We start from the raw sequence: 47,011 nt of genomic DNA, 5'->3' as shown, positions 1-47,011 counted from the left end.
GCCGGTCCGCACCACCTGCACTACACCGCGCTGCCGGACTGGGCCCAGTCCCTGGGCATGGTGATGTCCCTGATCCTGCTGGCTCCGAGCTGGGGCGGCATGATCAACGGCATGATGACCCTCTCCGGCGCCTGGCATAAGCTGCGCACCGACCCGATCCTGCGCTTCCTGGTGGTGTCCCTGGCCTTCTACGGCATGTCCACCTTCGAAGGCCCGATGATGGCCATCAAGACCGTCAACTCCCTGTCGCACTACACCGACTGGACCATCGGCCACGTACACGCCGGCGCTCTGGGCTGGGTAGCGATGATCTCCATCGGCTCCCTGTACCACCTGATTCCGAAGGTCTTCGGCCGCGAGCAGATGCACAGCATCGGCCTGATCAACGCGCACTTCTGGCTGGCTACCATCGGTACCGTGCTGTACATCGCCTCGATGTGGGTCAACGGCATCACCCAGGGCCTGATGTGGCGCGCGATCAACGCCGACGGCACCCTCACCTACTCCTTCGTGGAAGCCCTGCAGGCCAGCCACCCGGGCTTCATCGTCCGTGCTCTGGGCGGCGCCTTCTTCGCCTCCGGCATGCTGCTGATGGCCTACAACACCTTCCGTACTGTGCGCGGTTTCAAACTGGCTGATGCCGATGCCGCTGCCCAGATTCCCGCTGTAGGAGCTCACTGATGAAGCACGAAGTAGTCGAGAAGAATATCGGCCTTCTGGCCTTCTTCATGGTCATTGCGGTGAGCATCGGCGGTCTGACCCAGATCGTTCCGCTGTTCTTCCAGGACGTCACCAACAAGCCGGTCGAAGGCATGAAGCCGCGCACCGCGCTGGAACTCGAAGGCCGTGACATCTACATCCGCGAAGGCTGCGTAGGCTGCCACTCGCAGATGATTCGTCCGTTCCGCGCCGAGACCGAGCGCTACGGCCACTACTCCGTCGCCGGCGAAAGCGTCTGGGATCACCCGTTCCTGTGGGGTTCCAAGCGTACCGGTCCGGATCTGGCCCGCGTCGGCGGCCGCTACTCCGACGACTGGCACCGCGCGCACCTCTACAACCCGCGCAACGTCGTGCCGGAATCGAAGATGCCCGCCTACCCCTGGCTGGTCGAGAACAAGCTCGACGGCAAGGACACGGCGAAGAAAATGGAAGTCCTGCGTACGCTGGGCGTGCCTTACACCGACGAAGACATCGCCGGTGCCCGTGATGCCGTCAAGGGCAAGACCGAGATGGACGCAGTGGTTGCCTACCTGCAAGGCCTGGGCACCATCATCAAGAGCAAACGGTGACTGTGATGGATATCGGAACCATTCGTGGAATCGGCACCGTCGTAGTCATGGTCGCCTTCGTCGGCGTCCTGCTCTGGGCCTATGGCGGCAAACGCAAGGAGCGCTTCGACGAAGACGCCATGCTGCCCTTCGCGGATGACCCGGTCGCCAAAAAGCACGTCGAGCAAGAGCAAGCTTCTAGGAGCAACAAAGAATGACAACCTTCTGGAGTCTGTACGTCACCGTACTTACCCTGGGCACCATCTTCGCCCTGGCGTGGCTGCTGTTCGCCACCCGTCGCGGCCAGCGCAGCGAAGCCACCGACGAGACCGTCGGCCATGCCTTCGACGGCATCGAGGAGTATGACAACCCGCTGCCCAAGTGGTGGTTCATGCTGTTCGTCGCCACCTTCATCTTCGCCCTCGGCTACCTGGTCCTGTACCCGGGCCTGGGCAACTGGAAGGGCCTGCTGCCGGGCTACCAGGACAAGGCCGAATTCGCCAACGGTGAACAAGGCTGGACCGGTGTGCACCAGTGGGAAAAGGAAATGGCCAAGGCCGACGAGAAGTACGGCCCGCTGTACGCCAAGTTCGGCGCCATGCCGATCGAGGACGTGGCCAAGGATGAGCAGGCCCTGAAAATGGGTAACCGCCTGTTCGCCTCCAACTGCTCGGTCTGCCACGGCTCCGACGCCAAGGGCGCCCACGGCTTCCCGAACCTGACCGACAACGACTGGCGCTGGGGCGGCGAGCCGAAGGACATTATCGCCACCATCGAAGGCGGTCGTCACGCGGCCATGCCGGCCTGGGGCGAAGTCATCGGCGATCAGGGCGTTCACGATGTCGCGGCTTTCGTCACCACCAAGCTGGACGGCCGCAAGCTGCCCGAAGGTGTGACTGACGACCAGGTGGCCAACGGTCAGAAGATCTTCTCCACCAACTGCGTGGCCTGCCACGGCGCCGAAGGCAAAGGTACCGCCGCCATGGGCGCGCCGAACCTGACCCACCCGGCGGCGTTCATCTACGGCTCGAGCTTCGCTCAGCTGCAGCAGACCATCCGCTACGGCCGTCAGGGCCAGATGCCGGCTCAACTGGAGCGTCTGGGCAAAGACCAGGTTCACCTGCTCGCTGCCTACGTGTACAGCCTGTCCCATGGCGAAGGTGAGAAGAGCGCCGAATAAGCCTCCCTTTCCTACACCCATTGCGACACCCAGCGGCGCCGGTTTCTACACCGGCGCCGCTCTATTTCTGGGTCCATAATTCCTTGCGCGACCAACTGTCGCACGGTTGCAACACCCACCACGCCGTATCATTGTTAGGCGTGCAAGCATATTTCTGACCCTCTCGGCATGTATCGACAGGGCGCCCTCCCGCTGCCGTGGAATGCACTGATGAGCAAACAGATTCCGGTCCAGGACGTCACTCCGCCCACCAAGGGCAAGAGTGAAAGCGTCGACCTTTATGCCTCCCGGGAAAAGATCTACACCCGAGCCTTTACCGGGTTCTTCCGCAACCTCCGCATGGCCGGGGGCGCCCTCCTCTTCCTTCTCTACTTCGGTACCGTGTGGCTGACCTGGAATGGTCGTCAGGCGGTTCTCTGGGACCTGCCCGAAAGAAAGTTCTACATCTTCGGCGCGACCTTCTGGCCGCAGGACTTCATCCTTCTCTCCGGCCTGCTGATCATCAGTGCGTTCGGCCTGTTCTTCATCACCGTGTTCGCCGGCCGCGTCTGGTGCGGCTATACCTGCCCGCAGAGCGTGTGGACCTGGATCTTCATGTGGTGCGAGAAAGTCACCGAGGGTGACCGCAACCAGCGCATGAAGCTCGACAAGGCGCCCATGAGCGGCAACAAGCTGCTGCGCAAGATCGCCAAGCACAGCCTCTGGCTGCTGATCGGCCTGGTCACCGGCCTGACCTTCGTCGGCTACTTCGCGCCGATGCGTGAGCTGTTGAGCGACCTGGTCACCGGCCAGGCCGACGGCTGGGCCTACTTCTGGGTCGGCTTCTTCACCCTCGCCACCTACGGCAACGCCGGCTGGCTGCGCGAGCAGGTGTGCATCTACATGTGCCCCTATGCACGCTTCCAGAGCGTGATGTTCGACAAGGACACCCTGATCGTTTCCTACGACCCCCGTCGTGGCGAGAAGCGCGGCCCGCGCAAGAAGACCGTCGACTACAAGGCCCAGGGCCTGGGCGACTGCATCGACTGCACCATGTGCGTACAGGTTTGCCCGACCGGCATCGACATCCGTGACGGCCTGCAGATCGAATGCATTGGCTGCGCCGCGTGCATCGACGCCTGCGACAGCATCATGGACAAGATGAACTACCCGCGCGGCCTGATCAGCTACACCACCGAGCACAACCTGTCCGGGCAGAAGACCCACCTGGTGCGCCCGCGCCTGATCGGCTACGCCATCGCCCTGTGCCTCATGATCGGCCTGCTGATCACTGCCGTCGTCATCCGTCCTCTGGTGGGCTTCGACGTCAGCAAGGACCGCGTGCTCTACCGCGAGAACGCCGAAGGCCGAATCGAGAACGTGTACAGCCTGAAGGTCATGAACAAGGACCAGAAGGATCACACCTACGTACTCAGCGCCAAGGGCCTGGACGGCCTGATCCTGGAAGGCAAGAAGGAAATCGCGGTCGCTGCCGGGGACATCTTCACCATGCCGGTGGAACTCTCCATCGACCCGGAGAAGCTGCCCTCCACCACCAACGAGGTCAGCTTCACCATCCAGTCGGTGGACGACCCGTCGATCAGCAAGGAAGCCACCAGCCGCTTCATCGGCCCACGACTTCGTTGAACGCCAGCTGAACCAATTGGCACCCCATGTTGCGCATGGGGTGCCAGTACCGCACGAAGCACGTAGAATTTCGCCCGCCCCTTCACCGGGCAACGCCCCATGCGGCGCTGCCAGCGAGAGAACAAGACCATGCAATCGGCCCTGAAAACGCCCGTCGAACCCTGGTACAAGCACCTCTGGCCGTGGATCATCATCGCCATGCTGGCCACCTCGATCGCCCTCAGCCTGACGATGGTCAACATCGCCGTGAACAACCAGGACTCCCTGGTCAGCGACAACTATTACGAGGCCGGCAAGGGCATCAACCGCTCCCTCGACCGCGAGCACCTGGCCCAGCAGCTCAAACTGCGCGCGAAGATCAGCTTCGACGAGCTGACCGGCGAAGTGGACCTGCGCCTCACCGGCGATAGCCGCCCGGCCACCCTCACCCTGAATCTGCTCTCCCCCACCCTCGAATCCCAGGACAAGCACCTGGAGCTGCGCGCTGCCCCCGCCGAACCGGGCCGCTACACCGCCAGCCTGGATGCCGCCGTCAAGGGTCGCCGCTTCGTCGAGCTGCTCGGCGAGGAGAAGGGCCAGACCTGGCGTCTGTTCGAGGAAGAGAAGGTCGCCCCCGGCGGTTCCTTCGACCTCGGCGACGAGCCCCTCAGCGGAGACGAAGCCGAGCGCCAATGAGCGCCGCGCTGCTGTGTTTCCATTGCGCGCTGCCGGTTCCCGCCGGCAGCCGCTTCGTTGCGCCAGTCCTGGGCGAGCCCCGGGAATTCTGCTGCCCGGGCTGCCAGGCGGTGGCCGAGGCCATCGTCGCCGGTGGCCTGGAAGGCTATTACCGGCATCGCACCGAAGCCGCGCCCAACCCTGACGCCCTCCCCGAGCAGCTCGCCGATGAGCTGAAGCTGTTCGACCGCCCCGACGTGCAGCAGCCCTTCGTCCAGCACCAGGGCGAACTGGCCGAGACCACCCTGCTCATGGAAGGCATCAGCTGCGCCGCCTGTGGCTGGCTGATCGAGAAGCACCTCAAGGGCCTGCCCGCCATCGCCGAAGCCGGCCTCAACCTGTCCAACCACCGCCTGCACGTGCGCTGGTCCGACAGCGACCTGCCGCTGAGCGAACTGCTCGCCGAGCTGCGCAGGATCGGCTACGCCGCGCACCCCTACCAGCCGGACCGCGCCGCCGAACAGCTGCACCAGGAAAACCGCAAGTCCCTGCGCCAGCTCGGCGTCGCCGGCCTGCTGTGGTTCCAGGCGATGATGGCGACCATGGCCACCTGGCCGGAATTCAACATCGACCTGAGCCCCGAGCTGCACGAAATCTTGCGCTGGGTGGCGATGTTCCTCACCACGCCCATCGTCTTCTACTCCTGCCAGCCGTTCTTCCGCGGCGCCGTGCGCGACCTGCGCACCCGCCACCTGACCATGGACGTCTCGGTGTCCCTGGCCATCGGCGGCGCCTACCTGGCCGGCATCTGGACCGCCGTCACCGGCCACGGCGACCTGTATTTCGACGCCGTCGGCATGTTCGCCCTGTTCCTGCTCGCCGGCCGCTACCTCGAACGCCGTGCCCGCGAGCGCACCGCCGCCGCCACGGCGCAACTGGTCAATCTGCTGCCGGCCTCCTGCCTGCGCCTGGACGACAGCGGCCAGAGCAGCCGCGTGCTGCTCAGCGAGCTGAACGTCGGCGACCGCGTGCTGGTGCAGCCCGGCGCAGTGATCCCGGCCGACGGCCTGATCCTCGACGGCCAGTCCAGCGTCGACGAATCCCTGCTCACCGGCGAATACCTGCCGCAGGCACGCCAGAGCGGCGACAGCGTCACCGGCGGCACCCTCAACGTCGAAGGCCCACTGACCGTGCAGGTCAAGGCGCTGGGTGGCGACAGCCGACTGTCCGCCATCGTCCGCCTGCTGGAACGTGCCCAGTCGGACAAACCGCGCCTCGCCGAACTGGCCGACAAGGCCGCGCAATGGTTCCTCATCGCCCTGCTGGTGCTCGCCGCCGTGGTCGGCCTGTTCTGGTGGCAGCACGATGCCTCCCGCACCTTCTGGGTGGTCCTGGCGATGCTGGTGGCGACCTGCCCCTGCGCCCTGTCCCTGGCCACGCCGACGGCGCTGACTGCCGCCACCGGCAGCCTGCACAAGCTCGGCCTGCTGGTGACCCGCGGCCACGTGCTGGAGGGCCTCAACCACATCGACACGGTGATCTTCGACAAGACCGGCACCCTCACCGAAGGCCGCCTGACGCTGCGCGCCGTCCGCCCACTGGGCGCGCTGGACAGCGATGCCTGTCTGGCCCTGGCCGCCGCGCTGGAGAACCGCTCCGAACATCCCATCGCCCGCGCCTTCGGCCGTGCGCCGCAACCGGCGGAGAACGTCGAGAGCCATCCCGGCCTGGGCCTGGAAGGGCGGGTCGGCGAGCGCCGCCTGCGCATCGGCGAACCGTCCTTCGTCTGCGCCTTGAGCGGCAGCGAAGCACCCCAGCACCCGCAGGAGCCGGGGCAGTGGCTGCTGCTGGGTGATGACCATGAAGCACTGGCCTGGCTGGTGCTGGACGACCGCATCCGCGAAGATGCTGCCGACCTACTTGAAGCCTGCCGCGCGCGCGGCTGGCGTACCTTACTGCTGTCCGGCGACAGCTCGCCCATGGTCGGCCGCGTCGCCGCTGAACTGGGCATCGACGACTGCCGTGGCGGCCTGCGCCCCGACGACAAGCTCGAAGTGCTGCGCCAGCTGCATCTGGAAGGCCGCCGCGTACTGATGCTCGGCGACGGCGTGAACGACGTGCCGGTGCTGGCTGCCGCCGACATCAGCGTCGCCATGGGCTCGGCCACCGATCTGGCCAAGACCAGCGCCGATGCCGTGCTGCTGTCCAATCGCCTGGACAGCGTGGTACAGGCCTTCGCTCTGGCCCGCCGCACGCGCCGGGTAATCATCGAGAACCTGCTCTGGGCAGGGCTGTACAATGGACTCATGCTGCCCTTCGCCGCTCTCGGCTGGATCACGCCCGTGTGGGCCGCGGTGGGCATGTCGATCAGCTCGCTGACCGTGGTGCTCAACGCCCTGCGCCTGACCCGGCTGCCCAAGGGCGTCGGTGCCTCGCCAGCGGCCACCGCGCTGCCAGTCGCGCTGCAAACGAACCAGGCGTTGCCACGGAGTTGAAATGCCCGCTCTCTACATCATGATCCCGGTCGCGGTGGTGATCGTCGGCATCTGCATCGCGATCTTCTTCTGGGCAGTTAACAGCGGCCAGTACGACGACCTGGACGGCCCGGCCCACAGCATCCTGTTCGACGACGAAGATCCCAGACACCAGGCTGGCATCGACGAAGCCGAGGGCGACGACACGCACACCAGCCAGAGGCAGGACAAGCGCGATGCCTGAACTGGCGCCGCTGCTGGCGTCCGCGCTGATCCTCGGCCTGCTCGGCGGCGGTCACTGCCTGGGCATGTGCGGCGGCCTGATGGGCGCGCTGACCATGGCGATTCCGCCGGAGCAGCGCGCGCGCCGCCTGCGCCTGCTGCTGGCCTACAACCTCGGCCGCATCCTCAGCTACGCCTGCGCCGGCCTGCTGCTCGGCCTCGCCGGCTGGGCCGTGGCGCGCACGCCGTTCGCCTCGGCGCTGCGGGTGATCGCCGGCCTGCTGCTGATCGCCATGGGCCTGTACCTGGCCGGCTGGTGGAGTGGCCTGACCCGTATCGAAGCCCTCGGCCGCGGCCTGTGGAAGCACATCCAGCCGTTCGCCAGCCGCCTGCTGCCGGTATCCACGCTGCCGCGCGCGCTGCTGCTGGGCGCGCTCTGGGGCTGGCTGCCGTGCGGGCTGGTCTACAGCACCCTGCTCTGGGCCACCAGCCAGGGCTCGGCGGTGGACAGCGCCCTGCTGATGCTCGCCTTCGGCCTGGGCACCTGGCCGGTGCTGCTGGCTACCGGGCTCGCCGCTGAGCGCATCACTGCCGTGCTGCGCAAGCGCAGCGTACGCATGGCCGGCGGCATCCTGGTGATCCTCTTCGGCCTGTGGACCCTCCCTGGCCCACACCAGGCCTGGATCATGGGCCACGAAATGCACGCCAGCAGCGGTATTGCCCACCATAAAGCCGCTTGATACAGGTCAACAGGCCTCTGTCGGACTCTCCCTAGACTGCGCAGGAAAAGCTCGCCACCGGGGAACATCGGCATGCTCGACAATATTCGCTGGGACGCAGATCTGATACGCCGCTACGATCTGGCCGGCCCGCGCTACACCTCCTATCCCACCGCCGTGCAGTTCCACGAAGGAGTCGGACCCTTCGATCTGCTGCACGGCCTGCGTGATAGCCAGAAGGCGCAGCGCCCGCTCTCGCTCTACGTGCACGTGCCGTTCTGCGCGAACATCTGCTACTACTGCGCGTGCAACAAGGTCATCACCAAGGACCGCGGCCGCAGCGCTCCCTACCTCGCCCGCCTGATCCACGAAATCCAGATTGTCAGCCGTCACCTGGGCCGCCAGCAGCAAGTCGAGCAGCTGCACTTCGGCGGAGGTACCCCGACCTTCCTGAGCCCCGGCCAGCTGCGCGAGCTGATGGCGCAACTGCGCACGCACTTCCACTTCGTCGAGGGCGACTTCGGCGACTACGGTATCGAGATCGACCCGCGCGAGGCCGACTGGTCGACCATGGGCCTGCTCCGCGAGCTGGGCTTCAACCGCGCCAGCATCGGCGTGCAGGACTTCAACCTGGACGTGCAGCAGGCGATCAACCGCCTGCAGAGCCTGGACGAGACCCGCGCCATCATCGATGCGGCGCGCACCCTGCAATTCCGTTCGATCAACATCGACCTGATCTACGGCCTGCCCAAGCAGACCCCGGACACCTTCGCCCGCACGGTCGAGCAGGTCATCACCCTGCAACCCAACCGGCTCTCGGTGTTCAACTACGCGCACCTCCCCGAGCGCTTCCCGCCACAGCGGCGGATCAACGCCGAGGACCTGCCCTCCCCCGGCCAGAAGCTGGAAATGCTCCAGCGCACCACCGAGCAACTGCAGGCCGCGGGCTACCGCTACATCGGCATGGACCACTTCGCCCTGCCGGATGACGAGCTGGCCATGGCTCAGGAGGACGGCACCCTGCAGCGCAACTTCCAGGGCTACACCACACACGGCCACTGCGACCTGGTGGGCCTGGGCGTCTCGGCGATCAGCCAGATCGGCGACCTCTACAGCCAGAACAGCAACGACATCGCCGACTATCAGAGCACCCTCGACCAAGGCCAACTGGCCACTCGCCGCGGGCTGCACTGCAACAAGGACGACATCATCCGCCGCGCGGTGATCCAGCAACTGATCTGCCACTTCCAGCTGGACTTCGAGGAAATCGAGGAGCTCTACAACATCGACTTCCGCGGCTACTTCGGCGAAATCTGGCCGGAGCTGGAACGCTTCGCCCAGGACGGACTGATCACCCTCAGCTCGCGCGGCATCGATGTCAGCGCCTCCGGCCGGCTGCTGGTGCGCTCGCTGTGCATGCTGTTCGACCGCTACCTGCCGATGCAGAACCTGCAACGCTTCTCGCGGGTCATCTGACCTGCGAGTTCCCCACCCCGCGACCGACGGTACGAGGCCAACTGTCGCACCCATTGCTACAGGATATGTCTGTAATCCCAGGGTGACGAAACAGCCCTGAACCGCCACTTTTCGAATTAGTTCGAGGCCGTACACCCCCCTCGCCAACCGCCATTCCCGTGGCTGAAACCTGCGATTCAGACAGGTCGCCAACTGGCGCGGGACTTGCCGTCTGCGGTACCCTTGGTTTTTGTGTGCCTTCCCATTCAAGGAATACTCATGGCCGAAACCATCAAAGTGCGCGCCCTACCCCAAGCGCACTGCAAGGATTGCAGCCTGGCGCCCCTCTGCCTGCCCCTGTCGCTGAATGCCACCGACATGGATGCCCTGGATGACATCGTCAAACGCGGTCGTCCGCTGAAGAAAGGCGAGTTCCTGTTCCGCCAGGGCGACACCTTCGGCTCGGTGTTCGCCGTGCGCTCCGGCGCGCTGAAGACCTTCAGCATCACCGATGGCGGCGAAGAACAGATCACCGGCTTCCACCTGCCCAGCGAGCTGGTCGGCCTGTCCGGCATGGACACCGAGAGCTACCCGGTGTCGGCCCAGGCGCTGGAAACCACTTCGGTCTGCGAGATTCCCTTCGAACGCCTGGACGAACTCTCCGAGCAACTGCCGCAACTGCGCCGCCAGCTGCTGCGCCTGATGAGCCGCGAAATCCGTGACGACCAGCAGATGATGATGCTGCTGTCGAAGAAGACCGCCGACGAGCGCATCGCCACCTTCCTGGTGAACCTCTCCGCGCGCTTCCGCGCCCGTGGCTTCTCCGCCCAGCAGTTCCGCCTGGCCATGTCGCGCAACGAGATCGGCAACTACCTGGGCCTGGCGGTGGAAACGGTTTCCCGCGTGTTCACCCGCTTCCAGCAGAACGGCCTGATCGCCGCCGAAGGCAAGGAAGTGCATATCCTCGACTCCATCGAGCTGTGCGCCCTGGCCGGCGGCCAGCTGGAAAGCTGAACCGACACGAAAGCTGACCAATTGGTTGACTTTCCGGTCATCGAAAACGGGCTCGCCGACTGGCGGGCCCGTTATACTTTGGCCTCAGCAAAAACCGCATCAGGTGCACATCCAGCATGATCCTCAACCAACTCGACCTGAAGTCCGTGATCCGTGCCGTTCCCGACTTTCCCAAGCCCGGCGTCATGTTCCGCGACATCACCCCGCTGTTCCAGTCGCCGCGAGCCCTGCGCTTCGTCGCCGACAGCTTCATCCAGCGCTATGTCGAGGCCGACTTCACCCACATCGGCGCGATGGATGCGCGCGGCTTCCTGATCGGTTCGATCATCGCCTACGAGCTGAACAAGCCCCTGGTGCTGTTCCGCAAGCGCGGCAAGCTGCCGGCCGACGTGCTGGCCCAGGCCTACGAGACCGAGTACGGCGAAGCCCTGCTGGAAGTCCACGCCGACAGCCTCTGCGAAGGCGACAGCGTGCTGATCTTCGATGACCTGATCGCCACCGGCGGCACCCTGCTGGCCGCAGCGCAACTGGTACGCCGCATGGGCGCCAGCGTGTTCGAGGCCGCTGCGATCATCGACCTGCCGGAACTGGGCGGTTCGGCCAAGCTCAACGACGCACAGATCCCCACCTACAGCCTGACTGCCTTCGCCCTCGACGAGCAGTGACAGACCGCTGTCGGTAGCAACGGGCGCTTCGGCGCCCGTTTTCGTTTCCGCCGCTCCCAGACAACCCCGCCCCATCCAATGGCTGGTCATACCCCCCTTGGCCTGATTCGACCCAGCCACGGCCAGATATGACCTTTCGATTGTCCGACAAGACTCCGAACATGACATCAACCGATGACACATTCCCAGGTGGCATCGCGAACTAACGACAGGGCTTGCCCGGATTGCCGCACCTGCCACGTGCTGCGTTCCCTTCTGACAGGCGCCCGCAAAACAACAAGGAGTTAGTCATGAACGCCAGTACCACGCCGATCCGCGCCAACTTCCCGGTCCGCCGCATGGATTTCAGCTTCAGCGAAACGCCGAAATACTGGTGGGACGGGCAACCCTTCATGACCCACTTCATGAACAACCTGTCCTCGCTGTTCCCCTATGGCGAGAAGTTCTTCGTCGACAGCGTGCGCGCCGTGCGCGAGCGCATCCAGGACCCGCAGCTGCAGAAGGACGTCAGCGCCTTCATCGGCCAGGAAGCCATGCACTCCAAGGAGCACGCGGCCTACAACGAGTACGCCGACGAGCACGGCATCGACCTGGAAACCCTGGAGCTGCGCATCAAGGTGCTGCTCGAATCCATCAGCAAGGTCACCACCAAAAAGCATCAGCTGGCGATCACCTGCGCCCTGGAACACTTCACCGCAACCATGGCCGAGCAGTTGCTCAAGCGTGAAGACCTGAGCAGCCAGATGAAGTCGGACAAGATGTACAAGCTGTGGATGTGGCACGCCGTCGAGGAGAACGAGCACAAGGCGGTGGCTTACGACGTCTACCAACAGGTCTACGGCGGCTACTTCACCCGCACCGCGGTGATGCTGCTGACCACCGGGATCTTCCTCGGCGTCATCGCCGGCTTCCAGATCAACCTGCTGCGCCGCGACGGCCAGCTGTTCAACTGGCGCAGCTGGAAGCACGGCCTGGGCGTACTGCTGCACCCGCGCCGCGGCTACTTCGTCAACCTGATCCGCCCGTGGCTGGACTACTTCCGCCCCGGTTTCCACCCCTTCGACCACGACACCAAGGCGCTGGAAACCCGCTGGAAGGAAACCCTGGACTTCACCGGCTGAGTTCCGCGCAGCAACGAAAACGCCAGGCAATTGCCTGGCGTTTTTCATTCAACCCATCGCGCCGAATGACGGTTTCTGTAGGAGCGAGCTTGCTCGCGAACGGACGCCGCTCCGGTGCCGAGAGGTTCGCGAGCAAGCTCGCTCCTACAAAGCATGACCGGGCGTCAGCCTTCCTGCCGGCGCGGCAGATCATCCACCGTGTCGAACCAGGCCAGCTGCGACGAGCACCAGACATGGCACTGCGGCTCGATCAGCTCCGGCTCGTCCAGTGTCACGGTGTTGAGCCCCACCGTCTCGCCATCACGCACGCGAAACTCCATTGGCGTGCCGCACTTCACGCAGAAGCGCCGCTCGCCGTTTTCGCTGGAACGCCACATCCCCAGTTCGCCAGAAATGTAGGCGAAGCCCGTCAGCGGAATCACCGCCCATGGCACCGCCGGCGCCGCATTGGATTTCTGGCAGATGCGGCAGTGGCAGTAACCGGTCTCTTCCGGCTCGGCATCTACCCGATAACGCACCGCGCCGCAGGCGCAGCCGCCGAACAGGGGCAAAGGCAACATGGTGAGGCTCCCGCTAAGACCGAAGAAGACTCACAGCCTAGCCAGCATGCCGAAGGTCTGCAGCACCGCGACGCCGGTGAACAGCAACAGGATTTGTCGCTCGGCCAGGGCGCAGACTTCCTCGCGCTGCTCCGGCGGGCGCTCCAGGTAATCCAGCGACTGCTGGAACAACTGTCGGCTGATCAGCCGTGACAGCTGGTTCAACTCGTTCTCGTCGATGTCCGGCAGCAGGTGGAACTGGCGGATGTCCTCGGCCATGTCTTCGCCGAACTCGTCCATCACCCGCGCCAGCGCCTCGCGAAGCACCGGCGACGGTCCGTGCAACTCGCGCACGCCGATGATGAAAGCCTGCGGGTTGCCCTCGACGAAGTCGAAGAACAGCCGCACCGTCTCCCGCGTCACCCGCTGGCCACGCTCCAGGTCCAGGCCGAAGGGCACGCTGGCGGCGCCCTCCCCCGACTGCGCGCGCTCGGCAGCCTCGCGGCGCAGCTCACGCAGCGGCTGGCGCAGCTGGGCGGCGATGTCGCGGATGATCGCCAGGCCCAGGTCGTCCACATCACCGAAGTGCCGGTAGAAGGTGTTCGGGTTCAGCCCCGCTTCCCGCGCCAGCTCGCGCAGCCCCAGGCTGCTCAGGCTGCGCCGGCTGGCCGCCAGGCGCAGCGCGGCATCGATCAGCGCGCGCTTGCCGGCGGCCTCCGCCGGTCGTTCTTCCTGTCCGATTTCCATGTGTCTGGCGCCCGACCCCATCTAAGGTTGGTTGTTCCTGAAGTATACAGATGTCTACATTTCATCACGTAGACAGTTGTATACGCCAGCAATAATCATAACAGGAGCGTGGCCATGAGTACGGTTGTGAGCACCCAACCAAAGACTGCCCCCAGACACTGCAAGGTCGCCATCATCGGTACCGGGTTCTCCGGGCTGGGCATGGCGATCCGCCTGAAGCAGGAAGGCGAGAACGACTTCCTGCTGTTCGAGAAGGACGCCGGCGTCGGCGGCACCTGGCGGGTCAACAACTACCCCGGCTGCGCCTGCGACGTGCAATCCCACGTCTACTCCTTCTCCTTCGAGCCGAACCCGGACTGGACGCGCATGTTCGCCCGCCAGCCGGAAATCCGTGCCTACCTGGAGAAGTGCTGGGCCAAGTACCGCCTGGAAGACAAGACGCTATTCAACACCGAGATGGCGCGCTTCGAATGGAACGAGGAGCAGCAGCTCTGGCACCTGTTCGACGCTGCCGGCAACCACTACACCGCCAAGGCCGTGGTCTCGGGCATGGGCGCCCTGTCGATCCCCTCGATCCCGGCGCTCAAGGGCCTGGAGAACTTCCAGGGCAAGGCCTTCCACTCGCAGCAGTGGGACCATGACTACGACCTCAAGGGCAAGCGCGTCGCGGTGATCGGCACCGGTGCCTCGGCCATCCAGTTCGTCCCGGAAATCCAGCCGCTGGTGGCCAAGCTCGACCTCTACCAGCGCACCGCGCCGTGGATCCTGCCCAAGCCGGACCGCGCCATCAGCGACAAGGAACGCGCACGCTTCCACCACTTCCCGGCGGTGCAGAAACTCTGGCGTGGCGCCCTCTACAGCATGCTCGAAGGCCGCGTGCTCGGCTTCACCTTCGCGCCCTGGGCGATGAAGCTGGTGGGCCGACTGGCCGAGCGCTTCATCCGCCAGCAGGTCAAGGACCCGGACCTGCGCCGCAAGCTGACCCCGGACTACACCATCGGCTGCAAGCGCGTGCTCATGTCGCACAACTACTACCCGGCGTTGGCGGCCTCCAACTCCTCGGTGATCGTCGACGGCATCCGTGAGATCAAGGCCGGCAGCATCATCACCAGCGACGGTCGCGAGCGTCAGGTGGACGCCATCATCTTCGGCACCGGCTTCACCGCCAACGACCCGATCCCGCGTGGCGTGATCTTCGGCAAGGGTGGCGTGGACCTGCTCGACACCTGGCAGAACGGCCCCGAAGCCTACAAGGGCACCATGACCCGCGGCTTCCCCAACCTGTTCTTCCTGATGGGCCCGAACACCGGCCTGGGCCACAACTCCATGGTCTACATGATCGAATCGCAGATCGCCTACGTGCTGGGCGCCATCAAGCTGATGGATCGCCGCGAGCTACAGAGCGTCGAAGTGAAGGAAGAAGTACAGGATCGCTGGAACGAGAAGCTGCAGCGCGGCCTCAACCACAGCGTATGGAACACCGGCGGCTGCAAGAGCTGGTACCTGCACCCGGTGAGCGGGCGCAACTGCACCCTGTGGCCGGGCTTCACCTGGCGCTTCCGCGCCCTCACCAGCCAGTTCGACCCCAGCGCCTATCATCTGAAGGCCAAACCCCTGAGCAGCCCCGTCGTCCAACCGCAACGCCACGCCGAGGAGGTACCGGCATGAAGAACTTCGAAAACAAGGTTGCCGCCATCACCGGCGCAGGCTCCGGCATCGGCCGCGCCCTGGCCGTGGAACTGGCCTCCCGTGGCTGCCACCTGGCCCTGGCCGACGTGAATGCCGCCGGCCTTGAGGAGACCCGCCAGTTGCTCTCCTCCACCGGTGTGCGCGTGTCCATCGACACGGTGAACGTCGCCGACCGCGAGCAGGTGCACGCCTGGGCCGACAAGGCCGCCCGCGAGCACGGCAAGGTCAACCTGGTATTCAACAACGCCGGCGTCGCCCACGCAGGCACCGTGGAAGCCAGCGACTACGAAGAATACGAGTGGATCACCAACATCAACTTCTGGGGCGTGGTCTACGGCACCAAGGCCTTCCTGCCGCACCTGAAGGCCTCCGGTGACGGCCACATCGTCAACGTCTCCAGCGTCTTCGGCCTGTTCTCCCAGCCGGGCATGAGCGCCTACAACGCCACCAAGTTCGCCGTGCGTGGCTTTACCGAATCGCTACGCCAGGAACTGGACATGGAGCACAGCGGCGTCTCCGCCAGCTGCGTGCACCCCGGTGGGATCAAGACCAACATCGCCAAGACCGCGCGGATGAACGACAGCATGGTCAAGGTCACCGGGCAGAACGCCGAAGCTGCGCGCACCCAGTTCAACGACCAGTTGCTGCGTACCACCCCGCAGAAGGCCGCCCAGGTGATCATCCGCGGCGTCGAGCGCGACTCTCGGCGCATCCTGATCGGCTCTGACGCCCACGCCATCGACCTGATGCTGCGCCTGCTGCCGGTCTGGTACCAGAAAGTGGTCACCGGCAGCATGAAGCTGGCCAAGCGCTTCGCACCCAAGCCCAAGCGCAAGCCGGCCGCGGAGGGCTATGAGGCCAAGTAGCACGCCAGCGTAAAGAGTCCCTTTTTCCCTGTTGGGCCGGCGCCCATCCCCCTTACCCCCGGATGGGCGCCGTTTTTTTGCTCGCGCGGCTGCGGATCGGCAGCTGACCCCCACGCCACATCCGGCTAAAGTGCGCCCTCTGCCCTCCTCGCGCACGGCCCACCGATGACCGATACCGACAGCCTCAAGGACTACCCCAGCGTCCGCCAACTGGCGATCCGCTCGCTGTTCGAGATCTTCGAGCAGTTCAGCGAAGGCACGGTGATAGTCGACCGCGAGGCGCGCATTGTCTGGATCAACCAGCGCTACGCCCAGCGCTTCGGCCTGGACAGCGCCGAGCAGGCCGTCGGCCGCCCGGTGGAACAGGTGATCCCCGGCAGCCTGATGCGCGAAGTGGTCAGCAGCGGCCGGCCGATGCTGCTGGACATCCTCGACATGGCCAAGGACCCGCTGGTGGTCATGCGCGTGCCGATCCGCGACGATGCCGGCGAGGTGATTGGCGGCATCGGCTTCGCCCTGTTCGACGAGCTGCGCGCGCTCTCGCCGCTGCTCACCCGCTACCAGCGCATGCAGGCCGAGCTGGCTTCGACCCGCTCACTGCTGCAGGCGCGCCAGGCCAAGTACAGCTTCGCGCACTTCATCGGCACCAGCCCGGCCAGCCTGGAAGTGAAGCGCCGTGCGCGCCGGGGCGCCGCCAGCGAAGCGCCGATCCTGTTGCTGGGCGAGACCGGCACCGGCAAGGAGTTGCTCGCCCATGCCATCCACGCCTCCTCGCCCCGTGCGGACAAACCCTTCGTCAGCATCAACGCCGCCGCCATCCCCGAGACCCTGCTGGAAGCCGAGTTCTTCGGAACCGCGCCGGGCGCCTTCACCGGCGCCGACCGCAAGGGCCGCGCCGGCAAGCTGCAGATCGCCCAGGGCGGCACGCTGTTCCTCGACGAGATCGGCGACATGCCGCTGACCCTGCAGAGCAAGCTGCTGCGCGTGCTGCAGGAAAAGGAATTCGAGCCGGTGGGCTCCAACGAGGTGCTGCGCAGCGACATCCGCCTGATCGCCGCCACCTCCATTGACCTCGATGCCGCCGTGCGCGAGGGGCGCTTCCGCGCCGACCTGTTCTACCGCATCAACGTCCTGCCCATCGAGATTCCGCCACTGCGCGAGCGCCTGGAAGACCTGCCAGCGCTGTGCGAAGCCATCCTCGACGGCCTGCGCGACGACCGTCAGACCCTCTACGAACTGGATGCCGGCGGCCTCGCCCTGCTCGCCCGGCACGCGTGGCCGGGCAATGTGCGCGAGCTGCGCAACCTGCTGGAACGCACCGTGCTGCTGGGCGACCGCCCGCAGATCGACGCCACCGCCCTGCGTTCAGCGCTGGGTGAGCTGCAACCACTTCCGGCTGGCACGACAGCGCCATCCGCCAGGCTGAACGAAGGGCAGGATTTCTACGCAGCGCGGGATGCCTTCGAGCGCGAGCTGATCGCCAACACCCTGGCCGAGCAGGCCGGCAACGTCGACGCCGCCGCGCAACGCCTGGGGCTGGGCCGCTCCACTCTGTACAAGAAGATGGCGGCGCTGGACCTGCAAGCCTGATCCACAAGTCTCCAAACAGAGACAAGTCTCAAGATAGAGACAAATCCACTTCCCCTCAGACTTGCTGAATCTCTGGCAAGGTCTTCCGAAAATCCGTCTCCATTCGGAGACAAACACTACTCTTCTGCAACCGCAACTCTCAAAATAAGACTTAAAAATCAGATAGTTACAATCCTGGCACGGTCCTGGCTATGTCGCTTCTCGCGGCCTTCGCGCCGCACAGCCGACATAACAACAATCAACGCTGCCCGAACGCGAACAGACCCCAGCGGACACCACGGCTAGTCCCGCTTCGCACACGGCGCCGCGCCAGGAGATCACCCGATGAGCCGCTCCACGCTCAATCATGCCGCCGTTCTGACCGCCCTCGGTTCTACCCTCGCCCTTTCGCCCCAGGCCTTCGCCGAATTTCTTGCCGACAGCAAGGCCAGCGTCGAACTGCGCAACTTCTACTTCAACCGCGACTTCCGCCAGGACAACGCCGCGCAGTCCAAGCAGGACGAATGGGCGCAGGGCTTCCTGCTGCGCTACGAGTCCGGCTACACCGAAGGCACCATCGGCGTGGGCGTGGATGCGCTCGGCCTGCTCGGCGTGAAGCTGGACTCCAGCCCCGACCGCGCCGGTTCCGGCCTGCTGCCGCGCGACAAGGACAAGGTCAACGGCGCGCCGGACGACTACAGCGAACTGGGTCTTACCGCCAAGCTGCGCGCCTCCAGGAGCACCCTGAAGATCGGCACCCTGCTGCCCAAGCTGCCCACCGTGCTGGCCAACGATTCGCGCCTGCTGCCGCAGACCTTCGAAGGCGCGCACCTGAACTCGGCCGAGTTCGCCGGGCTGACCTTCGACGGCGGCCGCCTGCGTCAGGTGAGCCAGCGCGACTCGTCCAACCGCGAGGACATGACCGTCACCAGCGGCAGCGCACGCGGCATCGTCGCCACCGACAGCAGCGACCAGTTCGACTTCGCCGGCCTGAGCTACAAGTGGACGCCGCAACTCACCACCGGCTACAGCTACGCCAAGCTCGACGGGCTCTACGACCAGCACATCGTCAACCTGGTGCACGTGCTGCCCATCGCCACCGGCCAGTCGCTGAAAACCGACCTGCGCTACGCGCGCTCCGACGACGACGGCCACAGCAACGTCGACAACCGCGCCTTCGGCGCGATGCTCACCTACACCCTGGGCGGCCACGGCTTCGGCGCCGGCTACCAGAAGATGAGCGGCGACACCGGCTTCGCCTACATCGGCGGCACCGACGCCTTCCTGGTCAACTTCGTGCAGATCGGCGACTTCGCCAACCGCGACGAGAAATCCTGGCAGGCCCGCTACGACTACGATTTCGGCGCCCTCGGGGTACCCGGCCTGACCTTCATGACGCGCTACCTGTCCGGCGACAGCATCGAGTTGGGCGCGGGCAAGCCCGAAGGCAAGGAATGGGAGCGCGACACCGACATCGGCTACGTGGTGCAGAGCGGCCCGCTGAAGAACGTCGGCGTGAAGTGGCGCAATGCGACGGTGCGCTCCAGCCACTTCGGCAACGACCTGGACGAGAACCGCCTGATCCTCAGCTACGTGCTGCCGCTCTGGTAACCGCCTGAACGTCACGCGCCCCAACTACAACAAGAACGACGCGCGGCCCCTGGCCGCGCGACAACTGGAGATACTTCGATGAGCGTGGTCATCGCCCTCGCGGCCCTCGCCCTGCTGATGCTCGCCGCCTACCGCGGCTACAGCGTGATCCTCTTCGCCCCCATCGCGGCGCTGCTCGCGGTGCTGCTGACCGATCCTGCCGCCGTCGCCCCGGCCTTCACCGGGGTGTTCATGGAGAAGATGGTCGGCTTCGTCAAACTCTACTTCCCGGTGTTCCTGCTCGGCGCGGTGTTCGGCAAGCTGATCGAGCTGTCGGGCTTCTCGCGCTCCATCGTCGCCGCCGCCATCCGCCTGCTCGGCACCAGTCAGGCGATGCTGGTGATCGTGCTGGTCTGCGCCCTGCTCACCTACGGCGGCGTGTCGCTGTTCGTGGTGGTGTTCGCGGTCTATCCGTTCGCCGCCGAGATGTTCCGCCAGAGTGACATTCCCAAGCGGCTGATCCCGGCAACCATCGCCCTGGGCGCATTCAGTTTCACCATGGATGCCCTGCCCGGCACCCCGCAGATCCAGAACATCATCCCCACCGCCTTCTTCAACACCACCGGCTGGGCCGCGCCCTGGCTGGGGCTGATCGGCAGCCTGTTCGTGTTCGCGGTGGGCATGCTGTTCCTCCGCCGCCAGGCCGGCAAGGCGCGCGCCGCCGGTGAGGGCTATGGCAGCGAGCTGCGCAACGAGCCGGAAACCGCCGACGACATCAAGCTTCCCAACCCGCTGCTGGCGCTTTCGCCGCTGGTGCTGGTGGGCGTCGCCAACCTGCTGTTCACCCACTGGATTCCCCAGGTCTACGGCAAGACCCACAGCCTGCAACTGGCCGGCATGGCCGCGCCGGTGGCCAGCGACGTGGCCAAGCTGACCGGTATCTGGGCAGTACAGGCGGCGCTGCTGCTGGGCATCCTGCTGGTGCTGGTGACCAGCTTAGCGGTGATCCGCAGCAAGCTCGCCGAAGGCAGCAAGACCGCGGTGGGTGGCGCGCTGCTGGCAGCCATGAACACGGCTTCGGAATACGGCTTCGGTGCGGTGATCGCCTCGCTGCCGGGCTTCCTGGTGCTGGCCGATGCGCTGAAGAAGATTCCCGATCCGCTGGTCAACGAGGCCATCACCGTCACCACCCTGGCCGGCATCACCGGCTCCGCCTCAGGCGGCATGAGCATCGCCCTGGCAGCCATGTCCGAGCAGTTCATCGCCGCCGCAAACGCCGCCAACATCCCGCTGGAAGTGCTGCACCGGGTCGCGGCCATGGCCTCCGGCGGCATGGACACCCTGCCGCACAACGGCGCGGTCATCACCCTCCTCGCGGTCACCGGCCTGACCCACCGCGAGGCCTACAAGGACATATTCGCCATCACCCTGATCAAGACCCTCGCGGTGTTCGTGGTGATCGGGACCTTCTACGCCACTGGCATCGTCTGAGCCGGTTGTTTTCAAGCGGTCGCCGCGCGGCGACCGCCCCGTTCCAGAGGAGATTTGCATGACTCTCAAAGGCAAGACCGCACTGGTCACCGGCTCCACCAGCGGCATCGGCCTAGGCATCGCCGCGCGCCTCGCACAGGCGGGCGCCAACGTGGTGGTCAACGGCTTCGGCGACATCGACGCGGCGGTGCGCGAGCTGTCGGCATACGGCACGCGCATCGGCCACCACGGCGCGGACATGGCGCAACCCGAGCAGATCGAACAGATGATCGCCTACGTCGAGCGCGAGTTCGGCGGCCTCGACATCCTGGTCAACAACGCCGGCATCCAGCACGTCGCGGCGCTGGAGGATTTCCCCGTGGAGCGCTGGAACGCGATCATCGCAATCAACCTCTCCTCGGTGTTCCACACCACCCGCCTGGCACTGCCGGGCATGCGCCAGCGTGGCTGGGGACGCATCCTCAACATCGCCTCGACCCACGGCCTGGTCGCCTCCGCCGGCAAGAGCGCCTACGTGGCCGCCAAGCACGGGGTGATCGGCCTGACCAAGACCACCGCCCTGGAGACCGCAACCAGCGCCATCACCTGCAATGCCATCTGCCCCGGCTGGGTGCTGACGCCGCTGGTACAGCAGCAGATCGACGCGCGCATAGCGGCCGGTGCCACGCCCGAACAGGCACGCCACGACCTGCTGGCGGAGAAGCAGCCGTCGCTCGACTTCGTCACCGCCGACCAGCTGGGCGAGCTGGCGCTATTCTTGTGTTCCGAAGCCGCCGCCCAGGTCCGCGGCGCCGCCTGGAACATGGATGGCGGCTGGGTCGCGCAGTGATTCACCAGCACCGGCGAAGCACTTCTGGCGACGCTTCATGTCAAGATGATGGGGACCGTCCGTCGGCGGTGCCCACCGTTTCTTCGCTGGAGTCGACGTCAATGAATCCACTGCTCTGGACCCCCTCCCCCGAACGCGTAGCCGCCACCCGGATGGATGCCTTCCGCCGCAAGGTGGCGCAGCAGCACGGGGTCGACCTGCCCGACTACGCGGCGTTGCACGCCTGGAGCATCGCCGAGCGCGAAGCCTTCTGGCTGGCCATCGTCGATACCTTCGGCGTGCAATTCCACGAGGCGCCCACGGCGGTCCTCGAGGAGGGCCCGGAAATGCCCGATGCGCGCTGGTTCCCCGGTGCCACCCTGAACTTCGCCGAGCACCTGTTGCGCCGTCGCGACAGCAAGCCAGCCCTGATCGCCATCAGCGAGGATGAGCGCCGCGAGGTGATCAGCCATGCCGAACTGGCTTCCCAGGTCGCCGGCCTGCAGCGCGCCCTGCGCGAAGCTGGCGTGGGGGTCGGCGACCGCGTCGCGGCCTTCATGCCCAACACCTGGCAGACCGTGGTCGGCATGCTCGCCACCACCAGCCTGGGCGCCACCTGGTCGAGCTGCTCGCCGGACTTCGGCACCCACGGCGTGATCGACCGCTTCGGCCAGATCGAGCCCAAGGTGCTGATCGCCTGCGCCGGCTACCGTTATGCCGGCAAGCTGCTGGACCTGACCGCCAAGCTCAACGAAATCCTTGCCCAGCTGCCGAGCCTGGAGCAGCTGGTGATCGTCCCCTACGCCAACGGCCACGCACGCCGCAGCGACTTCCAGACCCCGGCGCGGGTCAGCCTCTGGCAGGACTTCTTCCAAAGCGGCGGCGAACCGGTATTCACCCCGGTACCCTTCGACCACCCGCTGTACATCCTCTACTCCTCCGGCACCACCGGCGTGCCCAAGTGCATCGTCCACGGCGCCGGCGGCGTGCTGCTGCAGCACCTGAAGGAGCACGGCCTGCACGTCGACCTTAGCGACGACGACACGCTGTTCTACTACACCACCTGCGGCTGGATGATGTGGAACTGGCTGGTCTCGGGCCTTGCGGTCGGCGCCACGCTGGTGCTCTACGACGGCTCCCCCTTCCATCCCGGCCCCGAGCGCCTGATGGACCTGATCGACGGGGAAAACATCAGCGTCTTCGGCACCAGCGCCAAGTACATCGCCGCGCTGGAGAAGGCCAATGTGCGACCGCGCCAGACGCACTCGCTGGAACGCCTGAAGACGCTTCTTTCCACCGGGTCGCCGCTGGCCCACGAGAGCTTCGACTACGTCTACCGCGACGTGAAACCCGACCTCTGCCTGTCGTCGATCTCCGGCGGCACCGACATCGTTTCCTGCTTCGCCATCGGCAATCCGACCCTGCCGGTGTGGCGCGGGGAGATTCAATGCAAGGCGCTGGGCATGGCGGTTGAGGTCTGGGACGAAGCCGGCAAACCAGTGCAAGGCGAGAAAGGCGAGCTGGTCTGTGTGCGGCATTTCCCGTCGATCCCGGCGGGCTTCTGGAACGACGAGAACGACGAGAGATTCCTTGATGCCTACTTCGCCACCTTCCCCGGCGTCTGGGCCCACGGCGACTACGCCGAGGAAACCGGACACGGCGGCCTGGTGATCCACGGTCGTTCCGATGCCGTGCTCAACCCCGGCGGCGTGCGCATCGGCACCGCGGAAATCTACCGCCAGGTGGAGAAGGTCGAACAGGTGCTGGAGTCCATCGCCATCGGCCAGGACTGGCAGGGCGACGTGCGCGTGGTGCTGTTCGTGCGCCTGCGCGAAGGCGTGGAGTTGGACGACGCGCTGCAGGAGCGCATCCGCCAGACCATCCGCAGCAACACCACCCCACGCCATGTGCCGGCGAAGATCCTCGCGGTCACCGATATCCCGCGCACCATCAGCGGCAAGATCGTCGAACTGGCGGTGCGCAACGTGGTGCACGGTCAGCCGGTGAAGAACACCGACGCGCTGGCCAACCCGCAGGCGCTGGAGCTGTTCAGGGATCGCAAGGAGCTGGAGAGCTGACGCTCGTCGGCATCGCCGTACCTGTTCATGCCCTAGCCCTTTCCTGGAGAGAGAGGCCCAGGGTGAGAGCTCTTGCTCTCGTAGGAGCGGACTCCGTCCGCGATTGCTTCCCGGCGGCTCCTGCGTACCAGCCCCAGTTCGCGAGCAAGGGCTAGGCGCCCCCCTCGGTCCTACAGGTCAGCACCGGTGCGCTCTTCGTAGGAGCGAGCTTGCTCGCGAACCCCGCACCGACAGTCCAGTCGTAGGGCGCATAACCTGGAACAGGTTATCCGCCACCAACCCTGCGGCGGATAACGCTGGCGCATTATCCGCCCTACCAGAGCGGACTGTGCGTCAGCCAATCAGCCACCGCCCGGATGCGTGGTCCGGGCGGCGCTGATCAGGCGTCGCCCAGCGACTCGGTGCCCAGCTCGTCCCACACCGCCTCGGCAAGGTGGAAGGTGGCATTGGCGGCCGGGATGCCGCAGTAGATAGCGCTCTGCAGCAGGACTTCCTTGATCTCTTCGCGGGTCACGCCGTTGTTGCGCGCGGCGCGCAGGTGCAGAGTGAGCTCGCCCTCGCGGTTCATGCCGATCAGCATGGCGATGGTGATCAGGCTGCGGGTGTGGCGCGGCAGGCCGGGGCGGGTCCAGATATCACCCCAGGCGTGGCGGGTGATCATTTCCTGGAACTCTTCGTTGAAAGCGTTGCGCTTCTGCAGGCTGCGGTCGACGTGGGCATCGCCGAGCACCGCGCGGCGCACCTGCATACCGGCTTCGTAGCGTTCTTTTTCGTCCATCTCTAACTCCGGTGTTGACCTGTAGGACCGAGGGGGGCGCCTAGCCCTTGCTCGCGAACCCGAGCCCGCAGCGGGGTTTGTTCGCGAGCAAGCTCGCTCCTACGAAAAGCAGTTATGCGCGCAGGAAGTCCAGCACACGCTGGCTGAAGGCATCGCCAGCCTGCACGTTGGACAGGTGCGCGGCGCGGAATTCCACCAGCTCAGCGCCGGGAATGCGCGACTGCAGGAAGCGGCCATCCTCGGTGGTGGTCACCGGGTCGGCGGCGCCGCAGACCACCAGGGTCGGCGCGGTGATAGCACCGATCTCGCCACGGAAATCGGCATCGCGCACCGCCGCACAGTTGGCTGCGTAACCTTCCGGCGAGGTCTGCGCCAGCATGCCAACGATGGGCTCGACCTTGYCCGGCTCGGCCTCGGCGAAGTCAGCGGTGAACCAGCGCGAGATCGAAGCATCACGCAGGTTGCGCATGGCCTCGGCGCCGCCTTTGAGCACGGTATCGATGCGCGGGTTCCAGATTTCCGGGGTACCGATCTTGGCGGCAGTGTTGCACACCACCAGGCGCTCGATGCGCTGCGGCGCATGGATGGCCAGCCACTGGCCGATCAGGCCGCCCATGGACAGGCCGCAGAAATGCGCGCGCGGGATGTCCAGCGCGTCCAGCAGGGCCAGCACGTCGCGGCCGTTCTGCTCAATGCTGTACGGGCCGGGAGTGACCAGCGAAGCGCCGTGGCCGCGGGTGTCATAGCGCAGCACGCGGAAGTGTTCGGCGAAGGCGGCAACCTGCGCGTCCCACATGTGCAGGTCGGTGCCCAGGGAGTTGGACAGCACCAAAACCGGAGCGTCGGCGGGGCCCGAGCGTTGCGGCCCTTCAAGTAGGTAATTCAGGTCGCCATCGGCGAGACGTACGGCAGGCATGCAAGGCTCCTATCGGGATTCTTTGCGCAAGGAAAGTGCTTGGTGTTCAGCCAGCGCGCGCTCGACCCAGCGGCGCGCCTGACCCAGGTAATGGGCGGGATCGAGCAGGCGATCCAGGTCCCCAGCATTCAGTTGGGCGGCGACTTCGGCGTTGTCGCCGAGCACCGCGCGCAGATGTGCGCCCTCCTTCACCGCCTGCTTGCAGCACTGCTCCACCAGGTGGTGCGCGGCGTCGCGGCCGATGCGCTGGGCCAGGGCAACGCTCACGGCTTCGGCGAGTACCAGCCCGCGGGTCAGATCGAGATTGGCGAGCATGCGCCCGGCATCGACTTCCAGGCCCGGCACCAGACTGAGCGCCTGTTGCAGTGCGCCGGAGACGAGGCAGCACAGCTCCGGCAGGCTTTCCCATTCGGCGTGCCACAGACCGAGGCTGCGCTCGTGCTCCTGGGGCATGGCGGCGAACAGCGTCGAGACCAGCCCCGGCGCGCGGGTCGCCGCGCCAATCAGCACGGCGGCGCCCACCGGATTGCGCTTGTGCGGCATGGTGGAGGAACCACCCTTGCCCGGCGCGGACGGTTCGAAGAGTTCGCCAGCCTCGGTCTGCATCAGCAGGCTGAGGTCGCGGCCGAGCTTGCCGAGGCTGCCGGCGATCAGACCGAGCAGGCTGGCGAACTCCACCAGACGGTCGCGCTGGGTGTGCCAGGGTTGTTCGGGCAGTTGCAGGTCCAGTTCTTCAGCCAGTGCTTCGGCCACGGCAAAGCCCTGTTCGCCCAGGGCGGCGAGGCTGCCGGAGGCGCCACCGAATTGCAGGCACAGCAGGCGCGGCTTGAGTTCGTTCAGCCGCTGGCGATGGCGGGTGATCGCACCCAGCCAGCCGGCGATCTTCATGCCGAGGGTGACGGGGGTGGCATGCTGCAGCCAGGTGCGGCCGACCATGGGCGTGCCGGCGTGGGCCTGTGCCTGAACAGCGAGCGCGTCGGCCAATTGGGCGAGGTCGCCTTCGAGCAGTTCGATGGCAGCGCGCAGTTGCAGGACCAGCCCGGAGTCCATGGCGTCCTGGCTGGTGGCGCCCAGGTGCACGTAGCGCTCGGCTTCGGCGTCCTCGGCGGCGATGCGCTTGCCCAGCGCCTTCACCAGCGGGATCGCGGAGTTGCCGGCGCTGCAGATGGCCTGGGCCAGTGCAGCGAAATCGTAGAGTTCGGCGCGGCAGGCGGCGGCGATGGGCGCCACGGCACTCGCCGGGATCACGCCCGCACGGGCCTCGGCTCGGGCCAGTGCGGCCTCGAAGTCGAGCATGCCCTGCACCCGGCCGTGGTCGCTGAAGATCGCGCGCATGGCCGGTTGGGTAAAGTAGGCGTCGAACAGAAGGTTGGTGCTCACTTGGGTGGCTCCGGAGATCGGCGGCTTGGTCGGGATAGTATGGCGCGTTGGGCTGCCCTCACCCCAGCCCTGGCTGCGCGCCCCGCTCCTGAGGGAGAGGGAGCTATCTGCTGCAGCGGGATAATTCAGCGCAGCGGCAGCCAAGGGTGAACCTGTAGGAGCGAGCTTGCTCGCGAACGAACCTCGCTGCGAGGGCCGGGTTCGCGAGCAAGCTCGCTCCTACGAAGAACTAAACGCGCTCGACGACCAGCGCCACGCCCTGCCCCACGCCCACGCACATGGTGCACAGGCCGAGCTTGCCGCCGGACTTCTGCAGCTGGTGTACAGCGGTCAGCACCAGACGCGCGCCGCTGGCGCCCAGCGGATGGCCGAGGGCGATGGCGCCGCCGTTGGGGTTCACCCTCGCGTCGTCATCGGAGATGCCGAGATCACGGGTAACCGCCAGGCCCTGCGCGGCGAAGGCTTCGTTCAGCTCGATGACGTCGAATTGATCCACCGACAGGTTCAGGCGCTCCAGCAGCTTGCGCACCGCCGGCACCGGGCCGATGCCCATCACCCGCGGGGCGACGCCGGCGCTGGCCATGCCGAGCACTTTCGCACGCGGCGTCAGGCCGTGTTTCTTAACCGCTTCAGCGCTGGCGAGGATCAGCGCCACGGCGCCGTCGTTCACACCAGAAGCGTTGCCGGCGGTGACGGTCTTGCCTTCACCATTGACCGGCTTGAGCTTGGCCAGCGCTTCCAGGGTGGTGTCCGGGCGCGGATGTTCGTCGGTGTCGACGACGGTCTCGCCCTTGCGGCCCTTGATCACCACCGGGACGATTTCCTCGGCGAAGTAGCCGCTGGCCTGGGCGACGCCGGCACGCTGCTGGCTGCGCAGGGAGAAGGCGTCCTGGTCGGCGCGGTTGACGTTGTAGTCGTCGGCCACGTTGTCGGCGGTCTGCGGCATGGCATCCACGCCGTATTGCGCCTTCATCAGCGGGTTGATGAAGCGCCAGCCGATGGTGGTGTCCTCGATCTTCTGGCCGCGGCCGAAAGCGCTGTCGGCCTTGCCCATCACGTAGGGCGCACGGGACATGGACTCGACGCCACCAGCGATGACCAGTTCGGCTTCGCCACTGGCGATGGCGCGGAAGCCGGTGCCCACCGCGTCCAGGCCCGAGGCGCAGAGGCGGTTGAGGGTCACGCCCGGCACGCTTTCCGGCAGGCCGGCCAGCAGCAACGCCATGCGCGCCACGTTGCGGTTGTCCTCGCCGGCCTGGTTGGCGCAGCCGAGGTAGACCTCGTCCAGCGCGGCCCAGTCGACTTGCGGGTTACGTTCCAGCAGCGCCTTCACCGGCACGGCGGCGAGGTCGTCGGCGCGCACGCCGGAGAGCGAGCCGCCGAAGCGGCCGATGGGCGTGCGCACGGCGTCGCAGATGAAGACCTCGCGGCTCATTCCTCACCTCCCAGCTGGCCGTGGGCGGCGGCGGTGCGGGCTTCGAGGGCGCGCAGGGCTTCCAGCTCGACGGCGGTCGGCGCGACGGTCTCGGTGACCTGTTCGGCGAAGCGGATCGCCCAGCCGGTGTTCTCCACCACCTGCTCGCGGGTCACGCCCGGGTGCAGGGTGGTGACGATGAATTCATTGCTGCCGGCTTCCGGCTCCATGATGCAGAGGTCGGTGATGATCGCCACCGGGCCTTTGCCGGGCAGGCCGAGCTGCTGGCGGTGGTCGCCGCCCTCGCCGAAGCCGACCGAGGTGATGAAGGCCAGCTTGTCGACGAAGGTGCGGTGGGACTGCTTGAGGATGATCAGCACTTCCTTGGCGGAACCGGCGATCTCCGGAGCGCCACCGGCGCCGGGCAGGCGCACCTTCGGCTTGTTGTAGTCGCCGATGACGGTGGTGTTGATGTTGCCGAAGCGGTCGACCTGGGCTGCGCCGAGGAAGCCGACGTCGATGCGCCCGCCCTGCAGCCAGTAGCGGAAGATCTCGCCGGTGGGCACCACGGTGTCGGCGGTTTCGGCCAGCTCGCCGTCACCGATGGACAGCGGCAGCACACTCGGCTTGGCGCCGATGGGGCCGGATTCGTAGATCAGGACCACGTCCGGCGAGGCGGTCAGGCGCGCGAGGTTGGCGGCCTTGGACGGCAGGCCGATGCCGACGAAGCAGACGGCGCCGTTCTTCAGGCGGCGGGCGGCGGCCACGGTCATCATTTCATTGGTGCTGTAGGCGCTCATTACTTGGCCTCCGCGAGCTTGGCTCGGAACTCTGCAAAGTCTTGGGTGCCGCGGATGTAGGTATCGATCCAGGCGTTGAAGGTGTCGCGGTCGCGGGCGATCGGGTCCCAGGCCTGGTAGAAGCGGTTGTCGCGCTCGGAGTAGCCGTGGGCGTAGGACGGGTGCGAACCGCCGGGCACCAGGCAGACGGCGGACAGCGCCCAGGTCGGCAGCACGCAGGAGTTCATCGGCGCGTTCAGGTCGTCGACGATTTCCTCGACGGTGACGATGCAGCGCTTGGCGGCCAGGGCGGCTTCCTTCTGCACGCCGAGGATGCCCCAGAGCAGGACGTTGCCCTTGCGGTCGGCCTTCTGCGCGTGGATCACGGTGACGTCCGGGCGTACCGACGGTACGGCGGCCAGTTGCTCGCCGGTGAACGGGCAGTTGATGAACTTGATGTTCGGGTTGACCTTCGGCAAGTCGGAACCGGCGTAAGCGCGCAGCACGGCGAACGGCAGGCCCGAAGCGCCGGCGACGTAGGAGTTGGCGAGGTCGGCGTGGCTGTGCTCGTCGATCTCCAGCTCGCGCGGCCAGCCTTTCTCCACCGCGTCACGCAGGCGATGCAGCGAACCGACGCCGGGGTTTCCGCCCCAGGAGAAGGTCAGCTTGCGCACGCAGCCGGCACCGATCAGCAGGTCGTAGACCAGGTCGGGGGTCATGCGCACCAGGTGCAGGTCTTTCTTGCCCTGGCGGATCAGCTCGTGGGAGGCAGCGGTCGGAATCAGGTGGGTGAAGCCTTCGAGCGCGACGGTATCGCCGTCGTTGACGAAGCGCTCGACCGCTTCGCGGAGAGTCAGGAGTTCAGCCATGGTCGGTCTCGTTGTGTAGGGGGTGCCGATGGGAAAACAGTACCGTCGGGGGGATGGGCGAACAATGCGATAATCGACTATTGGTGCGAATATCGAACACTTCTCTTAGGGGGCTAACGGACATACGGTCACTCGGAGGCAACCCCAAAACGTAGGAGCGGACTCCGTCCGCGATAGCCCCACAGCACGAGAGCATCGCGGACGGAGTCCGCTCCTACGGGTGATCCGGGTATGCGAGGTGATTGCCAGCGGGCTGCTTTTCGTAGGAGCGAGCTTGCTCGCGAACCCGCCCGGCAGCGGAGTGGCCGGGAAACTCTGTTCGCGAGCAAGCTCGCTCCTACAGGTTTGGCGTCAGGCGCTTTGCAAAGCGCGGGGACGGGTGCTGCGGTCTTCGGCGTCGGCGGAAACCGCCTGCTGCAGCTGGAAGTCGAACTCGATCTCGGCGAAGCGCCCGTCCACACCACGCGCCTTAGCGGCGTCGGCGTCCTCGACGAAACGCACCTCACCAATCAGCCCATCGCGGGTGGCATAGGCGAAGTCGTCCCACAGGTATTGATCACCGGCGAGGTTGATCTGCGTGGTCAGGTGGCGATGCCCCGGCGCGGAGATGAAGAAGTGGATATGCGCCGGGCGCTGGCCGTGGCGGCCGAGTTGGTCGAGCAATTCCTGGGTCGGGCCGTCCGGCGGGCAGCCGTAGCCGCTGGGTACGATGCTGCGGGCTTTGTAGCGACCTTCCGCATCGGTGACGATGCGCCGGCGCAGGTTGAACTCGGACTGGGTGCTGTCGAAGTAGGAGTAGGTTCCCTTGGTGTTGGCGTGCCAGAGATCGACCACGGCGCCAACCAGCGGCTTGCCCTGCGGGTCGAACACGCGACCGGAGAGGAACATCACGGTGCCCGCATCCTGGCCGTCGTCCATCCGTGCTTCGCCTTCGGACAGCGGCGCGCCGGCGACGTAAAGCGGGCCTTCGATGGTGCGCGGAGTACCACCGCCGATGCCGGCAGCTTCATCCTGGGCGTCCAGCAGCAGGTCGAGGTAGTGCTCGACGCCGAGGCCGGCAACGACCAGCCCCGCTTCCTGACGGGAGCCGAGGCGGTTGAGGTAGTCCACCGCCTTCCAGAATTCGTCGGGGGTGACGTGCATGTCTTCGATCAGTTTCGCGGTGTCCTGCAGGATGCGCAGGACGAGGTTCTTCACCCGCGGGTTGCCCTGGTCATTCAGGGCGCCGCTGGCTTCTTCGAAGAACTTCTGGATATCGGCAGTCTGGGAAATCTTCACGGTCATGATGCGATCCTCAAGTCTTGTTCTTGTTGAGTCGTTCGGGACGTAAATCAGCGGTCGTCGGAATGGATCGAGGACGGGTGGCGGCAGAGCCCGTCGACCTCGATGTCCATGTACGGGAACAGCGGCAGTTGCATCAGGGTGTCGTGCAGTTCCTCGACGCTGGCGAGGTCGAACACGCTGTAGTTGGCGTAGTGCCCGGCGATGCGCCACAGGTGGCGCCACTTGCCCTCGCGCTGCAGGCGCTGGGCCAGTTCCTTCTCGTCGGCCTTGAGCTGGGCGGCTTTGGCCGGGTCCATGTCGACAGGCAATTTCACGGTCATCTTCACGTGGAACAGCATCGGGTCTTCTCCTCTATCGGGCAGTCGGAAAGGGTTGTGAATCAGTGGCGGCGGAAGCGCGCCAGGCGCTCTTCGTCGAGGGTCAGGCCCAGGCCGGGCGTGCGCGGCACGTGCAGCTGGAAGTCGCGGTAGACCGGCGCCTCGGTGACGATTTCTTCGGTGAGCAGCAGCGGGCCGAACAGCTCGGTGGCCCAGGTCAGCTTCTCGAGGGTGAGGAAGGCGTGGGCCGAAGCCAGGGTGCCGACCGCGCCTTCGAGCATGGTCCCGCCGTACAGCGCGATGCCGGCGGCTTCGGCGATCTGCGCAGTGCGCAAAACGGCGCGCGGGCCGCCGTTCTTGGCGATCTTCAGGGCGAAGATACTGGCGGCACCGTCGGCGGCGAGGCTGAAGGCGTCGGCCACGCTCTCGATGGATTCATCGGCCATGATCGGCGCCGGGCTGCGCTGGTTCAGGCGCACCTGGCCGCTGCGATTGATCCGCGCAATGGGCTGTTCGATCAGGTCGATGCCGTTCTCGCCGAGCACCTGGCAGCCGCGGATGGCCTGGGATTCGTCCCAGCCCTGGTTGACATCCACGCGCACGCTGGCGCGTTCGCCCAGGGCCTTCTTGATCGCCACCACATGCTTGAGGTCCTGCTCCAGCGGGTTGGCGCCAATCTTCAGCTTGAAGATGCGGTGGCGGCGGATTTCCAGCATCTGCTCGGCTTCGGCGATGTCGCGGGCGGTGTCGCCGGAGGCCAGGGTCCAGGCCACTTCGAGACTGTCGCGCACGCGGCCGCCGAGCAGCTCGCTGACCGGCAGGCCGAGGCGCTTGCCCTGGGCGTCCAGCAGTGCGCTTTCAATGCCGGAGCGGGCGAAGGTGTTGCCCTTGATCGACTTGTCCAGGCGCTGCATGCAGGCGTTGATGTTGCTGGCGTCCTGGCCCTTGAGCAGCGGTGCGAAGTGCGCGTCGATGTTGGCCTTGATGCTTTCCGGGCTTTCGTTGCCGTAGGCCAGGCCGCCGATGGTGGTGGCTTCGCCGATGCCTTCGACGCCGTCGGAGCAGCGCAGGCGGATGATCACCAGCGTCTGCTGCTGCATGGTGTGCATGGCCAGCTTGTGCGGGCGGATGGTCGGCAGGTCGACGATGATCGACTCGATATGCTCGATGACGGGGCTACTCATGGACGGCGTTCCGCTCCGGGATGTCTGAATGGGCCGGGACGCACTGCGGCGATACCCGGAAGGTCTTTTGACGGATAAAGAAGGATTGCGTCTGGCCCGCAGGGCAGTCCAATATCGTTGCCGTCTGGTTGCATACCCTGGAGGTATCATGGAGCTGCGACACCTGCGCTACTTCCGCGAAGTGGCCGGCACCCTCAACTTCACCCGCGCCGCCGAGCGCCTGCACATCGCCCAGCCGCCGCTTAGCCGACAGATTCAGCAGCTCGAAGAACTGCTTGGCGTGCCGCTGCTGGAGCGCGGCCGGCCACTGCGCCTGACCGACGCCGGGCGTTACTTCCACGAGCAGACCGGCACCCTGCTGGCGCAGCTGGAAAGCATCTGCGAGAGCACCCGGCGCATCGGCCAGGGCGAGCGCCAGTGGTTCGGCATCGGCTTCGCGCCCTCGACGCTGTACGACGGCCTGCCCGAACTGATCCGCGAGCTGCGCGGCGACGCCGCGCTGGAACTGGGGCTGCAGGAAATGACCACGGTGCAGCAGGTCGAGGCGCTGAAAAGTGGACGCATCGACATCGGCTTCGGGCGCATCCGCATCGACGACCCGGCGATTACCCAGCAGGTACTGCGCGAGGAGCCGATAGTCGCCGTACTGCCGGCCGGGCATCGCCTGCTGGGTGCGCCGCTGAGTCTGGAGCAGCTGGCCGGCGAGGACTTCGTGCTCTACCCCGCCAACCCGCGCCCCAGCTATGCCGACCACGTGCTGGCGTTGTTCGCCAACCACGGCCTGAGTGTGCGCGTGACGCAGTGGACCAACGAGCTGCAAACGGCCATCGGCCTGGTCGCCGCCGGCCTGGGCGTGGCGCTGGTGCCGGCGTCGGTGCAACAGCAGCACCGCGCCGACATCGGCTACGCCACGTTGACCGACGCCGAGGCGGTCTCGCCGATCATCCTCAGCCAGCGCCGTGGCGACGTCAGTGCGCCGCTGCAACGCTGCCTGCAACTGATCGGCGCAGAGCTGCTGTAAGCGCATCATCGCAGCGCCTCAGCCGAGGTCGCCGCCACCCACCGGCAGGGTCACGCCGGTGATGTAGCTGGCTTCGTCGGAGGCGAGGAAGAGGATCGCACCGACCTGCTCGTCGATGCTGCCGTAGCGTTTCATCAAGCTGCTGTCGAGGGTCTGGTCGACGATCTGTTGGTACCAGACCTTCTCCTCTGCACTTTGCTGCGACGCGTTGCGCGGGATGCGCCGGGGCGGCGCCTCGGTGCCGCCGGGAGCAGTGGCGTTGACCCGCACGCCGCGCTCGGCGGTCTCGAAGGCCAGGCACCCGGTCAGCGCATTCACCCCACCCTTCGCCGCGCCGTAAGGCACGCGATTCACCCCACGAGTGGCGATGGACGACACGTTGACGATGGCGCCTGCGCCCTGCTCCAGCATCGGCACCAGCGCCGCGCGACAGCACCACAGGGTGGGGAACAGCGAACGGCGTACCTCGGCTTCGATCTCGTCCTCGGCGTAGTGCTCGAAGGGTTTAGCCCAGATGGTGCCGCCGACGTTGTTGACCAGGATGTCGAGTCGGCCGAAGCGTTTTACTGCCTCATCGACCACATGCTGGCAGTCGGCGAAACGTTCCAGGTCGGCGGTAAGAGTGAGGACTTCGCCGCGCTGGCCGAGAACGTCCTGCAACTCGTGGACGATCTCGGAGCGGTCCACGGCGATGACCCTGGCGCCCTCCTCCAGCAGTCGCTCGGCGACGCGTCGGCCGATGCCCTGGGCGGCGCCGGTGACGAGGGCGATCTTGTCGTTGAATCTTTTCATGATGACCTCATGGCCTACCTTGCAGGAGCGCGCCGTGAGCGCGATCGCGGGCATGGCCCGCTCCTACAGTTGATCGGGAATCACGCAGCACTGGCGGCAAATTTCTCGTAGTAGAAATTCGCCGGCGTGATGCCCTGTAAACGGATGTGCTGGCTGACCGCCTCGACCATCGGTGGCGGGCCGCAGAGGTAGATATCCACCTCGCCATCGTTCAGGTGCGCCGGCTCGATGTGCTGGGTGACGTAGCCCTTTTTCGGGTAGCTGCTCTCGGGGCTGGCCACGCAGGCGCTCCAGGTGAAGTTGGGGATGCGCGCAGCGAAGGCCTCCAGGCGGTCCATCTCCACCAGGTCGAAGTCGTGGGTGACGCCGTAGATCAGGTGCAGCGGATGCTCGCTGCCGCGCTCGGCGATCTGTTCGAGCATCGCGGTGAAGGGCGCCAGGCCCGTGCCGCCGGCCAGCAGCAACAGCGGCCGCTTGATCTCGCGCAGGTAGAAGCTGCCCAACGGGCCGGCCAGGGACATGGCGTCGCCGGCTTTCGCCAGACCGGTGAGGAAGCTGCTCATCAGGCCGCCCGGCACGTTGCGGATCAGGAAGCTGACCTCGCCGTCCTTCTGCAGCGAGCTGAAGGAGTAGGCGCGGCTCTGTTCGCTGCCCGGCACCTGCAGGTTGACGTACTGCCCCGGTAGAAACGCCAGCTTGCTCAGCGACTCGCCCTTGATCGACAGCGCAATGGTGCTTTCGGAAAGCTGGCGCACGGCGCTGATGCTGGCCTCGAAATTGGCCTGGGCGGTCTTGCAGACCTGCGAGGAAGCCGGCACGCGCACCACGCAATCACTCTGCACACGCATCTGGCAGGTGAGCACGTAGCCCTGCTCGGCTTCGTCCTCGGTCAGTGCATCCTCAATGTATTCCTGGCCCAGGTCGTAGCGGCCGGCTTCGGCGAAGCACTTGCAGGTGCCGCAGGCGCCGTCGCGGCAGTCCAGCGGGATGTTGATGCCCTGGCGGTAGGCCGCATCGGCCACGGTCTCGCTGGGGCTGGCGTCGATGAAGCGGGTAACGCCGTCTTCGAAGTTGAGGGCGATATTGTGGTTCATGGCGTGCACCTCGGTGCCGCGCAGGGAGCGTCACACGCGGTAAATCCACGCGCGTGACGCACTGCCCTGACGGCTTATTCAGATGTGGTAGATGTCGATGACCTGGCGGACGTAGTCGTTCTTCAGAACCACTTTCTTCGCCCTCACCAGCGGCTGCTCGCCACGCACATCGAGCGTGTAGAAGCTGGTGCCGAAGTAGCTGTCGACGGTCTTGTAGCGGAAGCTCAGGGTGTGCCAGTTGAAGCGCACCTGGCATTGCCCATCGGCCTCGCCGAGCACCTCGATGTTGCTGATGTTGTGCGAGGTGCGGGTGTCCGGCAGGGTCGCGCTGGAGCGCTCGGTCTTGATGCGGAAGATGCGGTCTTCCAGGCCGCCGCGGTTGCCGTACCAGATCAGCGAGATTTCCCGCTGCGGGTCTTCGGTGAGCTGGTCGCGGTCGTCCCAGGAAGGCATCCAGAAGGTGGCATCGGCGGCGTACAGCTCCAGCCACGCATCCCAGTCCTTGTCGTCGAGGTAGCGCGCTTCGCGGTGGAGGAAGTCGCGGACGGTCTCGTAGCGGCTCATCACACGCCCTCCTCTGTCACGGCGATGCGATGGGCCTGCTCGGCCGCCAGCGCGTCGATCATGGTCTGCTGCCAGTACTGGTGCTGCAGCACGAACAGGCCTTCATCCTCGGTGCGCACGCCGGACAGCGCCGGCGCCAGCTCGATCTCCCGCGCCGCGTCGTCGGCGCCTTCGATCCAGTGCTTCGCACCGCGGGACATGTCATTCCAACCGCCAGCGCTGCCCTGGTAGGCCTGCTGGCAGGAGCGGAATTCCTCCAGGTCATCCGGCGTGGCCATGCCACTGACGTTGAAGAAATCCTCGTACTGACGGATGCGCTGGGCGCGCGCTTCGCTGCTCTCGCCCTTGGGCGCGATGCAGTAGATGGTGATCTCGGTGCGGTTGACGTCGATGGGCCGGGCGATGCGGATCTGCGAGCTGAACTGGTCCATCAGGTAGACGTTGGGGTAAAGGCAGAGATTGCGCGAGTTCTCGATCATCCAGTCGGCGCGGGCGCGGCCATGGTCGCGGGCCAGTTCGTCGCGGCGCTCGAAGGCCGGGCGCGCCTCGGGGTTGGCCCAGCGGCTCCAGAGCAGCAGGTGGCCGTGGTCGAAGGAGTAGAAACCGCCGCCGTGCTTGGCCCAGCCGCCGGCGCTCATGGTCTTCACTTCCTCGCCCGCTTCGCGCTGCTGACGCTGGTTCTGCGTGGCGGCGTAGTTCCAGTGCACCGAGCTGACGTGGTAGCCGTCGGCGCCATTCTCGGCGGTGAGTTTCCAGTTGCCTTCGTAGATGTAGCTGCTGGACCCGCGTAGCACTTCCAGGCCTTCCGGGGACTGGTCGACGATCATGTCGATGATCTTCGCCGACTCGCCCAGGTGCTCCACCAGCGGCTTGACCTCGGCCTTCAGGCTGCCGAAGAGGAAGCCGCGATAGGACTCGAAACGCGCGACTTTGGTCAGGTCATGGGAGCCTTCGCAGTTGAAGCCTTCCGGGTAGCCGGCCTCGGCCGGGTCCTTGACCTTGAGCAGCTTGCCGGAGTTGTTGAAGGTCCAGCCATGGAACGGGCAGGTGTAGCTCGAACGGTTGCCGGACTTGTGCCGGCAGAGCATGGCGCCCTTGTGGCTGCAGGCGTTGAGGAAGGCGTTGAGTACGCCGTCCTTGTTGCGCGCGATGAAGATCGACTGGCGACCGATCAAGGTCGTGAGGAAGTCGTTCTTCTCGGGGATTTGGCTTTCATGGGCGAGGTAGACCCAGTTGCCTTCGAAGATGTGCTTCATCTCCAGGTCGAACAGGCGCGGGTCGGTGAACATCTCCCGCCGGCAGCGATAGACGCCTTTGGCAGAGTCTTCCTCAAGCAGCGAACGCAGGTAGTCGATACCCAGGGACATGGCCGGGGCCTCCGTTGTTATTGTTCAGGCAGGCTCAGGTTAGGGCTGGGTGGGCGGGGGCAATATCCGCTTTGTGCAGAGTGCTATCCGTTTTCTGCAGGGGTGGTTTTGTGTGGGCGGCTTATGCAGGGCACGGGATTGCTCCCTGTAGGAGCGGAGCTTCTCCGCGAAATCCCCGCGGCGAGATCTGTATTCACAGGAGGACTCCTCGGAACCATCGCCTGTCGGCGATTCGCGGAGAAGCTCCGCTCCTACAAGAGCATCACGCCCCGGCGGATAACCCGGAACGGGTTATCCGCCCTACGAAGCGGCTTTCGCAGGATTGGCCCGGCGCCGACCGGTTCGCCCTCCCCGGCGAACGCTTGAGTAGGATGGGTGGAGCTTGCGATACCCATGCTGTCGGAGTGCGGGAATTGATGGGTATCGCTGCGCTCCACGCCATCCTACGTTGGTGCTCCAGCATGACGCCGGAGGGGGTAGAGGTCAGCTACGACGCTTGAGCGTCTCCGACGGCAGCTCACCAAACTGCTGCCGGTACCCTTCGGCAAAGCGCCCCAGGTGCAGGAAGCCGTAGTCCAGCGCCAGCTCGGTGACGCTGCGCACCGGGCACGCCGGGTCGCTCAGGCAGGCGCGAATCCGCTCCAGCTTTAGCCGGCGAATGTACTGGCGCGGGGTGGTGCCGGCATGGCGTTCGAAGAGCGCGTAAAGCGAACGCAGGCTCATCGACGCTTGACGCGCCAGGGCTTCGACGTCGATGTCCTCGCGCAGGTGGCCTTCGATGTAGGCCTCGATGCGTTCGAAGGAGGCGCTGGCACCAGCGATGGGTTCGCGGCTGACGTTGGTCTTCAGCAGGGTCAGCAGCTTGCTGGCGACTATCTGCTGGTAGTGCTCGTCGACCCGCGCCAGGCGCTCGCCGGCTTCGGACTCCTGGCAGACCATCGACAGCAGGTTGACGAAGCCTTCCAGCTCGCCCAACTGGTAGCGGTTTTCGGTGAAGCGCACGCCGGCACGCGGGTGGTTCCAGCGCTGCTCGGCGCAGATGGCTTCGAGCAGGGTCACCGGAATCTTCAGGATGAATTTCTCGCAGTCGTCCGAGTAGGTCAGGTCGACCGGGTCATCCGGGTTGATCAGCAGCAGCTCGCCCGGCGCCAGGTAGTGCTCCTGGCGCTGGCCGCGCCACAGGCAGTGGCCGCTGAGGAGAATCTGCAGGTGGAAGATGCTTTCCAGCGCCGGCGAGGTGACCCGCACCGCGCCGCCATAGCTGATGCGGCACAGGTCCAGGCTGGCGAAGCGACGGTGGTTGAGGCTGGCCTGGGGTTGGCCGTGGGCCGGCAGGCGCAGGTCGTGGGTGCCGACGTGCTGGTTGACGTAGCCGGACACCGCGTAAGGGTCGGCGCGCTCGAAGACGCGGCTGCGTTCGCTCAGCAGGCTTTGCATACGGGCACTCACTGTTGTTGTTCATGGCCGCGCTCTGGGTCGCGGCTCGTGCGTCCAGTCTATGCCGTCGCCCCTGGCCGGAAGAACGATCGGGATGGACGGTCGCGCGGGCGAGAATCGGACAACAGGCAGCCCCGCGCATTCGGCCACCCTAGGTGCCGTTGCGCGGCCAGGCAATTCGACCTGTGGCGGACTGTTCGGCTATCGCCCGCTTTCTCTCGCCGCACCGACTAGCCGGTCGATCAGTTGGCCGGCTGTATCTGCCAGGTGCGCCGCCCGCTGACACTGCCGGTGTTGGTGCGGATGCCGTCCTGGGTGTTGGGATTGTCCGAGTTGCCCCAGGTGTAGCCGCCCGAAACGGTGATGTCGCCGCCGCCGGTGACAAAGCCGGACAGGCTGTCGAAGTTGCCGTCGTTGTCCAGGTCGAAGACGTTGTAGGGAGTAAGCCCGCCGCGCTCCGGATCGACCGCGTAGATGGTGCCGGAGATACCCGCCGTGCAGGTGCCGGTCTGCGGGGTGATGCTGTTGATCACCAGGCTGGAGCCGTACAGCGTCATGTCGTAGACCATGCGCTCGCCGCTCTGCATGAAGTCGAAGTACCAGCCCCATTTGTTGACGTTGGCATCGGCGGTGTTGCCCGAGGTGTCGTACCAGGCCACGTCGTTGTTGCTCAGGGTGTAGGTCGATACGCCATTGAACACGCCGGAGCTCAGCGTCTGCGCTTGCAGGCTGCTGCGCGTGCGGCTGCCGGTCAGCGAGGTGGTGGTGGCCTCGCCGGCGGTCTTGCGGTCCCAGATGCCGTAGACGCTCTGCTGGGTGGTCGTGGTCTTGTCCACCGTCAGCAGGTAGCGCCCGGTGCCGAACACCACGATGTAGCCGGTGCCGCTGGGGTGGTCGAGCAGGTAGGGCTCGGCGCTGATCGGCTGGCGCACCCCGGCAGAGTTGCGCGCCACGTACAACGGGCTGCCGCCGAAGGACACGGCGTAGCGCGATTCCGCCGCCGCGCTGTTAAGCGGATCGGCCACGGCGGTGTCGATGAGGTCGAAGCGCCAGAGGTTGCCCAGCAGGTCGCCGCCGTAGGCGTAGTCGGCGATGCCATCGCTGTTGGCGTCGGCCACGAACAGGCGCGACAGGCCGTTGGCCAGGCCGTCCACCGCCGCCGTTTCGGCGCTGGTCAGGCTGGGTGTGGCGGTGATCTTGCGCAGCAGCGAGCCGGACTGGATGTCGATGATCAGCAGCGAGGCAGTGCTGGCGCCAGTGTCGTAGCCGTTGGGCACCATCGCCACCCATTTGCCGTTGTGCAGCCGGGCGATGGTCGGGCTGGCGGCGGTGTAGCCCAGGCTGGCGTCGTTGTCGCTGGTGAACTCCCAGAGCAGCCGCGGCGCGGTGGGGTCGGTGATGTCCAGGGCGAACACCTCGCGCCCGCCGGCGCCCAGGCTGCCGACCAGCACCTTGTGCCAGGCCGAGCCGTAGTACACGTCGGAGATCACCGGCGGACCGTCGACGAAGTAGCGGTGCTCGGTGCCCTGCTGCTGGCCGTAGTCCGGCGCGGTGAGCGCATTGAGATTGGGGAACACGGCGCTGGGCACGAAGGCGAACTGTTCGGCGCCAGTGGTGGCATTGAATGCGTGGAGCATGCCGTCGTTGGCGCCGACGTAGACCATCGGTGCATTCGCCGCCTGCGCGGTGCTGTAGGCGGCATAGGTGCTGCTGCCCTCCAGGGCGTCGGCGCGGGAAGAGAGGAAGTCGGAACCGCTGACCAGGACCGGCGAGGAGTTGATGATGTCGCCGATCAGCGAGGCGCGGGTGCGGAAGGTGCTGTTCTCGCCGCGCAGGAAGCCGACGCGGGTCTGCCCGAGGTTGTCCACGGTGCCGGTGACGGTGCGGTTGAGCTGGGTCTGCTGGGCGGTGGTCAGGTTGCTCCAGTTGAAGGCGGTCAGGCTGCCGTTCTTGGCGAACAGGATGTTGCGCGAAGCCGGCGAACCGAGCTGCGCGGACGCACGCCAGACGATGGAGCTGGTGGCGGTGTTGGAGCCGGCGGTGCGCACCTTCTGGCGCTTGATCAGGTCACCGGTCCAGTCGCTGGAGGTGAAGCTGGTGCCGTATACATAGCTGCCGCTGTCCAGCGACTGGGTGTCCACCGCGACGGCGGTGACCGAGGTGTTGAGCTGGAGGATTTCGTCGAACGCGGACTTCAGCTGGGCCGCCAGCTGGCTGGGGTTGCTGACCAGGAAGTAATTGTCCGGCACGCCGTCGCCGTCACGGTCCCAGCTGGTGAGGTCGCTCTTGCCGTACTTGGCGGCGTACCACAGCGGGTCCTGCAGGGTGGTCACCGCGCGGGTGGCGGTGGGGGTGAAGTTGCGCGTGTGGTAGGACGGTCGGCTGCCACTGAGCGCCCCGCTGCTGCCGCTCAGGCCCGGCAGCAAGGCGCAGGTGACCGAGGCGCAGTCGCCGGGCGAGCGGCCATCGGGGGTGTCGAGCTTGTACCGGGTGCCGCCGCTGCCGCCGCCGGTGACTTCCAGGTAGACGCCATCCTTGGTGGTGCCGGCCATGGTATAGCCCATGTGCGATTCATCGCCCGCCACCGAGTATTCGGTCTGGCTGGTGACGTCCACGGTGCCGTCGCTCCTTGCCGTCACGGTGTAGAGCACGATGGCGTCCATGTCGTAGTCGCGGCCCTGGGCGGAGTCGTCGTAGACCACGCGGAAGGTGATCGAGGTGAGGTTGCCGGCGCTGTCGTTGGTCAGGGTGTCGATGTAGAAGCCGGTGATCTGGCTGACCACGCCCTGGCTGACGTTCATGCTGAACGGCACCAGGCGCAGCGAGCCCCTGCTGGTCCTGATACTGATGTTGGGCAGGGTCGAGGACAGGGCGATGGAGAAGCTCTGCACCGAGTTCGAGCCGGCGGTGGTCAGCGAGTTCTGGCTGCCGAAGTAGGACACCGCGGAGGAGCTGTAGCTGCCCTGTCGCGTGGGCTCCTCAGCCAGGCCGCGAATGGTGGCGAAGCTGGTGGCGGTCTTGGCGGTAGGCGCGGAGTCGCTGATGCTGCCGGACTGGCCGACGTTCACCGAGGCGCTGCCGCCCACTTCGTTGCTCCACAGGGTGGCGCCGATGCTGGCGAAGTCGAAGCCGATGTCGCTGCTCGGGCGGGCGTCGGTGCCCAGCGTGCTGCCGGGCACATCGGAATCGTAGCTGGGGTTGATGTCGCTCATCAGGGTCATGAACGGCAGGGTGCAGGACGGGTAGACGCTGTAGGGGTTGGTCCAGCTGCCCAGGCTGGTCAGGCCCAGCGCGGTGTCCGACGTGCCGGCGGCGTAGTTGCTGTTGGGCGTCTTGCCGGCGTAGTAGCGCAGGGTTTCGTAGGCCATCTCGCCCAGGGGGTTTCCCCAGTCGACGCACTTGCCATTGGTCAGCGGGTTGAGGTTGTAGCCGCTGGAGTCGGTGCAGCCGGTGGAGAACACCAGGCGGTCGAGGTTGGCGACTATGCCGCTGTTGTTCACGTAGCAACGGCCGTTGAAACAACCGGTGCCGGTAATGGCATCGGTCAGGAAGCGGCCATTGGCGCTGCTGTACTCGTTGCTGAAGGACGATGCCGCCTTGCGCAGCACGCCGCCGCGCAGGTTGTTGCCATAGGTGCCGGTGACCAGGCCGAAGTACATCTTGTCTGCCGAGCCGTAGTCATGCAGCACGCCGGTCGGTTTGTAGGTGCTGCCGTACTGGGTGCAGTTGCTTTCCAGCAGGCCGGCAACGCAGGTGCGCACGCGGACGTTGTAGTCGTACGCCGGAATGATGGTGGTGTCGACGTTGGTGGTGCTGGTCAGGGTGTTGGTGCCCTGGGCCGACTCGCGGGAGACCCAGCCCCAGATGCGATAAGTCCCCAGTAACGCCTGCTGCAGGCTGGTGATGATCCGCAGGCGTGGCGCGGCACTGCTGTTGTAGGCGCCCAGCGTGCCGGAGCCGATGGAGGTGTTGGCGAACAGCACGTACTTGCCGTTGGTGGGCACCGGGATCGGCGTGTAGTCGGAGAGGTTGTAGCCGTCGCGGGCGACGCTCAGGTATTCCTTGCCCCAGCTGTGCGCATCGTTGGGGATGAAGGCGCGCTCCAGGATCGTGCTCAGGGTGGTATCGGTGGAGCGGTAGCCGCCGTAGAGCACCTTGCGCAGCACATCCAGGCGCGACATGGTCAGGTAGTTCAGGTAGTCGCCGCTCCAGCGGCCGAGGGCGCTGGTGCACTTCTTCGTGGCGGTGGTGCTGGAGGGCGTGAACACGCCGCTGAGCACGTCGTAGATGTAGCACTTGTAGGAGTCGAAGTAGCCGGTGTAGTCGATGCTGGGCTTGTAGTAGGTGTCCAGCTGGCCGTCGCCATCGATGTCCGAGGCATCGTTGTAGGCGGGGAAGTAGAGCTTCTGGTCACGCCCCACCACCAGCATGTTCATCGGCGGCGCGGTGTTGCTGACGAACAGCGGCGTCTGCGCCAGCGACGCGCCCCATGCCTGGGCCGCAGCCAGGCAGGACAACAGCAGCAACAGCGTCAGGCGAAACGTCTTCATGGCGTCGGCATCCCTGTTCGACGAGATGGATTCACTGGATGACCAGGCCGAAGGTCGAGCGCAGGCACAGCGCATCCGGGCCGCAGGCCTTCACCCCAACTGCACCGTTGTAGGCCTCGGAGTTCACTTCGTAGTAGTAGGTGCAGCCGGCCTGGCCCTTGGACAGGTAGGCATTGCCGCTGCCGCCGGAGCCGCCGCGGCAGCTGTTGGAGATGTAGCGCAGGTACCAGCGGGCGTTGCGCAGCAGCGTGGTGCCGCCATCCAGGCCGGTGTAGACGGTGGAGCCGGTGAAGTTGGTCGCATAGGTGGTAGCCAGACCGGTGAAGCAGGGCATCGACGACGCCGTGCAGTTGTCCAGCGCCCGTGTGCTCTTGCGGATGCGCCCTTCCCCTTCGCGCAGTGCCGACTCCGCCGCGCTCATCAACCGCTGCTGTTCGAGGCGGTTGCCGGTCATCCGGCCTTCCAGCTGCATGCCGCGCATGCCGCTGACCGCCGCCAGCGTGATGAGAATCAGCATGACCAGGGCGATGAACAACACGGCGCCACGCTGCCGGGCGGGTGATAGACGCTTCATGGCATGAGGTTCCTCAACATGCTGCTGCCGCTGACGATGCGCCGCACCGGGCCATCACCATCGGTGCAGGCGTTGCTGCCGTAGAGGTCCCGCCAGCGCTGGCAGGTGGTGGCAGCGAGGCCGCCGGCGACATTCGCACTGCTGGCCAGCAGCATGGCGTAGCGCAGGCTGCGCACCGTCTGCCCAGTGGCCGGCGTGTCGACGTACTGCGCCACCTTGCGGTTGTACTCGTCGTTGCTGGCATCCACCCCATAGTCGAAGCGCACCGCGACGACGTTATCCAGCAGCGTGGTGCCGTTGCACAGCAGCTTGGCGCCGCTGAGCGTCAGCTTCTCCACCACGTTGTTGCTCGGGATGTAGCTGCTGTAGGGCTTGGTCAGGCCGGGGCGGCCACTGAGCGCAGCGCCGCTGCAGTCCACGTCCGCCGTGTCGCGCGGCTGGTAGCGCAGGCACAGGGTACTGGCGTCCACCCGAACCAGTGCCTGGCCGCTGGCGAAGACGCAGCCGTTGCTGCTGAGCGCCGGGAACGACGCTGCCATCCGCGAGGACGGCAAGCGTCGGTAGCCGGCCTTCGCCAACCGCGCTTCGAGGATCTGCTGGGCGTAGCGGGCGTTGTCCTGGTTCTGCGCCTGGCTGTTGAAGTAACGCGCATTGTTCTGCCCATCGAGGAACACCTGGGTCACCCCGAGGATCAGGAACAGACTCAGGGTCATGGCGATCATCAGCTCGATGAGCGTCATGCCGGCCTGCCCCCTGGGCGATTCGCCGCGCATCTCAGGGCGCCTCGCGCAGCACATAGCGACAGATCGTCGTGTCGCCGGTCGCACTGGGGTTCAGGCACTCACCGGCCTTGACCCGCCAGGCCAGCTGGATCTCGATGGCCGAGCCGCTTCCGCTGCAGGTGCTGGAGCCGTTGGTACGGCAGACATGGAACTCGCTCGCCAGGCTGCTGGCATCGGGTAACGCCTGTTGCACCCGCTTGGCCCAGCAGCCCAGGCGCTGGGCGGCGGTCAGCGAAGCCAGGGAAACGCAGCTCGAAGGCGCCGCCGGGAAGCTCGCACCATCGGCCTTGTAGTAGCCCCAGGTCGTTGGTGGCTGCAATTGGGTGGCACTGCTGTCCTGGGTCGAATACAGATCGGCGCGCATGGTTTCCAGCAGTTCGTCCGCCAGCTCGGCGGCGGTGCTGCGCATCGTCGTATCAGCGGCGTAGCTGATGGTGCGAGCCTGCATGGAGAACATGCCGAGCACGCCGATGCAGGTCACCACCAGCGCGACCAGCACCTCGATCAGACTGAAGCCCGCCGGCCGCCGCGTCACTGCCCCGCTCCACCGCTCAGGCTGATGAAGCCGGACGGTTCGACGGTCACGCTGAAGGCCTTGGAAGTACCGCTGCTGGTGACGCCGACGCTGGCATTGGCGGCCGTGCCGTCGGGCTTGAAGGTCAGGCTGCTGACACTGCTGTTGACGCTGAGGCTGGACGGCAGGTCCAGTTGGCGGCTGACGACATCGCTGCTCTGGGTGCCGCAGCTGGTGGCGCGGACCAGGGTCCACTGCAGGTTGGCCGAGGTGGGACAGAGGGTCAGCGCGGTGCGGGTCGATACGGCGTCGGTGCGCGCCGCCTGCAACAGCTGGAACAGCGTGGTTGCGCCATTCTGTACGCGGCTCGACTCGATCATCGAACGGAAGCTGGGGAGCGCCACTCCGGCGAAGATCGCCAGCAGGGCGACGACCACCATCATCTCCACCAGGGTAAAAGCTCCCTGGTGCCGTGGGTCCCTCGCCCGCCCTGGGCGTGGCATTGAGCAGTCACTTGCACGAAGACACATGGACGTTTCCATCAATGCTCTGGTGGCCCCCGAGGGGTGCCAGGACAACGTATGGTTAATGGTCCGACAGACGTTTCTTCTGTTAGTTGAATCTGTTTTGCGTCAGTGGATGCGAAAACGCTACCACTCGTGCTCAGTTATAGACCGCTCATCCTGCCGGTGCCAAAAATCCACCCTGCAGACGATGGAAGGCAGCTGCGCGGAACGACGGCCGGGGCGTTGCACCCCGGCCGGAAAAACATCCCTCAGGTCGCGTCGGCGTGGCTCACCAGCCCCTTGACCACCACGGCGACGGTGGCGATGGCGGCGGGCACCATCAGCGCGGTTAGCACCTGCTCGAAGTTCCAGCCCAGGCCCAGCAGCGTGGCGCCGATCCAGGCACCGAGGATGGCGCCGAAGCGTCCGATGCCGAGCATCCACGACACCCCCGTGGCGCGCCCCTGGGTCGGGTAGAAGCGCGCTGCAAGGGACGGCATCGCCGACTGCGCACCGTTCACACACATGCCGGCGGCCAGCACCAGGGTCGCCAGCAGCGTGACGGTGCCCAGGCTCTGCCCGACGAAGTAGGCGAACACCCCGGCCAGGCAGTAGAAGATGCCGATGACCTTGTGCGGGTTGAAGCGGTCCATGGCCCAGCCCACCGCTACGGAACTGAGCACCCCGCCGAGCTGGAACAGCGCGCCGATGAACGCCGCCTGCTCCATGCTCGCGCCGGCATCGCGCATCAGCGTCGGCAGCCAGCTGGTGAGCAGGTAGACGATCACCAGGCCCATGAAATAGGTCAGCCAAAGCAGCAGGGTTCCCGCGCTGTAGGTGCCGGAAAAGATCACCTTGAACACGTTGCGGCTCTGCACCGTCTTCTGCTCAGGCACGCTGAAGTCGCGGGCGGCGACCACTTCGCCGGGAGCGATGGGCGCCAGCACGCGCTTGACCTTGTCCGCGCCGCGGTTGCGTACCACCAGGAAGCGCGCCGACTCCGGCAGCCACACCAGCAGCACAACTGCCAGCAGCAGCGGCAACACACCACCAAGCAGCAGCAGGCTATGCCAGCCGTAGGCCGGGATCAGCTTGGCGGAGACGAAACCGCCAG

Annotated in this window: 43 protein-coding genes; 21 read left to right on the top strand and 22 right to left on the bottom strand. The window is 66.0% G+C overall.

All coding sequences use genetic code 11. The features are described 5' to 3' along the window. The 13 genes from QO207_RS27315 to QO207_RS27255 all read left to right on the top strand — a co-directional run. Positions 1-681, top strand: a 681-nt coding sequence (locus QO207_RS27315) for a cbb3-type cytochrome c oxidase subunit I (protein ID WP_301535384.1), incomplete at its 5' end; no start/stop codon positions are given. Next, entirely contained in the window at positions 681-1,289 is a 609-nt protein-coding gene (gene ccoO, locus QO207_RS27310; RefSeq protein WP_301535383.1) for a cytochrome-c oxidase, cbb3-type subunit II, read from the top strand. The genes QO207_RS27315 and ccoO, both read left to right, overlap by 1 nt. A gap of 5 nt (positions 1,290-1,294) precedes the next feature. After that, a complete protein-coding gene (locus QO207_RS27305) occupies positions 1,295-1,486 on the top strand; it encodes a CcoQ/FixQ family Cbb3-type cytochrome c oxidase assembly chaperone (RefSeq protein ID WP_026078771.1) in 192 nt (63 codons plus the stop codon). Continuing rightward, complete coding sequence (gene ccoP / locus QO207_RS27300; protein WP_301535382.1) at positions 1,483-2,448, top strand: cytochrome-c oxidase, cbb3-type subunit III; 966 nt, start codon at positions 1,483-1,485, stop codon at positions 2,446-2,448. Before QO207_RS27305 ends, ccoP begins: the two co-directional genes overlap by 4 nt. A gap of 210 nt (positions 2,449-2,658) precedes the next feature. Beyond that, on the top strand, positions 2,659-4,074 hold the full coding sequence (gene ccoG / locus QO207_RS27295) for a cytochrome c oxidase accessory protein CcoG (RefSeq protein ID WP_301535381.1): 1,416 nt from the start codon (positions 2,659-2,661) through the stop codon (positions 4,072-4,074). A 129-nt stretch (positions 4,075-4,203) separates the two neighbouring features. After that, positions 4,204-4,749 carry a FixH family protein gene (locus tag QO207_RS27290; protein ID WP_301535380.1) on the top strand — a complete coding sequence of 182 codons (546 nt, stop codon included), beginning with the start codon at positions 4,204-4,206 and terminating at the stop codon, positions 4,747-4,749. Beyond that, entirely contained in the window at positions 4,746-7,223 is a 2,478-nt protein-coding gene (locus tag QO207_RS27285) for a heavy metal translocating P-type ATPase (RefSeq protein WP_301535379.1), read from the top strand. The genes QO207_RS27290 and QO207_RS27285 overlap by 4 nt, the downstream gene beginning before the upstream one ends. A gap of 1 nt (position 7,224) precedes the next feature. After that, positions 7,225-7,446, top strand: a complete 222-nt coding sequence (gene ccoS, locus QO207_RS27280) for a cbb3-type cytochrome oxidase assembly protein CcoS (protein WP_301535378.1) — start codon at positions 7,225-7,227, stop codon at positions 7,444-7,446. Next, a complete protein-coding gene (locus QO207_RS27275) occupies positions 7,439-8,164 on the top strand; it encodes a sulfite exporter TauE/SafE family protein (RefSeq protein WP_301535377.1) in 726 nt (241 codons plus the stop codon). Before ccoS ends, QO207_RS27275 begins: the two co-directional genes overlap by 8 nt. Before the next feature lie 72 nt (positions 8,165-8,236). After that, the gene (hemN, locus tag QO207_RS27270; protein ID WP_301535376.1) at positions 8,237-9,619 is read left to right on the top strand and encodes an oxygen-independent coproporphyrinogen III oxidase; all 1,383 of its coding nucleotides are present in this window, start codon (positions 8,237-8,239) and stop codon (positions 9,617-9,619) included. A 258-nt stretch (positions 9,620-9,877) separates the two neighbouring features. After that, on the top strand, positions 9,878-10,612 hold the full coding sequence (gene anr, locus QO207_RS27265) for a transcriptional regulator Anr (protein WP_301535375.1): 735 nt from the start codon (positions 9,878-9,880) through the stop codon (positions 10,610-10,612). A 116-nt stretch (positions 10,613-10,728) separates the two neighbouring features. Beyond that, positions 10,729-11,277, top strand: a complete 549-nt coding sequence (locus QO207_RS27260) for an adenine phosphoribosyltransferase (RefSeq protein WP_301535374.1) — start codon at positions 10,729-10,731, stop codon at positions 11,275-11,277. A 290-nt stretch (positions 11,278-11,567) separates the two neighbouring features. Further along, positions 11,568-12,398, top strand: a complete 831-nt coding sequence (locus QO207_RS27255; protein ID WP_301535373.1) for a metal-dependent hydrolase — start codon at positions 11,568-11,570, stop codon at positions 12,396-12,398. Positions 12,399-12,562: 164 nt separating this feature from the next. Here the strand turns inward: QO207_RS27255 and QO207_RS27250 are convergent, their stop codons facing one another. Both QO207_RS27250 and QO207_RS27245 read right to left on the bottom strand, forming a co-directional pair. After that, positions 12,563-12,958 (bottom strand): GFA family protein, encoded by a 396-nt coding sequence (locus QO207_RS27250; protein ID WP_301535372.1) that lies wholly within the window; start codon positions 12,956-12,958, stop codon positions 12,563-12,565. Positions 12,959-12,988: 30 nt separating this feature from the next. Next, a complete protein-coding gene (locus tag QO207_RS27245) occupies positions 12,989-13,684 on the bottom strand; it encodes a TetR family transcriptional regulator (RefSeq protein WP_301535371.1) in 696 nt (231 codons plus the stop codon). A gap of 114 nt (positions 13,685-13,798) precedes the next feature. Here QO207_RS27245 and QO207_RS27240 point away from each other — a divergent pair, with 114 nt between their 5' ends. The 7 genes from QO207_RS27240 to QO207_RS27210 all read left to right on the top strand — a co-directional run bounded on the left by QO207_RS27240 (position 13,799) and on the right by QO207_RS27210 (position 23,775). Then, a complete protein-coding gene (locus QO207_RS27240) occupies positions 13,799-15,352 on the top strand; it encodes an NAD(P)/FAD-dependent oxidoreductase (RefSeq protein WP_301535370.1) in 1,554 nt (517 codons plus the stop codon). Beyond that, a complete protein-coding gene (locus QO207_RS27235) occupies positions 15,349-16,239 on the top strand; it encodes an SDR family oxidoreductase (RefSeq protein WP_301535369.1) in 891 nt (296 codons plus the stop codon). Before QO207_RS27240 ends, QO207_RS27235 begins: the two co-directional genes overlap by 4 nt. 165 nt (positions 16,240-16,404) lie before the next feature. After that, positions 16,405-17,829: a sigma-54-dependent Fis family transcriptional regulator gene (locus QO207_RS27230; protein WP_301535368.1), complete on the top strand. Its 1,425-nt coding sequence runs from the start codon at positions 16,405-16,407 to the stop codon at positions 17,827-17,829. A 324-nt stretch (positions 17,830-18,153) separates the two neighbouring features. Continuing rightward, a complete protein-coding gene (locus tag QO207_RS27225) occupies positions 18,154-19,419 on the top strand; it encodes an OprD family porin (RefSeq protein WP_301535367.1) in 1,266 nt (421 codons plus the stop codon). Between the two features lie 78 nt (positions 19,420-19,497). Beyond that, positions 19,498-20,889 carry a GntP family permease gene (locus tag QO207_RS27220; RefSeq protein WP_301535366.1) on the top strand — a complete coding sequence of 464 codons (1,392 nt, stop codon included), beginning with the start codon at positions 19,498-19,500 and terminating at the stop codon, positions 20,887-20,889. Positions 20,890-20,947: 58 nt separating this feature from the next. Continuing rightward, positions 20,948-21,718: a 3-hydroxybutyrate dehydrogenase gene (locus QO207_RS27215; protein ID WP_301535365.1), complete on the top strand. Its 771-nt coding sequence runs from the start codon at positions 20,948-20,950 to the stop codon at positions 21,716-21,718. 101 nt (positions 21,719-21,819) lie between these two features. Next, on the top strand, positions 21,820-23,775 hold the full coding sequence (locus tag QO207_RS27210; RefSeq protein ID WP_301535364.1) for an acetoacetate--CoA ligase: 1,956 nt from the start codon (positions 21,820-21,822) through the stop codon (positions 23,773-23,775). A 379-nt stretch (positions 23,776-24,154) separates the two neighbouring features. On the opposite strand, the gene pcaC is transcribed toward QO207_RS27210, so the two are convergent. The 9 genes from pcaC to QO207_RS27165 form a co-directional block, all read right to left on the bottom strand. Next, entirely contained in the window at positions 24,155-24,553 is a 399-nt protein-coding gene (pcaC, locus tag QO207_RS27205; protein WP_045208224.1) for a 4-carboxymuconolactone decarboxylase, read from the bottom strand. Positions 24,554-24,665: 112 nt separating this feature from the next. Then, positions 24,666-25,469 (bottom strand): 3-oxoadipate enol-lactonase, encoded by an 804-nt coding sequence (gene pcaD / locus QO207_RS27200; RefSeq protein WP_301535363.1) that lies wholly within the window; start codon positions 25,467-25,469, stop codon positions 24,666-24,668. A gap of 9 nt (positions 25,470-25,478) precedes the next feature. Continuing rightward, complete coding sequence (locus tag QO207_RS27195; protein ID WP_301535362.1) at positions 25,479-26,849, bottom strand: 3-carboxy-cis,cis-muconate cycloisomerase; 1,371 nt, start codon at positions 26,847-26,849, stop codon at positions 25,479-25,481. Positions 26,850-27,078: 229 nt separating this feature from the next. Then, on the bottom strand, positions 27,079-28,284 hold the full coding sequence (pcaF, locus tag QO207_RS27190; RefSeq protein WP_301535361.1) for a 3-oxoadipyl-CoA thiolase: 1,206 nt from the start codon (positions 28,282-28,284) through the stop codon (positions 27,079-27,081). After that, positions 28,281-29,063, bottom strand: coding sequence for a CoA-transferase subunit beta (locus QO207_RS27185; protein WP_301535360.1), 783 nt, complete (start codon positions 29,061-29,063; stop codon positions 28,281-28,283). The genes pcaF and QO207_RS27185 overlap by 4 nt, the downstream gene beginning before the upstream one ends. After that, entirely contained in the window at positions 29,063-29,911 is an 849-nt protein-coding gene (locus QO207_RS27180) for a CoA transferase subunit A (RefSeq protein ID WP_253454131.1), read from the bottom strand. Before QO207_RS27180 ends, QO207_RS27185 begins: the two co-directional genes overlap by 1 nt. A gap of 351 nt (positions 29,912-30,262) precedes the next feature. Further along, on the bottom strand, positions 30,263-31,195 hold the full coding sequence (gene catA, locus QO207_RS27175) for a catechol 1,2-dioxygenase (RefSeq protein WP_301535359.1): 933 nt from the start codon (positions 31,193-31,195) through the stop codon (positions 30,263-30,265). Between the two features lie 47 nt (positions 31,196-31,242). Further along, the gene (gene catC, locus QO207_RS27170) at positions 31,243-31,533 is read right to left on the bottom strand and encodes a muconolactone Delta-isomerase (protein WP_017519458.1); all 291 of its coding nucleotides are present in this window, start codon (positions 31,531-31,533) and stop codon (positions 31,243-31,245) included. Positions 31,534-31,574: 41 nt separating this feature from the next. Next, entirely contained in the window at positions 31,575-32,696 is a 1,122-nt protein-coding gene (locus QO207_RS27165; protein ID WP_301535358.1) for a muconate cycloisomerase family protein, read from the bottom strand. A gap of 148 nt (positions 32,697-32,844) precedes the next feature. Here QO207_RS27165 and QO207_RS27160 point away from each other — a divergent pair, with 148 nt between their 5' ends. Beyond that, the gene (locus QO207_RS27160) at positions 32,845-33,717 is read left to right on the top strand and encodes a LysR family transcriptional regulator (RefSeq protein WP_301535357.1); all 873 of its coding nucleotides are present in this window, start codon (positions 32,845-32,847) and stop codon (positions 33,715-33,717) included. A gap of 18 nt (positions 33,718-33,735) precedes the next feature. On the opposite strand, the gene QO207_RS27155 is transcribed toward QO207_RS27160, so the two are convergent. From QO207_RS27155 to QO207_RS27105, 11 genes are all read right to left on the bottom strand, one after another. Beyond that, positions 33,736-34,512, bottom strand: coding sequence for a 1,6-dihydroxycyclohexa-2,4-diene-1-carboxylate dehydrogenase (locus tag QO207_RS27155; protein ID WP_301535385.1), 777 nt, complete (start codon positions 34,510-34,512; stop codon positions 33,736-33,738). Between the two features lie 77 nt (positions 34,513-34,589). After that, entirely contained in the window at positions 34,590-35,603 is a 1,014-nt protein-coding gene (benC, locus tag QO207_RS27150) for a benzoate 1,2-dioxygenase electron transfer component BenC (RefSeq protein ID WP_301535356.1), read from the bottom strand. A gap of 78 nt (positions 35,604-35,681) precedes the next feature. Beyond that, complete coding sequence (gene benB, locus QO207_RS27145; RefSeq protein ID WP_301535355.1) at positions 35,682-36,170, bottom strand: benzoate 1,2-dioxygenase small subunit; 489 nt, start codon at positions 36,168-36,170, stop codon at positions 35,682-35,684. After that, entirely contained in the window at positions 36,167-37,534 is a 1,368-nt protein-coding gene (benA, locus tag QO207_RS27140; RefSeq protein ID WP_301535354.1) for a benzoate 1,2-dioxygenase large subunit, read from the bottom strand. Before benA ends, benB begins: the two co-directional genes overlap by 4 nt. 483 nt (positions 37,535-38,017) lie before the next feature. Continuing rightward, positions 38,018-38,971, bottom strand: a complete 954-nt coding sequence (locus QO207_RS27135) for an AraC family transcriptional regulator (RefSeq protein ID WP_301535353.1) — start codon at positions 38,969-38,971, stop codon at positions 38,018-38,020. Between the two features lie 242 nt (positions 38,972-39,213). Beyond that, positions 39,214-43,521 (bottom strand): pilus assembly protein, encoded by a 4,308-nt coding sequence (locus tag QO207_RS27130; RefSeq protein WP_301535352.1) that lies wholly within the window; start codon positions 43,519-43,521, stop codon positions 39,214-39,216. A gap of 31 nt (positions 43,522-43,552) precedes the next feature. Further along, entirely contained in the window at positions 43,553-44,095 is a 543-nt protein-coding gene (locus QO207_RS27125; protein WP_301535351.1) for a PilX N-terminal domain-containing pilus assembly protein, read from the bottom strand. Then, positions 44,092-44,868, bottom strand: a complete 777-nt coding sequence (locus QO207_RS27120; protein WP_301535350.1) for a prepilin-type N-terminal cleavage/methylation domain-containing protein — start codon at positions 44,866-44,868, stop codon at positions 44,092-44,094. The genes QO207_RS27125 and QO207_RS27120 overlap by 4 nt, the downstream gene beginning before the upstream one ends. A 1-nt stretch (position 44,869) precedes the next feature. Then, positions 44,870-45,412: a type IV pilus modification protein PilV gene (gene pilV / locus QO207_RS27115; RefSeq protein WP_301535349.1), complete on the bottom strand. Its 543-nt coding sequence runs from the start codon at positions 45,410-45,412 to the stop codon at positions 44,870-44,872. After that, positions 45,409-45,894, bottom strand: a complete 486-nt coding sequence (locus QO207_RS27110; protein WP_301535348.1) for a GspH/FimT family pseudopilin — start codon at positions 45,892-45,894, stop codon at positions 45,409-45,411. Before QO207_RS27110 ends, pilV begins: the two co-directional genes overlap by 4 nt. A gap of 272 nt (positions 45,895-46,166) precedes the next feature. After that, positions 46,167-47,011 (bottom strand): MFS transporter (locus QO207_RS27105; protein WP_301535347.1); only part of this gene is annotated, 845 nt, incomplete at its 5' end.

The organism is Pseudomonas sp. CAN1 (genome assembly GCF_030462585.1).
Lineage (GTDB): Bacteria > Pseudomonadota > Gammaproteobacteria > Pseudomonadales > Pseudomonadaceae > Pseudomonas.
This window is presented reverse-complemented; position numbering and strand designations above follow the sequence as displayed.

Coding starts and splice junctions, on each gene's coding strand:
- QO207_RS27125 (WP_301535351.1), bottom strand. CDS start 44,095: ATGAAGCGTCTATCACCCGCCCGGCAGCGTGGCGCCGTGTTGTTCATC.
- ccoS (WP_301535378.1), top strand. CDS start 7,225: ATGCCCGCTCTCTACATCATGATCCCGGTCGCGGTGGTGATCGTCGGC.
- QO207_RS27110 (WP_301535348.1), bottom strand. CDS start 45,894: ATGCCACGCCCAGGGCGGGCGAGGGACCCACGGCACCAGGGAGCTTTT.
- QO207_RS27235 (WP_301535369.1), top strand. CDS start 15,349: ATGAAGAACTTCGAAAACAAGGTTGCCGCCATCACCGGCGCAGGCTCC.
- QO207_RS27120 (WP_301535350.1), bottom strand. CDS start 44,868: ATGCGCGGCGAATCGCCCAGGGGGCAGGCCGGCATGACGCTCATCGAG.
- QO207_RS27305 (WP_026078771.1), top strand. CDS start 1,295: ATGGATATCGGAACCATTCGTGGAATCGGCACCGTCGTAGTCATGGTC.
- anr (WP_301535375.1), top strand. CDS start 9,878: ATGGCCGAAACCATCAAAGTGCGCGCCCTACCCCAAGCGCACTGCAAG.
- QO207_RS27285 (WP_301535379.1), top strand. CDS start 4,746: ATGAGCGCCGCGCTGCTGTGTTTCCATTGCGCGCTGCCGGTTCCCGCC.
- QO207_RS27290 (WP_301535380.1), top strand. CDS start 4,204: ATGCAATCGGCCCTGAAAACGCCCGTCGAACCCTGGTACAAGCACCTC.
- QO207_RS27255 (WP_301535373.1), top strand. CDS start 11,568: ATGAACGCCAGTACCACGCCGATCCGCGCCAACTTCCCGGTCCGCCGC.
- ccoO (WP_301535383.1), top strand. CDS start 681: ATGAAGCACGAAGTAGTCGAGAAGAATATCGGCCTTCTGGCCTTCTTC.
- catA (WP_301535359.1), bottom strand. CDS start 31,195: ATGACCGTGAAGATTTCCCAGACTGCCGATATCCAGAAGTTCTTCGAA.
- QO207_RS27260 (WP_301535374.1), top strand. CDS start 10,729: ATGATCCTCAACCAACTCGACCTGAAGTCCGTGATCCGTGCCGTTCCC.
- QO207_RS27210 (WP_301535364.1), top strand. CDS start 21,820: ATGAATCCACTGCTCTGGACCCCCTCCCCCGAACGCGTAGCCGCCACC.
- QO207_RS27245 (WP_301535371.1), bottom strand. CDS start 13,684: ATGGAAATCGGACAGGAAGAACGACCGGCGGAGGCCGCCGGCAAGCGC.
- QO207_RS27185 (WP_301535360.1), bottom strand. CDS start 29,063: ATGAGCGCCTACAGCACCAATGAAATGATGACCGTGGCCGCCGCCCGC.
- QO207_RS27250 (WP_301535372.1), bottom strand. CDS start 12,958: ATGTTGCCTTTGCCCCTGTTCGGCGGCTGCGCCTGCGGCGCGGTGCGT.
- benC (WP_301535356.1), bottom strand. CDS start 35,603: ATGAACCACAATATCGCCCTCAACTTCGAAGACGGCGTTACCCGCTTC.
- hemN (WP_301535376.1), top strand. CDS start 8,237: ATGCTCGACAATATTCGCTGGGACGCAGATCTGATACGCCGCTACGAT.
- QO207_RS27215 (WP_301535365.1), top strand. CDS start 20,948: ATGACTCTCAAAGGCAAGACCGCACTGGTCACCGGCTCCACCAGCGGC.
- QO207_RS27225 (WP_301535367.1), top strand. CDS start 18,154: ATGAGCCGCTCCACGCTCAATCATGCCGCCGTTCTGACCGCCCTCGGT.
- benA (WP_301535354.1), bottom strand. CDS start 37,534: ATGTCCCTGGGTATCGACTACCTGCGTTCGCTGCTTGAGGAAGACTCT.
- pcaC (WP_045208224.1), bottom strand. CDS start 24,553: ATGGACGAAAAAGAACGCTACGAAGCCGGTATGCAGGTGCGCCGCGCG.
- catC (WP_017519458.1), bottom strand. CDS start 31,533: ATGCTGTTCCACGTGAAGATGACCGTGAAATTGCCTGTCGACATGGAC.
- QO207_RS27275 (WP_301535377.1), top strand. CDS start 7,439: ATGCCTGAACTGGCGCCGCTGCTGGCGTCCGCGCTGATCCTCGGCCTG.
- ccoG (WP_301535381.1), top strand. CDS start 2,659: ATGAGCAAACAGATTCCGGTCCAGGACGTCACTCCGCCCACCAAGGGC.
- QO207_RS27160 (WP_301535357.1), top strand. CDS start 32,845: ATGGAGCTGCGACACCTGCGCTACTTCCGCGAAGTGGCCGGCACCCTC.
- QO207_RS27130 (WP_301535352.1), bottom strand. CDS start 43,521: ATGAAGACGTTTCGCCTGACGCTGTTGCTGCTGTTGTCCTGCCTGGCT.
- QO207_RS27135 (WP_301535353.1), bottom strand. CDS start 38,971: ATGCAAAGCCTGCTGAGCGAACGCAGCCGCGTCTTCGAGCGCGCCGAC.
- QO207_RS27165 (WP_301535358.1), bottom strand. CDS start 32,696: ATGAGTAGCCCCGTCATCGAGCATATCGAGTCGATCATCGTCGACCTG.
- QO207_RS27180 (WP_253454131.1), bottom strand. CDS start 29,911: ATGGCTGAACTCCTGACTCTCCGCGAAGCGGTCGAGCGCTTCGTCAAC.
- QO207_RS27240 (WP_301535370.1), top strand. CDS start 13,799: ATGAGTACGGTTGTGAGCACCCAACCAAAGACTGCCCCCAGACACTGC.
- pcaF (WP_301535361.1), bottom strand. CDS start 28,284: ATGAGCCGCGAGGTCTTCATCTGCGACGCCGTGCGCACGCCCATCGGC.
- QO207_RS27230 (WP_301535368.1), top strand. CDS start 16,405: ATGACCGATACCGACAGCCTCAAGGACTACCCCAGCGTCCGCCAACTG.
- ccoP (WP_301535382.1), top strand. CDS start 1,483: ATGACAACCTTCTGGAGTCTGTACGTCACCGTACTTACCCTGGGCACC.
- QO207_RS27220 (WP_301535366.1), top strand. CDS start 19,498: ATGAGCGTGGTCATCGCCCTCGCGGCCCTCGCCCTGCTGATGCTCGCC.